The sequence below is a fragment of the Streptomyces sp. NPDC050759 genome, assembly GCF_044456945.1.
Taxonomy (GTDB): Bacteria; Actinomycetota; Actinomycetes; order Streptomycetales; family Streptomycetaceae; genus Streptomyces.
Map to the genome: position 1 here is coordinate 111,681 of NZ_JBITGI010000014.1, position 55,487 is coordinate 167,167.

The following is a 55,487-nucleotide window of genomic DNA, read 5'->3' on the forward strand; positions in this document are numbered from 1 at the left end:
GCCAGGTAGGTACGGACGACGGCGAGTTCGGGTTCCTGCTCGGCGAGAGCGAGGAGCTCGAGCAGCCGGGGTGAGACCGGCGCGGAAGAGCCGGGGGCGACCGGGGTGTCCGTCACGGTGTCGGCACCGGGTCGGTCGGCGGCCGTGTCGCTCGTGGCACCGAACTGCCCGACGGCGACCGGGGCCACCTCCCGCGCCCCCGCCGTCGCCACCACCTCGGCGTGCACCTCGCCGAGGTGCCGGGAGGGGCCACCGACGGGAGTGAACTCGTCGATCGGGACCAGATAGGGAGCCACGGGACGGGCCGTGAACTCCATCGCACCAGAGGGGGACTTGTGCAGATCGAGATGGTGGAACCAGGAGGCGTCGTCGCGATGGGGGTGATCGAGACGGTCGTGGTAGAGGCCCCAGCGGGACTCCGTGCGGGCGAGGGAGGCGCGCGCGGCCATCTCGGCGCAGTCGCGGATGAAGGAGACCTCGGCGCAGCGCATCAGCTCGTGCGCGGTGCGGGCACCCATCGAGGCGATGTCGGCGCGCATCCGCTCGAAGGACTCCAGGGCCAGCGACAGCCGCGCCCCCGACTTCGGCGGGGCCACGTAGTCGTTCACGAAGCGGCGCAACTTGTACTCGACCTGGGGCTGCGGAGGGCCGTCCGGGTTGCGCAGCGGGCGGTAGATCAGTTCGTGCGCCTCGCGGAGCTGGTCGGGCGGCAACTCCCCTTTGTACGGCGCGTACTGGGAGGCGTCCGCGCCCGCCAGGTCGCCGAAGACGAACGCGCCGATCATGTAGTTGTGCGGGACGCAGGCCAGGTCGCCGGCCGCGTAGAGGCGGGGGACGGTCGTACGGGCGTGGTCGTCGACGCGGACGCCGGAGGCCGAGTGGCCGCCGCACAGGCCGATCTCGGAGATGTGCATCTCGATGTCATGGGTGCGGTAGTCGTGACCGCGGCCCTCGTGGAACGTTCCGCGCGTGGGCCGTTCCGTGGAGTGCAGGATCGACTCCAGGGACGAGATCGACTCCTCGGGGAGGTGGCTCAGCTTCAGGTACACCGGCCCCCGGTCGGACGCGACCTCCGCCGCGAACTCGGCCATCATCTGGCCGGACCAGTAGTCGGAGTCGACGAAGCGCTCGCCGTGCCGGTTGACCTGGTAGCCGCCGAAGGGGTTGGCGACGTACGCGCAGGCGGGCCCGTTGTAGTCCTTGATCAGCGGGTTGATCTGGAAGCACTCGATGCCGGTGAGCTCGGCGCCCGCGTGGTAGGCCATGGCGTAGCCGTCGCCCGCGTTGGTCGGGTTCTCGTAGGTGCCGTACAGGTAGCCGGAGGCGGGCAGGCCCAGGCGGCCGCAGGCCCCGGTCGCCAGGATCACCGCGCCCGCGCGGACCGTGACGAACGCGCCCGTACGCGTGTTGAAGCCGACGGCGCCCACCGCACGCCCGTCCTCGGGAGCGGTCAGCACCCGCACCGGCATCACCCGGTTCTCGATGCGGATCCGCTCCCGCATCTCGCGCCGCCGCAGCTGCCGGTACAGGACCTTCTTGACGTCCTTGCCCTCCGGCATCGGCAGCACGTACGAACCGGAGCGATGGACCTGGCGGACCGCGTAGTCGCCGTGCTCGTCCTTCTCGAACTTCACGCCGTACGACTCCAGACGCTGCACCATCCCGAAGCCGCGCGTGGCGGTCTGGCGGACGGTGGACTGGTCGACGATGCCGTCGTTGGCGCGGGTGATCTCGGCGACGTAGTCGTCCGGTTCGGCGCGGCCGGGGATGACCGCGTTGTTGACGCCGTCCATGCCCATGGCGAGGGCGCCGGAGTGCCGGACGTGGGCCTTCTCCAGCAGGATCACGTCCGCGCCGTGCTCGGCGGCGGTCAGGGCGGCCATGGTCCCGGCGGTGCCGCCGCCGATGACAAGGACGTCGCAGGTGAGTTCCTCGGCGTCGGTGAGCGCGGGGATCTCCAGGGGAGGGTTCACGGAGGTGGTCACCGGGGGGCCTTTCAGGTACCGAGCGAGGAGAGGACGTCGCGCCGCAGCGCCAGGCGTGCCGGGTCGTCGTGCGCCGCGCGGTCGCGCGGGCGGGGCACGTCGCGTACGGCGGTCAGGCGGCCGGAGCCGATGAGTGCGACCCGGTCGCCCAGGAAGAGGGCCTCGTCCACGTCGTGGGTGACGAAGACGACGGTGGCCCCGGTGCCCCGCAGCACCTCGACGAGGAGGTCCTGCATTCCGGCGCGGGTCTGGGCGTCCAGGGCGCCGAAGGGTTCGTCCATGAGGACGGCGCGCGGCGCTCCCGCGAGGGCGCGGGCCAGCTGGGCGCGCTGGCGCTGTCCGCCCGAGACACGGTGCGGCAACTGCCTGGCGTGGTCGGCAAGTCCGACGCGCTCCAGCCACGCCTGCGCCTGCCGCCTGCGCTCCGCACGCGGCAACCCCTTGATGGCGAACGGCAGTTCGACGTTCGCGCGCAGGGTGCGCCAGGGCAGGAGGGCGTCCTCCTGGAAGATCAGGGCGCGGTCGGCGGCGGGGCCCGTCAGCGGGCGACCGTCCTGGCTGACCTCTCCGGCGAGCGGCGACAACAGTCCCGCCAGCGTGCGCAGCAGCGTCGACTTGCCGCATCCGGAGGGCCCGACGAGGGTCAGGATCTCGCCGGGAGCCACGACGAGGTCCACTCCGTCGAGCACGGGCACGTCGGGCCGCCCGAGGGCGGCGCCGCGCAGCGCCAGTGCCGCGCCGCTGCGGACAGGTGAACGGACGTCAGACGAGCTGGTCATGGGGCACGCCCTCCTGAGCCGTGGGGCGCACCGGCACGGCGGCCGCGGCACGGTTCACCCGCCGCGGAGTCCGGCCGGCGGCGACGTACGACGTCCTCGGCAGCCATCGCGTCAGACGGCGCCCCAGGAGTTCCACGGCCGTGGAGGTGAGCCAGCCGAGGACGCCGATGGTGACCATGCCGACGAAGACGCCCGCGTAGTCGACGACGGTGTAGTCCTGCCAGGTGCGGTAGCCGACGCCGTACTGGCCGGAGATCATCTCGGCGGAGATCACACAGATCCACGACACGCCGATGCCGACGGACAGGCCGCCGAAGATGCCGGGCAGTGCGCCGGGCAGGACGACCGAGGCGAGGATCCGCCACCGGCCGCCGCCCATGGTCAGCACCGCCTCCTCCCACCCGGGGGTCAGCGCGCGGACCGCGTGCCGGGTGGAGACCAGGACGGGGAAGAAGGCGGCGGTGAAGGTGATGAAGATGATGCCCTGTTCGTTGGAGGGGAACAGCAGGATGGCGACGGGGACCAGGGCGATCGCCGGGATCGGGCGGACGACCTCCAGGACCGGGCCGAGCAGGTCCTCGGCGAGGTGGGAGCGCGCCACGAGCACGCCCGTCGCCACACCGAGCACCGCGGCCAGCAGGAAACCGGTGAGGATGCGGGTGACGCTGGCGGTGAGGTCCGTCCAGTAGTCCGGGCCGGACAGCCGGTCGGCGAAGGTGCGGGCCACGTCGGCGACCGTGGGGAACTGCGAGAAGCGCAGCCACAGGTCGATGTCGAGACTGGTCAGCAGCTGCCACACGCCGAGGGCGACCGCGAGCGAGGCCGCCCGCAGCGCGTACCGGCCGGCTTTCGGCAGGGGCCGGCTCATGACGCCTGTTCCAGCGCGTCGGCGTATGTGACGACCCGGGCGCCGCCGTGCGCCAAGACGTAGGCCCGCGCGGTCTCCGGGGCGACGAAGGGCAGCAGTTCGTGGCCGTCGGCCACCCAGACTGCCTTGTCGGCGAACCAGAGGGTGCCGGTGGTGGCGTCGGGGACGTAGGCGGCGCGGATGCCGTCCTGGTGCGCGGAGACGTACGCGAGGAGCTCGGCGGGCGTCTTGAAGCTCTGCGTCCTGGAGGCGCCCTTGGGCCAGACCTCGCTCGCGGAAGGGGCGGGAGCAGCGGCGAGGCGCTTGGCGTAACCGGCTCCGAGGGCCTTCTTGACGTACTGGTCGTCGACGAAGGAGTCCACGTCCACGTCACCGGTCAGCTTGGCCGCCTTCAGGACCGAGACGTCCTCCTTCAGCGCGGACACCAGCTGCGGCTTGACCGCCGGGTCGAAGGTGGCGATGCCGTGGGCGCCGTTGTAGAGGTAGACGACCTCGGCGGGCAGGCCGGTGGCTTTCGCGACCGACTCGGCGGCGGCGACCGGGTGGGCGTTGAGGTAGTCGGTGGCCTCGGCCTGGGCCTTCAGGAACGCCTCCAGGACCGCCGGGCGCTTCTTGGCGAAGTCCTCGCCGGCGGTGACGCCGTGGAAGGTGGGCAGGTCCAGCTCGGCACCGTCGTACAGGGCCTTCGCCTTGCCCTGGTAGGCGAGCAGTCCGGGCCAGGCGACGAACTGGGAGAGCGCGTCCGTGCTGCCCGCCGACAGGGCCGAAGCACCCACCGCGGGCTGCTGGTTGAGCTTCTCGATGCCCTTGTCGGCGTCGATGCCGGCCCGCTGGAGGGCGCGTACGAGGGTGCCGTCGGCGGCGGAGCCGACGCTGGTGGAGACCTTCTTGCCCTTGAGGCCGGCCAGGGAGGCCAGTTTCGAGTTCGGGGAGGTGACGATCGTGTTCAGTCCGCCGCGCAGGTTGTAGCCGGTGACCGAGACCAGGCGGGTGGGCTTGCCGAGCTGCTTGCCGCGGGCCGCGTTGATGAGGAGCGGGAAGTCGCCCATCGAGCCGATGTCGATCTTCCCGGCGGTCATCTGGGCGGTGATGGGGGCGCCGGTGGCGTAGTCCTGCCAGTCGACCTTGTAGGTGTGGCCGTCGTGGAGGGAGTTGAGCTGTTTCTCGAAGTAGCCGAGCGAGCGAAGCAGTGTTCCGGCCGTGACCGTGTTGATGGTCCTGGACTGGTAGCCGACGGTGACGGTGACCGTGGAACTGGCGCCCGCCTGGGCGCTGCCGCAGGCCGTCAGCGGCGCGAACAGCAGCAGTGCGGCGACAACCGGTTTGTGTTTCATGGGAGTTCAGGGCCTCTCACCGGAGCAGATAGGGCATGTTGACCGTGACGGCTCCGGTGGGACAGCGGGCCGCGCACGGGCCGCAGTACCAGCACTCGTCGACGTGCATGTAGGCCTTGCCGCTGCTGGTGTCGATGGCCAGGGAGTCCAGCGGGCACATGTCCACGCACAGGGTGCAGCCGTCGATGCACTTCGACTCGTCGATGGTCACGGGCACGTCGGCCCGCTGGGGCGCCAAGGGCATGGCTGTCTCCAGGAAACGGCTCGGAAAGAGGTCAGAGCGAGCGGTGCAGCAGACCGCTCATCGTGATGCGGTCGCCGCGGAAGCGGATGAACTCCAGGTCGACGGGGCGGCCGTCGGCGAGGTGGGTGAGGCGTTCCAGCATGAGGACGGCCGCGCCGCGCGGGGCTTCCAGTACGGCGGCGGAGTGGGCGTCCGCGTTCACCGCCTCCAGGGTGATCTCGGCGTGGCCGAGGCCCTGGCCGGTGATCGTCTCCAGGAGGCGGAAGACGTCGGTGTTCTCCAGGTCGGCGCCGAGCAGGGCGGTGCCGATGTCGAGGGGGATGTAGGTGAGGTCGAGGGAGAGGGGCAGGCCGTTCAGGCGGCGCAGGCGTTCGATGTAGAGGACGTCGGTGCCGGGGGCGATCTGGAGGCGCTGGGCCACCGGGTGGGGGGCGGGGGCCGGGCCCATGGTGCGGACCTCGTTGGTGACCGTGCCGTGTTCGTGCAGGGTTTCCGCGAGGCCCATCAGACGGTCCAGGCCATGGGGGTACTTCTGGCCCACGACCACGGTGCCGACGCCGGGGAGGCGTTCGACCAGGCCTTCGGCGCGGAGCAGGTCCAGGGCTTGGCGGACCGTGTTGCGGGAGGCGCGGTAGTCGGTGGCGAGGGTCGTCTCATGGGGAAGGGTGCCGTCCTCGAAGCCGCCGGTCAGGAGCTGGTGGCGCAGAAGATCGGCGAGTTGCCGTGCCTGGTCCGCACGCAGCCGGCGCCGGGCCCGGGCGGCGACGGTGGTCGCGCCTTGGCCTGCGTGGTCCCGGACACGGTCGGTGGATGGCATGGCTGGAACCATACCGAGCCGGTAGGAAAAGGAGTATTGCCGAATTGTTGCGCCACCTGACGCTCCGACGGATCGGCGCTGACCTGCGGTTTCAGGCGCTGTGGCGTGACATGTGCCACCTGACGGTGAAAGCGGACGTGACTCGACCCACCCAGGGGCGCGGGGAACTGCGCGACCAGCCCCCACCGGCCGGCAGCCGACGCACAACCCCTACGCCAGCGCCGACAACCCCGGCCCAAAAACGATCAACAACGGCAACAACGGCACCAGCGCAGCCGTCGCAGACGTAAGCGCCCGATGCCTGCGCAACAACCTCGGCGGCGGCTCCAGCAACCGGTCCACCCGCTCACCCAGCAACCGATGGCTGGAGGAACACGACAGCACCCCGCGATGCTGGTTCAACTCGATCAGCGCCAACGCCGTCGTCAGGTGACCGCACCGCCGCGACGCCGTGTCGTCCGCCGCCAGTTCCACCAAGCGGTGTGTCTGGTCGCAGAAGTGGGAGAAGAGCGGCACCCGGGGAAATCCCGTGGCCAGCGCGGTCGACAGGTGGAGCAGCCAGTCGTGGCGGGCCCGCGCATGCCCGCGCTCGTGGGTGAGGACGGCGTCCAGCTGGTGATCGGTCAGCCGGTGCAGCGCGCCGGTCGTCACGATCAGCTGCGGCGGATTCCCCGGCATCCACCAGGCGTCCGGATACTCGTCCTCCAGCACCAGCAGCGGACCGCGCGCGACAGCACCCAGCCCGGCCGGCAGATCCGGCGCGCGCTCGCGCAGATGCTCACGGGCGAGCCCCTGGCGCCGGCGGGCCTCGACCAGTTCACGGGCCAGCATCGCCGTGGTCCACGCGGCCCCGCCCGCCAGCAGCAGGGTCAGGACGACCGCCCAGAGCGGCGCCGCCGAGAGGTCGTACGCCGCGGTCACGGCCGGCGGCGCCGGGGCGAACACATGGTCGCGGACCGTGTGGAAGACCGCCGCCGCCCCCAGCACCAGCGCCGTCAGGCAGCAGAGCAGCACCGTCGCGACCAGGCACTGCCACACCCACAGCCCGACCACCGGTTCCCGTTCGGGCCACGCGGACCGGGTGAGCGCACGCGGCACCGGCACGGCGGCCGCTATGGCGACGGTGCTCAGCAGGAGCAGGCAGAGAGTCATGCCACGGGCTCCGCATCCTGATCGGAGACAGGGAAGGTGGGGCTGGGTGGTGAGGTACTGCGGGGCGGCCGGTACGTCGTCCCACGTATGCCGCCCGCCGCCAGTATGCCGTGAGCGGACGCCCTGCGGCAGGACTCGAACAGCACCGGAGGCCTCACACCGCCCCGGACACCACCCGCCCCGCCACTTCCCCCAGCCCCACCCGGACCCCGCCCGGACCGGGAGCCCACGCCGACAGCGTCACCACGTCCCCGTCCTCCAGGAACGTCCGCTTCCCGTCGGGGAGTTCGAGCGGGTCCCGGCCGTTCCAGGTCAGCTCCAGCAGCGACCCCCGCTCGCCCGCCGTGGGCCCGCTCACCGTTCCCGAGCCGTACAGGTCACCCGTCCTCAGCGACGCCCCGTTCACCGTCATGTGAGCCAACTGCTGGGCCGCCGTCCAGTACATGGTGGAGAACGGCGGCTCCGAGATCACATGGCCGTTGATCGCGACGGAGATCCGCAGGTCGTAGCCGCCCGGTTCCACGTCGGAGGCGGTGTCGTCCAGATACGGCAGCAGCTCGTGCGTCCGCTCCGGCGGCGCCACCCGCGCCTCCTCCAGCGCGTCCAGCGGGGTGATCCACGCCGACACCGACGTGGCGAAGGACTTGCCGAGGAACGGGCCGAGTGGGACGTACTCCCAGGCCTGGATGTCCCGCGCGGACCAGTCGTTGAGCAGGCACAGTCCGAAGACGTGCTCCCGGAAGCCGTCGAGCCCGACCGGCCGGCCCAGCTCCGAGGGCGTCCCGACCACGAAACCGACCTCCGCCTCGATGTCGAGCCGCACGGACGGCCCGAAGACGGGAGAGGCGTCCGAAGGGGCCTTCCGCTGCCCCGACGGCCGTACGACATCCGTCCCCGACACCACCACCGTGCCCGCGCGGCCGTGGTACCCGATCGGCAGGTGCTTCCAGTTGGGTGTCAGGGAGTCGGCGGCGTCGGGGCGGAAGATCTGGCCGACGTTTCGCGCGTGGTTCTCGGAGGCGTAGAAGTCGACGTAGTCCGCGACCTCGAAGGGGAGATGGAGGTCTACCGAGGACAGCGGGTGGAAGAAGCCCGCGATCGCCTCCTGGTGCGCCGGCACCGTCACCCACGCGGTCAGCGCGCGCCGCACGTCCGACCAGGCCGTGCGGCCGGCGGCGAGGAGCGGGCCCAGGGAGGGCCGGGCGAGCAGGGAGACGTACGGGGAACCGAGGGCGGCGGCCGCCGCGCCCGCGTCGAGGACGTGGTCACCGAGGCGGACGCCGACGGTCCGGTCGGACGAACCCGGCGGCGAGCACACTCCGTACGGAAGGTTGTGCGGACCGAAGGGGTCGCCCTCGGGCACGTCGAAGGGGACATCGAAGGGGGGCATGGGGTGCTGCCTCACTCTCGCGCTGCCGTGCGGTGCAGGTGGTCGCGGCACACGTTACGTCCGAGCCGCCTGTCACGGCAGTGGCGCAAGGGACAGCAAGGTGACTAAAGAGTTCGCAATGTCCTGTTACGGGACACTCGGAGGCTTCCATTCCGGCTTAGCGTCCTTTGCGAGTACGGACGGGATGGGTGGGGTCGCGTCCGTGGGGGGACGCGTGGGGGGACCGTGGCCAGGAGCGCGAGCAGTGTGCCATTCGAGGCCGATCGTGAGGTACCGGCCCTGATCGTCAAGTTCGGCGACTACCCGCTGCACCACGGCGGAGTCGGCGCGATCCGCAGTCTGGGCCGCCTCGGCGTGCCCATGTACGCCATCACGGAGGACCGCTACACGCCCGCGGCCGCCTCCCGGTACCTCACCCGCGCGTTCGTCTGGCCGACGACCGGCACCGAGGACCCGGGCCGGCTGATCGAGGGACTGATCCGGATCGGGCGCCGCATCGGCCGCCCCGCCGTCCTCGTACCGACCGACGAGGAGGCGGCGGTGCTGATCGCCGAGCACCAGAGTGACCTCTTCGGCCGCTTCCTCTTCCCGCGCGTGGAGCCCGGTCTGCCGCGTCGGCTGGCCAGCAAACAGGGCCTGCACGAACTGTGCGTGGAACACGGGATCGCGAGCCCGGAGGCCGCGTTCCCGCAGTCGTACGACGACATCGTGGACTTCGCCGAGAAGGCCTGCTTCCCGGTGGTGGCCAAGAACCGCGAGGCGTTCGTACGGCGCCGGCGGCCCGCGGTGAACGGCACCACCCGCATCGCCACCCGTGAAGGGCTGCTCGCCCTCGCCCGTGACTGGGGCGAGCGGCCCGGGGTGATCCTCCAGGAGTACCTGCCGCGAGAGGACGCCGAGGACTGGATCGTGCACGCCTACTTCGACCGCGACTCCACACCGCTGGCCCTGTTCACCGGCGTCAAGGTGCGCTCCTGGCCGCCGCACGCGGGCATGACGGCCAACGCGTACGTCGTCGACAACCCGGAACTCGCGGACCTCGCCGCACGTTTCATCAAACAGATCGGCTACACCGGCATCATCGACCTCGACCTGCGCTTCGACCGGCGCGACGGTCAGTACAAACTGCTCGACTTCAACCCCCGCATGGGCGCCCAGTTCCGGCTCTTCGAGAGCGAGTCGGGTGTGGACGTCGTCCGCGCCCTGCACCTGGATCTGACCGGGCGTGCCGTTCCGGAGGGGGAACAGCGCGCCGGTCACCGCTATGTCGTGGAGAACATCGATCTGCCGGCCCTGCTCGCCTACCGCCGCAGCGGCTATACGACACCGCACGCGCCGAAGCGGCCCAGCGGGACCGAGCTGGCCTGGTTCGCGGGTGACGACCCGCTGCCGTTCCTCACGATGCTCGGGCGCTTCGTGCGGCCGGGCGCCAAGCATCTCCACCAGCTGTGGCGGGCCAACCGCCGCGGCAGCGCGACCAGCTGAACAGCTCCACCACGAAGTGACGACGTGACGTCCTGGGGAGGGACTTCGTGATCCATCCGGTAGCAGTCATCGGCGCCGGGCCCTTCGGCCTGTCGACCGCGGCCCATCTGCGGGCGCGCGGCATACCCGTGCGGGTCTTCGGTGACCCCATGGTCAGCTGGCGCGACCACATGCCCGCGGGCATGCTCCTCAAGTCGACCCCGGCCGCCTCCAACCTCGACGCGCCCCAGCACGGGCACACGCTCGTCGACTACTGCGACGCGGCGGGGATCCCCCGGCTGGTGACGGACGAGGACATCGTCCCCGTGGAGACCTTCATCGCCTACGGCCAGTGGTTCCAGCAGAAGCTGGTGCCCGAGCTGGAGCAGGTGCGGGTGGTGTCCGTGGACCGGAGCGGGCAGGGGGGTTTCCAGCTCAAGCTCGACTCGGGGGAGTCGTTCACCGCGCGGGCGGTCGTCGTCGCCACCGGTCTGTCGGGGCTCTCCCACCTGCCCCCGGAGCTGGCCGCCGCCGCACCCGACGGACCCGCCCCGACCGGCCCGGTCTCCCACAGCTCCCAGCACCACGACCTCACCCGCTACTCCGGCAAGGAGCTGATCGTCGTCGGCGCCGGCCAGTCGGCGCTGGAGACGGCCGCCCTGGCGGCGGAGGCGGGCGCGCAGGTCAGGGTCGTCGCCCGCGGCCGCGGCAGCGTGGCCTTCGGCGCACCGCCGTGGAAGCAGCCCAGGCTGCGCCCCGAGTCGCCCTTCGGCCGCGCCTGGTCGCTGTGGGCCCTGACCTACTACCCGCACGCCTACCGCCACCTCCCGGCCGGCACCCGCCACTACCTGGTCCGACGGGTCCTCGGCCCGCTCGGCGCATGGTGGCTGCGCGACCGTTTCGAGGGGAAGGTGCGGGTCACCGAGGTGGACCGCATCCTCAAAGCGGACACGTCGCAGGGGCACCCGGGCCTGGAGGTCCTCACCGACGCCGGGACCGTGGACCGGCTCGCCGCCGACCACGTCATCGCGGCCACCGGCTACCGCGTCGACCTCGCCGCGATGGGCTTCCTCGGGCATGAACTGCGCACCGCCCTCGCCGTCAGCCGGGGCACGCCCAGGCTCGGCGCCGGATACGTCTCCTCCGTACCGGGCCTGTACTTCACCGGCCTGCCGGCGGCGGCGTCCTACGGCCCGGTGATGCGCTTCGTGTGCGGCACGGAATTCGCCTCCCCGAGGCTCGCCCGGCACCTGGCGGCGGCCCACGGCTAGACCCACGCCAGGGCTTGGCCTCACGACGTGCAGACGTCCTTCAGCCGGTCGGCCGCCGCGTCGATCCTGCCGGTGTCCGGGTGGGTGTCTCCGTCGAGGATGGATTTGTTGTAGTCCTCGATCGCCTTGTCGAGGTCCTTGACGGCCTTGTCGACCTCGCTGTCGCCCGCGTCGTCCCGGGCCTCGTTGATCTCGTCGATGTTCTTGTCGATCGTGGCGATGGATGCGGCGGTCTTCGAGGGGTCTTTCACCGCGTCCCAGCCGGCCTCGTGGATGGCCTTGACGCTGTCGGCGATCGTGTCGGCGTTCGACACGCAGTCCAGGGAGTTGTCCACGTCATCGGGGTCGCAGCCGGTGGCGAGGACTGCGGTGAGGGCGACGGCGGTCAGGGCGGTGGCGATGGTGAGGCTACGGCGACGGCGCATGGCTGTGGCGACCCTTTCTCGGGGCGGGATTCGATGCCGTCCACGATTCCGTCCCCCACCCACCGCCACGAGGGAGCTGCCCGGCGTATGCGGGGTGTAGCCCACTACACCCCGCGGCCCGTCCTACGACCGGTAGCCCGTCCTACGACCGATAGCGCCCCAGCGTCCGCAGCCCCGGCAGCTCCCGGTCCTCGAAGTCGAACAGCGCCAGGTTCTCCCATGCGTTGCCCGAGGAGGAGTCCGTCGGGTCCCAGCCGCTGCCCGCGCGGTAGGTCCACAGGCCCTCCCAGTAGCAGTAGCCCAGCCCCTGCCCGTCCGGCACACCGGCCGCGAGGTCGGCCACCGCGCGCAGCCATGCGGCCTGGCCCGCCGGCGTGGCGGGGAAGCCCTCGGTCAGTTGCGAGGGGTCGTTCAGGATGTCGTTGACGTCGTCCTCGCTCTCCAGCGTGAACGGGTACGCCGTCTCGGCGATCACGCACGGCTTGCCGTAACGCGCGGTGATGTCCGCCATGTTGGCGGCCGCGTTGGCGACCGGGCCGTGCCAGAACGGGTAGTAGGAGAGCCCGATGATGTCGAAGTCGACGCCGTACGCCACCATGTTGTCGAACCACCAGCGGTACAGCCCGTTGTCGCCGCCGTTCGCCAGGTGCAGGATCGTGCGGATCCGCGGGGTGGTGTCGCGGGCCGCGCTCAGACCGGCCTTGAGGAAGGCGGTCATGGTGTCGAAGTGCTCCCAGTTGCCCTCGGGCCAGATCAGGCCGCCGTTCAACTCGTTGCCGATCTGCACGAGTTGAGCCGGGGTGCCCTGCCGTTTCAGCGCTCCCAGGACGTCGGCCGTGTGGTCGTACACCGCCCGCGTCAGGCCCGCCACGTCCAGGTCCGCCCAGGCGGCCGGCTTGGTCTGGTGGGCGGGGTCGGCCCAGCTGTCCGAGTAGTGGAAGTCGATCCAGAGGCCGACGCCGGCCCGCTTGAGGCGCCGGGCGAGCGGCAGGATGTGCGCCTTGGTGTTGTAGCCGTCGGCCGGGTTCACCCACACCTTGAGGCGGGCGTGGGTGACGCCGGCCTGCGCGAGCAGGCGGACCGGGTCCTCGCGGCGGCCGTCGGCCGTGCGGTACACGGCGCCGTGGTCCTCGTTCTTCGGCAGCGAGGAGATGTCCACGCCCCGGATGTCCAGACGGCCGCGCCGGGTGGTGGCCGGTGCGGCGACGGCCGGTGCCGCCCCCAGCACGGGAACGGCCAGCGCGGCGGCTCCGGCAGCGGTGAGAACACTGCGTCTGCGCATGTCAAAAGGGTCCTTTCGCGGACGGTCACGGGGACACCGGCTCAGCGGTGACTTCAGGGGCCGGGGGAGGGCCGGGCGGGAAGGCCGGGGAACGGGGTGAGGGGAGTCGGCGAAACGCCGGACGACCAAGGAAAACCCTCATTTTCTGTGATCGTGCACAGCTCCCCTCACCCCTGTCATCGGCGGGCAACAAGTAGGTAACCCCAAGCCCCCGCCATTGACAAGGGGCCGAAACAATTCTCTACTGTGCACGATCACAGAGCCGCGCGGCCCTCGCGCACAGCCTCTCGGACCCATCCGCAGAACCTCCCCCCACGGCGGTTGCCGCGTACGCGGATGTCCAAGACCGGCTGGTTCCAAGTCAGGGGAGATGAAGATGTCGATCAACCGCCGCCAGATCAGCAGGCGCAGCATCCTTGCCGGGGCCACAGCCCTCGGCCTCACGAGCACCCTCGCCGCCTGCGGCGGTTCCGACGACAAGGACTCCGGCGGGAGCAGCGGGCCGGTCAAGCTGACCTACTGGTCGTGGGCTCCGAACATGGAGAAGGTCGCCGCGATCTGGAACAAGAAGAACCCGGACATCACGGTCACCGTGTCCAAGCAGGCCAGTGGCGGTGAGATCGTCTCCAAGCTGATCACCGCGAAGAAGGCCGGCAACGCCCCCGACCTCATCCAGGTCGAGTACCAGTCCCTGCCGACCCTGGTCTCCAACGACGTCCTGGCCGACATCACCAAGTACGCGGGCAGCACCAAGTCCGAGTTCGCCGACGGCCTGTGGGGCATGGTCACCCTCGGCACGGACGCGCTCTACGCGATCCCGCAGGACGCCGGGCCGCTGATGTTCTACTACCGCGAGGACCTCTTCAAGAAGCACGGACTCAGCGTCCCGAAGACCTGGACGGAGTTCGCCGAGACCGCCCGCGCCGCCAAGAAGGCCGTCCCGGACGCCTACTTGACCACCTTCTCCTCCAACGACCCCGGTCTGTTCGCGGGCCTCGCCCAGCAGGCCGGCGGCAAGTGGTGGACCGTCGACTCGGCCGGCAAGTGGACCGTCGGCATCGACGACGCGGGCACGAAGAAGGTCGCCGAGTTCTGGGGCGGCCTGGTGCAGGAGGGCGTCATCGACAACCAGCCGATGTACACCCCGGCCTGGAACAACGCCCTCAACAAGGGCACCCACCTGGCCTGGGTCTCCGCCGTCTGGGCGCCCGGTGTGCTGGTCTCCGCCGCCCCCGACACCAAGGGCAAGTGGCGCATGGCCCCGCTGCCGCAGTGGAAGTCCGGCGAGAACGTCACCGGCAGCTGGGGCGGTTCCTCCACCGGTGTCTCCACCGACTCCAAGCACGCCGAGGCCGCCGCCAAGTTCGCCACCTGGCTGAACACCGACCCGGAGGCGCTGGCCGCCCTGGTCAAGGAGGTCGCGATCTACCCGGCCGCCACGAAGGGCCAGTCAGGGAGCGTCCTCACCACGCCGGAGTTCTTCGCCAACCAGGCGGACTTCTACACGACGGCCGGCGAGATCGCCGCGACCACCGCCGCCGCGGCCTGGGGACCCAACGTCAACACGGCCTACACCACCTTCCAGGACGCGTTCGGCAAGGCCAGCAAGGCGAAGAAGGAGTCCCAGTTCGACTCCGCCCTCGCCACCATGCAGTCGAAGACCTTCGCCGACATGAAGAAGCAGGGCTTCGAGGTGACCGAGGCATGACCAGCGCTCCGCTCAAGGGCTCCGACCTCACCGAGGTCGGGCCCTTGGCGGACGGCACCGGCACCGCCCAGTCCGTCCGCCCCAGCCGCCCCCGCCGCCGTGGTCGCGGTCGCAGCGCACCGTACTGGTTCCTGGTGCCCACCCTGACCCTCTTCGCCGCCTTCACCGTGGTGCCCATCGGGTACGCGATCTGGCTGAGCCTGCACAGGGTCCAGGTCAAGGGCATCGGCCTCGGCAAGGGCGCCCGCTCACAGGTCTGGAACGGGATCGGCAACTACACCGACGTCCTCAAGGACTCCGAGTTCGGCCACAGCGTCCTGCGCGCCTTCGGCTACGGCCTCATCGTCATCCCGACCATGCTCGGCCTCGCGCTGCTGTTCGCGCTGATGCTGGACACCCCGAAGGCGCGCAGTGCGCCCTTCGCCCGGCTGATGATCTTCCTGCCCTACGCGGTGCCGGGCATCATCGCCGCTCTGATGTGGGGCTTCCTCTACCTGCCGGACGTCAGCCCCTTCTACTACCTGCTCGACAAGTTCGGCCTCCCGCAGCCCGATCTGTTCGACGGCGGCAACCTCTACCTCTCCTTCGCGAACATCGCGGTCTGGGGCGGCACCGGCTTCAACATGATCGTCATCTACACCGCGCTGCGGGCGATCCCGCCGGACATCTACGAGGCGGCCAGGATCGACGGCGCGTCGAATCTGAACATCGCCCTGAAGATCAAGATCCCGATCGTGATGCCCTCCCTGGTGCTCACCTTCTTCTTCTCGGTGATCGCCACCCTCCAGGTCTTCACCGAGCCGATGGCCCTCAAGCCGCTCACCAACGGCCTGCCCAGCTCGTGGAGCCCCCTGATGGCCATCTACGACAAGGCCTTCCTGCAGTCCGACATCTACGGCGCCTCCGCCACCGCGGTCGTCCTGGCCCTGGCCACGTTCGTCCTCTCCTTCACCCTGCTGCGCATCTCCGACCGCTACACCCGGGAGGACCGGGCATGACCCCCCTCACCCTCACCGCCGACACCACTGGCAGGGCCGCCAAAGCACGGCGGACGGCCTGGGTGCCCACCCTCGTGCTGCTCCTCGGCGCCCTGTACTGCCTGATCCCCATCGCCTGGGTGGTCATCGCGGCGACCAAGGACCGGTCGGAGCTCTTCTCCACCTTCACCTTCGCCCCCGGCAGCGGCTTCCTGCAGAACCTGAGCGACCTGACGGACTACCGCGACGGCATCTTCTGGCGCTGGATGGCCAACTCGGCCTTCTACGCCGGTTTCGGCGCCCTGCTCTCGGCCGCGGTCTCCGCCGCCGGCGGCTACGCGCTCGGCCGGTTCGCCTTCCGGGGCCGTGAGGCCATCTTCAAGATGATCCTGGCCGGCGTCCTGGTGCCGTCCATCGTGCTGGCCGTACCGCAGTACCTGCTGCTGTCGAAGCTGGGCATGGCCGACTCGTACTGGTCGATGCTGCTGCCGTCGATCCTCTCGCCGTACGGCGTCTACCTGGTCCGCATCTACGCGGCCGCGTCGGTGCCCGCCGAGCTGATGGAGGCGGCCCGCATGGACGGCGCGAGCGAGTGGAGGATCTTCTCGCGGATCGCCGTACCGATGATGATGCCGGGTCTGATCACGGTGTTCCTCTTCCAGTTCGTCGGCATCTGGAACAACTTCCTGCTGCCGTACGTGATGTTGGCCGACGACGAGAAGTTCCCGATCACCCTCGGCCTCTACACGCTGCTCGCGCAGGGCGCCTCGCAGCCGGCCCTCTACACCCTGGTCATCACCGGCTGTCTGCTCGCGATCCTCCCGCTGATCGGGCTCTTCCTGGTGATCCAGCGGTTCTGGTCCCTGGACCTGCTCAGCGGCTCGGTCAAGGCCTGAGGCCCGGACCCCCTTTCACGAACGAGGAACATGACCACCAGCGCGAACGGACGCCGAAGGCCCCCGACCATCCACGACGTGGCCCGGGAGGCGGGCGTCTCGCGGGGCACCGTCTCCCGCTTCCTGAACGGCGGCCACTACGTCTCGCCCGCTGCCCGGCGGGCTGTGGAGGCCGCCATCAGGAAGACCGGTTACGTGGTCAACCGGCATGCGCGCAGCCTCAGTACCGGACGGTCGGACTCGGTGGCGTTCCTGCTGACGGAACCCCAGGAGAAGTTCTTCGAGGACCCCAACTTCAACGTCCTGCTGCGAGGTTGCACCGAGCGGCTCGCCCAGCACGACATCCCGCTGCTGCTGATGCTGGCCGAGAGCGACGACGACCGGCGCCGGCTGACCCGGTACATCACGTCGGGTCACGTCGACGGCGTGCTGCTGCTCTCCAACCACAGCGGCGACCCCGTCGCCGCCGAACTCCACGACGCGGGGATCCCGTTGGTGGTCTGCGGCAAGCCGATAGGGCTCGGTTCCAAGGTGAGTTACGTGGCGGCCGCCGACCGCGAGGGCGCGCAGGAGATGGTCCGCCATCTGCTCACCGGGGGCCGGCGCCGCGTCGGGATGGTCACCGGGCCGCTGGACATGCCGGGCGGCCCCGACCGGCTGGCCGGCTACCGGGACGTGCTGGCCGAGGCGGGCCTGCCCTACGACCCGGCGCTCGTCGTCGAGGGCGACTTCCGGCGCAGCGGCGGCGAACGGGCGGCCCGTCGCCTGCTGGCCCAGGCTCCCGACATGGACGCCGTCTTCGTCGCCTCCGACCTCATGGCCCTGGGTGTCGTCAACGTCCTTCAGCAGGCCGGGCGTTCGGTCCCCGGCGACATCACCGTCGGCGGCTTCGACGACTCACCCGCGGCCACCGCCATCGCCCCCGCCCTCACCACCATGCGCCAGCCCTTCGACCGCATCAGCGCCGAGATGGTCCGCATGCTCCTCGCCCAGATCGCCGGCGAGGACACGGCCGGGGTGATCCTCCCGACGGAACTCGTCGTCCGGGACTCGGCGTGAGCGGAAGCGGAACTCACGTCAACGGATGTGAAAGCAGCAGCCGTCCGGTTCGCGTCGAGTCGCAGGGGCCAACCATCCGTATTCTCTGATCATGGCCGCCTCCCCCGCATATGCACTGATCGCCACCGACCTGGACGGCACGCTGCTGCGCGCCGACGACACCTTCTCCGACCGGTCGTTGGCCGCGCTCGCGCGGGTGGCCGCGGGCGGGGCCCGGCATCTCGTCGTGACGGGACGGCCGGCGCCCAGAGTGCGGCCGCTGCTCGACGACCTGGGCAGCACGGGGCTCGCGGTGTGCGGGCAGGGCGCGCAGGTGTACGACGCCGGTGCGGACCGTCTGCTGTGGTCGGTGACCCTGGACCAGGAGCTGGCCGAGACCGCGCTCGGGAAGATCGAGGCCGAGGTCGGGCAGGTGTACGCGGCCGTGGACCAGGACGGTGTCGACGGGCTCACTCTCATCGAGCCGGGCTATCTGATGCCCCACCCGACCCTGCCGGCCGTGCGGGTCGACCGGCGCGACGACCTGTGGTGCGAGCCGATCAGCAAGGTGCTGCTGCGCCATCCCTATCTGTCCGACGACGAGTTGGCGGTGACGGCGCGCTCGGTGGTGGGCTCGCTGGCCACGGTCACCATGTCGGGGCCCGGGACCGTCGAACTCCAGCCATGCGGCATCACCAAGGCGACGGGCCTCGCGCTGGCCGCCGAACACCTGGGCCTGAGGCCGGAGATGACGATCGCCTTCGGGGACATGCCCAACGACATCCCCATGTTCGACTGGGCGGCCCACGGCGTCGCGATGGCCAACGCCCACCCCGAACTCAGGGCCGTGGCCGACGAGGTGACCCTGTCGAACGAGGACGACGGCATCGCCGTCGTCCTCGAAAGACTGTTTCCCGGGGCCTAGTAGGCGCCGAAGACGTTGTCGATGGACCCGTACCGCTGGGCCGCGTAGTTGCAGGCCGCGGTGATGTTCGCGACCGGGTCGTACGGGTCCCACGAGGTGTTGGCCACGTGGTAGGCGTTGAAGGTCGGGTCGATCACCTGCAGCAGGCCCTTGGAGGGCGTGCCGGCGGCCGCGTTGGAGTCCCAGAGGTTGATGGCGTACGGGTTGCCGGAGGACTCGCGGATGACGTTGCGGTAGATGCCGTCGTAGGAGCCGGGAATGCCGTGCTCCGCCATGACGGCGAGGGAGGCGCGGATCCAGCCGTCCAGGGTGTTGGAGTAGCCGAGCGTGGTCGCGGTCTGCAGGGGTGGGGTGGCCGCGGACGCGCTGGTCGCGCCGATGAGGGGGAGCGCGAGTACGGCGGCTCCGGTGCCGGCGACGGCGAGCTTGCGGACGAGACGGCTGGTACGGGGACGTCGGTGCTGAGCGGCAGCAGACATGGCGAAGTTCCTCTCCGGCGCCTGCGAGGTGAGCTGTCGGGTTCGGGCTGGAGTTGCCCGGCCACGCCTACGAAAGGCATGACTTCACCCCGAGCCGTACCGGTATGTCCGAAGACGCCCGGTCCGGCGGCTTACCTGGGTCCCCCGCTCCTGCCCTGGTTTCTCGGTGGGTGTACGGGCGGTGGCAGGATTCGGCGTCCGCCCGACAGGCCGGGAACGTATGCGAGAGCACATGTCCGGAACAAGTGGCGAATTCACATGCGAGGCCTATTGACCTTGAGAGGAGGCATTTGGGGCACTTGATCCTTTGCGGTCGCCAACCCTCAACTGGCATGTCGGCAAAGGCGGATCGAAAGATTCCGGATCGGCGTCCGTCCACCTGTCCGCGTGGGCCAAGTCACAGCCGAGCGCAAGAGGTGTAAAACGGTCAAGAATGCCCAACTCGTAGTCAACCGGCTGTCCGTGGGATCCGCTGCTCCCCTGTCCGGTGGAGGGCCGCCTCACCGCCGTCGGTGCGGACGACCTCGCTCGAGGTGCGGAAGTCCGTCCCGTCGCAGGTGTACCCGGGGGGCCTGACGCCGAGCGGCTCGCACGGCTCGGGCTCCTCGAACGCGACGTCCGAGGAGGCTTCACGCGCGCGTACCGGCAGTTCGAGGAAGCTGCCCGCCGGCTCCGGCGGCCGGGCGGGAACGCGTGCCCGTGTGCTGCGGGGAGCGAGAGCGGACAAGGACAGCAGGGCCCTGGAGGCCGTACGGCACCGTCGTCACGTTCGGGGAAGGCCATGTCGGCCCGTGCGGCCATGCACCGATGAGCCCGTATGCGCCCGACGGGCAGGTGCTCGACGAGACTGAGGACCGGGTCGTGCCGGCCGTCCACCGCGAGGACGGCCGCGTCGATCGCGCCGTAGTCCTCGCAGACGCTGCCGTCGCGCCAGTAGGTGTCACCCGTCTGGAGGTCGAGCCAGGTGTGGATGAACGGGTCGACCTGTTCGAGTCGCCCAGCCGCAGGTCCCGCCACACGTCGCCGACAACCAGCCCTTGCGGTCACCGAGCCTGCCGGGGATCAGCGGGCCCGCGAAGGAGCCGACCGACCGGTCGGGATGGATGTGGCGTAGTGGCCGCAGGCGATCAGGACGCCGACATGCCCGGACCGCCGTGCGCGAGCGTGTTGCGACTGCTTCCCTACAAGTCGATAGATATCCCTTCTTTTCAGGTGATCAAAAACATACTGGTCGTGATCCGATACCGCCTGGCATGGACGGGGCGGGCGCTATCGGTGATCCAAAGGTGACCGGATACGCTGACTTGAGTGAGGGCAGCGACCTATCGACATTCCGTATAACCGCCAGTGGGACACCAGCAGACAGGAGACCCCTCGTGACCGTCGTCGGGCCGTTCGGGCTGAGCGTGCGGGACCAGGCTCTGGAAGCCGATGTCCAGGCCGCAATGGCGGCTGTCGAGGAGGGATTGCTCGAAGCCACCAAGAGTGAGGTTCCCTTCATCACCGAGGCCGCCCAGCATCTGGTGCGCGCGGGTGGAAAGCGGTTCCGTCCGCTCCTCGTGATGCTCGCTGCCCAGTTCGGGGATCCCTATGCGCCGGGCGTGGTGCCGTCGGCCGTGGTGGTGGAGCTGACCCACCTCGCGACGCTGTACCACGACGACGTGATGGACGAGGCCGAGGTCCGACGGGGCGTCGACAGCGCCAACACCCGCTGGGGCAACTCGGTGGCCGTGCTGACCGGCGACTTCCTGTTCGCCCGCGCCTCGCACATTCTGGCCGACCTCGGGCCCGAGGCGGTCCGGGTGCAGTCGGAGGCGTTCGAGCGCCTGGTCACCGGCCAGATCCTGGAGACGGCCGGGCCGCAGGACGGCAGGGACCCGGTCGAGCACTACCTGGACGTGCTCGGCGGCAAGACGGGCTCACTGGTCGCGGTCTCGTGCCGCTTCGGGGCGATGATGTCCGGCGCCGACGAGACGGTCGTGGACGTCCTGACCCAGTACGGCGAGCGTCTCGGCGTCGCCTTCCAGCTCGCCGACGACGTCCTGGACATCGCCTCCGACTCCCACGAGTCCGGCAAGACGCCGGGCACGGACCTGCGCGAGGGCATCCCCACGATGCCGGTGCTGCGGTTGCGCGAGCGGGCCGCGCGTCTTGGTCTGGCCGAGGACATCGCCCTGTGCGAGCTGCTCGACTCCGACCTCACGGACGACGCCCGGCACGCGGAGGCGCTGGCCGCCCTGCGGACGCACCCCGCGCTGGAGCAGGCCCGCAAGGACACCGTGCGCTACGCGGAGGAGGCGCGCGCGGCGCTGGCCCCGCTGCGGGAGTGCGACGCGAAGGCGGCCCTGATGGAGCTGTGCGACGCGGTGGTGCATCGCGCGGGCTAACACCTGCGGACCGTTTGGCAGAGCGGGCGCCCCCTACGGGTAGTAGGGGGCGCCCGCATGTCGTGTCATACCCCAGGTGTACACGGAGTTGGCTCCGAGGTCTGACGCATTCTCATGGCCGATTTGGTCAGATGGACATCACAGAAAACACCACTCCTCACCGATTCGGGTGAGAATGGCGGCTACAGGGTGGACGCAGGGGAGTTGACAGCCGCCGCCGACGACGGAGGTAAGGCACACATGGCACCGTACGAATCCGACGACAGCGCGACCGCCGCGGACGCCGAAGAGCTGCGCTCCGCGCGCCGCCGCAAGGCCGCGCGATACGCCGTGCCGGCCACGGTGGTGGGCATCGCGGCGGCGACCATCGGGCTCGTCCCGGCGCTCGCCGACTCCGGTGACCCCGACCTGCCGAAGATCAGCGCCCAGGAACTCATCGAGAAGATCGCCGCATCGGACGTACAGCAGCTTTCCGGCACCGTGAAGATCACCACGGATCTGGGGCTGCCGGACCTCGGCGGCCTGGAGAGCTCGTTCGGCTCCGCCGCCGGGCCCTCAGGCTCGGGCGACGGCTCCTCCGCCGACCCCTCCACCAAGCTCACCGAGCTCGCCTCCGGCACGCACACACTGCGCGTCGCGGCCGACGGCGAGAACAGGCAGAAGGTCTCGCTGCTGGAGAACGCGGCCGAATACAGCCTCATCCACAACGGCAAGGACGTCTGGGGCTACGACAGCAAGTCCAACTCGGTCTTCCACACCACGGCCTCCGAGAGCGACGGGAAGCAGAAGGAAGAGCTCCCGGCGACGCCCAAGGACCTCGCCGAGGAGGCTCTCAAGGCCGCCGACAAGACCACGTCGGTGACGGTGGACGGCACCGCGCAGGTCGCGGGGCGGGACGCCTACCGGCTCGTCATCAAGCCCAAGGACGAAGGGTCGACGGTCGGCCAGATCACCGTGGCCGTGGACTCGAAGACCGGGCTGCCGCTGAAGTTCACGCTGACGCCGGCGAGCGGCGGTTCCGCCGTCGTGGACGCGGGCTTCACCCAGGTCAGCTTCGCCAAGCCGGCCGCCTCGACCTTCGACTTCACCCCGCCCAAGGGCGCGAAGGTCGAGGAGGGGGACGCCACCAAGGCGCCCGGGCGCTCCGAGCGTTCCGAGCACCCCGAGGGCTTCGGCAAGGGCTCGGCCGACGAGTTCGGCAAGGGCGGCCCCGAGGGGCTGAACGTCATCGGGGACGGCTGGGACTCCATAGCCACCTTCGACACCGGCGGCCAGGGCGTCCCGTCCGGCTCCGAGGTCGGCGGTGACGTCGGCGGCTTCCTGGACTCGCTCGGCGACAAGGTCTCCGGGAAGTTCGGCGAGGGCACCGTCTTCAAGACCCGCCTGATCAACGCCCTGATCACCGACGACGGCAAGGTCTACGTCGGCGCGGTCACCAAGGACGCGCTGGTGAAGGCGGCCGACGCGGCGAAGTAGGACGCGCACGGCACGACGAATCGAGGGAGCCGATGGACCAGCCGTCCGCCACGGAGCCGGATCCGGAGGGGGCGCGCGAGGGCGGAGACGCGGGTGACGGCGTCATCCGCACCCACGCCCTCACCAAGCGCTACCGCGGCGGACAGCTCGCCGTGGACGGTCTCGACCTGACCGTCCCGGCGGGCAGCGTCTTCGGCTTCCTCGGCCCGAACGGCTCCGGCAAGACCACCACCATCCGCATGCTGATGGGCCTCATCGAACCGACCTCCGGCTCGGCGCGCGTCCTGGGCCACCCCATGCCGCGCGCCTCCCGGACCGTACTCCCGCACGTCGGCGCGCTCATCGAGGGCCCGGCCCTCTACGGCTTCCTCTCCGGCCGCGACAACCTCATCCGCTACGACGCCGCGGACCCGACCGCCGACCCCCGCACCCGGGGCACCCGCGTGGCAGCGGCCCTGGACCGGGTGGGCCTGGCGGCCGCCGCCGGCAAGAAGGCGAAGGCGTACTCGCTGGGCATGAAACAGCGCCTCGGCCTGGCGGCGGCCCTGCTCCAGCCCCGCAGACTCCTGGTCCTGGACGAACCGACCAACGGCCTGGACCCACAGGGCATGCGCGAGATCCGTTCCCTGGTGAGAGAGCTGGCCTCGGACGGCACCACCGTCTTCCTCTCCTCCCACCTCCTCGACGAGATCGAACAGGTATGCACCCACGCAGCGGTGATGGCCCAGGGCCGCCTGATCACCCAGGGATCGGTGAGCGACCTCGCGGCGGGCGCGAGGAGCAGGCTGGTGGTCACGACACCGGACACGACGGACGCGGCGCGGGTGCTGAAGGAGCAGGGGGTCGGTGATGTGGTCATCGACGAGGACCGGGTGACGTCCGACCCTCCGGAGGGCGAACTCGCCGCCATCAACGCCGCGTTGGTGACGGCAGGGGTACGGGTACGGGGCTTCGGTGTCGAACGAGCCTCCCTGGAGGACGCCTTCGTAGCGTTGACGGGGGAGGGCTTCGATGTCGCAGGCTGAGCTGAGCGCCCCGCAGGGGCGCGGGGCCGTGTCGAATGTGCGGCTACCGCCGCGCGGGCGCGACCAGCCACAACCCGCCCGCAGCCGTCGTACAACCTTCCTCGGCACCCTCCTGCGCAACGAACTGCTCACCACCTTCCGCCGCTGGCGAACCCTCGCTCTCCTCGCCGTACTCGCGGCGGTCCCGATCCTCGTAGGCATCGCAGTGAAGATCGAGACCAGCGACGGCTCCTCGGCCGGCGCCGACGGTGGTGGTGGCCCCGCCTTCATCTCGCAGATCACCAACAACGGCCTCTTCCTGGTCTTCACCGCCCTCGCCGCGACCCTCCCCTTCTTCCTCCCGATGTCCGTCGGCGTCATCGCGGGCGACGCGATCGCGGGCGAGGCCAACGCCGGTACCCTGCGCTACCTCCTGGTCGCCCCGGCGGGCCGCACCCGGCTGCTCCTCACCAAGTACGCGACGGTGATGGTGTTCTGCCTGGTCGCCACCCTCGTGGTAGCCCTCTCGGCGCTGACGGTGGGGGCCATCCTCTTCCCGCTCGGGGACCTGACGACGATCTCCGGCACTCAGATCACCTTCACGGAGGGACTGGGAAGAGCCCTGCTGATCGCCCTGGTGGTGGCCGCGTCACTGACCGGCGTGGCGGCCCTCGGCCTGTTCGTCTCGACGCTCACGAGCAGCGGCATCGCGGCGATGGCCACGACGGTGGGCCTGCTGATCACGGTCCAGATCCTCGACCAGATCCCCCAACTGCACGCGCTGCAGCCGTACTTCTTCTCCCACTACTGGCTGTCCTTCGCCGACCTCATGCGCGAACCGGTCTACTGGGACGGCCTGGTGAAGAACCTCGGCCTCCAGGCCCTGTACGCGGCGGTGTTCGGCTCGGCGGCGTGGGCGAGGTTCATGGCGAAGGACATCACGGCGTGAGCTGTTCATAGGGGAACCGCGCCAGCGGCGCCTCCTGCTCGAAGAACGTCTTCGCGCGGGCGAGGGCATCGGTGTCCCTCAGCACGGCACCGGGCTTGTTGCCGTTGCCGAGCAGCACCCCGCCGAAGCGCATGCCCATGTAGGCGGCCGAGTTGCTGAGGGTGCCGACCAGCGGGTCGGCGACCTCGAACTCCTGGTGTGCCATCGCGGTGACGCCCCACAGCGTGCGCCCGGCCATGGTCGCCTTGAACTCGACGCCCGGAGTGCGCAGCCAGCCGGCCCAGTGGTCCAGATAGCGCTTGATGTGGGCGGAGACCGAGTACCAGTACAGCGGGGAAGCGATGACGATGTCCGTCGCCGCGAGCGTCGCATCGAACAGCAGTGCCGTGTTGCCGATCGTCGGACGCACGTGGTCGGTGTCGTGGAGGAGAGCCTCGAAGTCGGGCAACGAATGCTCCGTGAGGTCGATCCACTGCTGCTCGACGTCAGAGGGCAGTTGCTCGGCGGCCCGGCGGGCCAGCAGTTCGGTGTTGCCGTCGCTGCGGCTGCTGCCGAGCACGAACAGGAAACGGCGTGTCATGGGAGATCCCTCGGGTGATCGGCTGTGATCGGCGGTGATCGACGTACGGTAAATCCTCGCACATGCATTATATGCGTGCGCATTTACCTGTCCAGTGGCGAGCCAGGGCGGTCGTTGGCGGCACCCCGGCGAACGCGCCCAGCTCCGGATCCACCCGCCGGAACCGCACCAGGGCGGAGGCGACGACGTCGACGGCCCGCAATGAGTGCGCACGTACCGCTGAAGCGATGTCCCGGGAGGAGAGGGAAGTCAGTCGGAGTCCTCGGCCGTCACGGGGCGGCGGCCCGGGTGAGCCGGACCAGCGCCTCGGTCCCGCGAGGCGGGGTTCCGTCCAGGTCACCGAGGCGCCACGCGGGGACCCAGGGCACGCGGTACACGTCCACCGTGGACTCGATCTCCTTGAGCTGCCGGGCGAGCGGGCGCGGGAGCCGGCCCGGGGCGTCCGCGACGAGGACGACGGCGTCGAGGTCGAGCCCGGGCGGGTGCTCCCCGCGCCGGAAGAGCTCCAGGCCGCGGCGGGCGGCGAGCAGACCCGCGGCGTGTGTACGGGCGACGAGCAGGACGGAGGCCGGCGCACCGGGGCCCGGCCAGTCACGTCCGCTGTCGTGGCCGCCGTAGACGGCGGCCAGGGTGGAGACGCCGGCGCCGCCATGCGTGCCGACCCACGCGAACCGCCTCCCGGGCGGGGCCACCGGCCCGCGGATCCAGATCTCCGGCCCCTGCTGCACGCTCTCCACCTCTCGCCGCACGTCGGTCCCCATGCCCGGGTCCCGACCCCGTCATCCCACTCGCCCTCCACCTGCTGGGACAGGCCTGTGACATCACGGTGACCTGAGAACCGGGGGCGAGCGGCGAGACTCGACAGTACGTGCACGACCGTGAGGGATGAGATGTCTCGACTCAGCCGCGAAAAGAAGCGGGACCAGCAGCGGGGTGCGACCCCGATCGACGTCCGCGTCCCCCTGACGGGTGAGTCCGCGACGGTGGCCGGAGCACCGGTCACCGCCCCGCCCGGCGAGGAACTCCACCAGACCGTCCTGACCCACCTCCACCATCTCGCCCTCACCGGCGGGCACCCCGTCCACGCCACGATCCACGACGCCCGCATCGGGTACGTGGTCCCGCTGGAAGTCACGACGGACGGCTCCAGCCGTTTCACCGCGGAGCCCGTACGGATGGCTCCGTCGGAGGGTCCGCCGTTCGGCGCGGGCGAGGAGTCCGCGGAGACGCCCTGGCCGTCCGCAGCCGCTGCCCCGCACGAGGAGCCCTCGCAGCTCCCGCGGTCACTCGACGAGCCGACGCGGGACCCGGCTCCCACGTCCCGGCTGCGGAACCTGCCCGAGCCGCAGCCGGCGGACGCCGAACCCTCCCCGACCCAGGTCCTACGACGGCTGCCGCACCCTCGGCGCACCGACCCGGCTCCGGCTCAGCCCCCCGGGACGGTCGCACCCCCGACGGGCGAGTTCGGCCCGCCCCCCGTCATGGACGCGAGCCCGACCCCCGCCCCGCTGTCACCGACCGACCCCGCCTACGCCCCCAGGCCCCTGCCACAGCCCGGCCCCGCTCCGACCCCGGCCCCGCAGCCGTCGGACGCCGTGCCGTCTCCCGTCCCTCCGCCGTCGGACGCAGTCCCCACCCCCGGCCCTACCCCCGTCCCTCCGCCGTCGGACGCCGTCCCCGCCCCGCAGCCGCCAAGCGACTCGCCGCCCGCGCCCGCGCTGGAGCCCAAGCCCCTGCCCTCGGCCGGTTTCGCCGGTGTGCCGCAGCCGCTCCCGTCGGCCTCGCCCGCCCCTCGTGCCGCCGCCCCGCTCATCGATGCCGTCCCCCTCCTGGACGACCCCGGTCCCCAGCCGACCCCCGTGCGGGGGTTCGACGCCGTGGCCGAGGCCCTGCTGGGGGAGGGGCTGGTGGTGGAGGACGGCGCCGTTCTCGCGGAGCCCGTCGGGCGGATCAGTGAGGCGGTGCGGGAGGGACGGACGGACCTTGCCGCCGAACTGGCGGAGCGGGTGGTCGGCGAGGCGTCCGAGACCTTGGGCGCCGAGCATCCCGATGTGCTGCGGGTGCGTGAACTCGCCGCCTACATCGCCTACTTGGGCGGCGAGCCGGTCCGCGCCGCGGAGATCTCCCTCGACCTGGCCGACATCCACCACCGCGCCGGAGACGCCGAGGCGGCCTACGGCAACGTACACAGCGCGGCCACCGCGTGGAAGGCCGTACGTGATCCGCTGCGGGGCCTGGAACTCGGCCGCGACCTGCTCACCCTGTGGACGGACCTGGCCGCCGGAGAAGGCCCGGCGGCCGAGGAACCCGACAAGCTGGAGTCGGCCCGCGCCCGCATGCTCCGCCTCGCGGAACGCGCACGGAACGCGGACCAGTAGCCCGGGAAGGCCTGTTACCGCGTTACCGGGACAGTTCCCACACCGCGTACGCCACCGCGCCACTGTTGCGGTCCAGTGCCGTGTCGTCGATGTTGGCCGTGGTGTCGCACGACGCGTGGTAGCAGCGGTCGAAGGCCAGCCCCGAGGTCCCGCCCCACTTGGCCGCCTGCGCCGCCGTCTTGACGTAGTCCGCTCCGCTGAACAGCCCGCCCACCGGCACGCCCGCGTTCTTGAAGGGTGCGTGGTCGGAGCGGCCGTCGCCCTCGGTCTCGATCTCGGTCGGGACGCCGAGACCGGCGTAGTACGCCTTGAAGGTCTTCTCGATGGCCGGGTCGTCGTCGTAGACGAAGTACCCGGGGTTGGGCGAGCCGATCATGTCGAAGTTGAGGTAGCCGCTGATCCTTGAACGGTTCGCCGTCGACAGGCTGTTGACGTAATACCTCGACCCCACCATGCCCAGCTCCTCCGCGCCCCACCAAGCGAACCGCAGGTGCTTCGTGGGCTGGTAACCGGCCCGGGACACCGCGAGCGCGGTCTCCAGTACGGCCGCCGAACCGGACCCGTTGTCGTTGATGCCCGCGCCCGCCGTCACGCTGTCCAGGTGCGAGCCGGACATGACCACCTGGTTGGTGTCGCCGCCCGGCCAGTCGGCGATCAGGTTGTAGCCGGTGCGGCTGGAGGACGTGAACTGCTGGATGGCCGTGGTGAATCCGGCGGCGTCCAGCTTGGCCTTCACATAGTCGAGCGACGCTTTGTAACCGGCGCGGCCGTGCGCGCGGTTGCCGCCGTTGGCGGTGGCGATGGACTGCAGCTGGGCCAGATGCGCCTTCACGTTGACCACCGGGATGTCCGGGGCCGCGGCCACCGCGGGCTGCCCCGCGGGGGCCGCGCCGGCTATGGATCCGCCGGCCAGGAGGGAGACGGCTGCGACGACGGCGGTGGCCGTGACGCGTCCGGGAACCGAGAGCTTCATGTGGGGGGCTCCGAATTCCATGGGAACCCCTGAAGTCACAGGGATTCCACAGCGAATGGGTGCCTGGATGGTGAAGCTGGGGTTGACTCACCGTCAAGGGCGGAATCCGGTCACGGGCGTTCGCATAACGGACCCCCTCGCTCTCATGGGGTCATTGCACGCAGAACTCGTTCCCCTCCGGATCCGCCATCACCACCCACTCGCCGCCCTGCTCCTTCACCTCCCGCAGCACGCTCGCCCCGAGCCCCGTCAGCCGCTCGACCTCGGCCGCCCGCCGTCCGTCGCCGGCGTGCACGTCGAGATGGAGCCGGTTCTTGACGGTCTTCGCCTCCGGCACCCGCTGGAACAGCAGCCGCCGGCCGCGACCCGTGCCGCTGTCCTTGTCGTACGGGTCCTCGGGATGCCGTACGGCGACCAGGTCCCGGAAGGCGAGGCGCGCGTGGTACTCGACGGTGGCCTCGCGCGGCAGCGCGCCGAGCTCCAGCAACCGCTGGATGAGCGCGTCGTTGTCCTCGACCACGTAGTGCAGAGCGGCGGCCCAGAAGTCGGCCTGGGCGTGTGGGTCGCGGGCGTCGACGACCAGTTTCCAGTGCAGGGGTGCGGGTGTGGTCTGCGTCATGGAGTCACTTATAGCCGTCCCGGTCGAGGATCTGCCTTACCTTGCAGTCCTCGCGGGTGTCCTATGGGAAGGGGCAGGCGTCACGGTGATCGGAGGAGACTGACCCTCAGTCGAGTAACTCCCCTGACGATGGAGTGTTGCCATGGGCGCACGCGCCTGGGCGCTGTTGCTCGTCCTCTGCGGAACGATCTTCTTGGAGGGCGCCGACATCGCGATGATGGCCGTCGCGATCCCCTCGATCCGGTCCGATCTCGGGCTCGCGACCGACACAGCGGCCTGGGTGGTCAGCGCCTATGTGCTCGGCTACGCCGGTTTCACCCTCCTCGGCGGGCGCGCGGCGGACCTGCTCGGCCGCCGCCGGATGTTCCTGGTCTGGCTGACGGTCTTCCTCGCCTTCTCGGGCCTCGGAGGCCTGGCGACCGAGGGCTGGATGCTGGTGGTCGCCCGCTTCGTCACCGGCGTCTCCTCCGCCTTCATGACCCCGGCCGCGCTGTCCCTGATCACCACGTCCTACGAGGAGGGTCCGAAGCGCAACAAGGCCCTGCTGGTCTACGCGGGCACCGGAGCCGGCGGTTTCTCCCTCGGCCTGGTGATCGGCGGCCTGCTCACCGCGCTCGGCTGGCGCTGGGTGTTCTTCGCGCCGGTGCTGATGGCCGGCGCCCTGCTCCTGGCGGCCTTCCGGCTGATCCCGCGCCGGCCCGCCCCGCCGCCGACCGGGCACGGCTTCGACCTGCTCGGCACCCTGACCGCCGCCGGCGCCATGCTGCTGGCCGCCTACACCGTCGTACGCCTGGAACACGGCCTGGACGCGTGGCGGTCGACGACGGCGTCCGCCCTCGGGGCGCTGCTGCTCGGGGCCGCCTTCGTCGGCGTGGAACGCCGGGCCGCGCACCCCCTGGTCCGGCTCGGGATCCTGCGCACGGGACCGGTCGTGCGGGCCGACCTCGGGGCGCTGCTGTTCGTCGGGGCCTTCTTCGGCTTCCAGTTCGTGGTGACGCTCTATCTCCAGGAACTGCGCGGCTGGTCCTCGGTACAGACCGCGATCGCCCTGGTGATCATGGGCTGCGACGCGGTGCTCGCGCCCACGCTCACCCCGAGGCTCGTCGCCCGCTTCGGCAACGTACCCGTGATCGTCGGCGGCTTCCTGCTGGCGGTGCTCGCCTACGGCCTCTTCCTGCCGGTCGGCATGGACTGGCCCTACCTGGCGATGTTCCCGACGCTGATCATCGCCGGCACCGCCTTCGCGCTGGCGTACGGGCCGTTGACGATCGCGGCGACGGACGGGGTCGCCGAGTCCGAGCAGGGCCTCGCGAGTGGGCTGCTGCACACGGCGAGCCAGTTCGGTTCGGCGATCGGGATCTCCGCCGTGACGGCGGTCTACGGCCTGGCGCTGGGCGAGGCCGGCGACTCCGGACCCGAGGCCAGGCTCTCCGCCTTCCGTACGGCGCTGACGGTGCCCGTCGTCATGGTGGTGGTGGGCCTCGTGATCTCCCTCCTGAGCGTCCGCGCGGTGCGCAGGGCGTCCCAGGTGAGCAGCGTCAACGCCAGCCAGACCAGCGCGAACCCGGCCCAGCGCTCGGGTGGCATGGCCTCGCCGAAGTAGAAGATGCCGAGCAGGAACTGGAAGACCGGGGCCAGGTACTGGAGCAGTCCCAGCGTGGACAGCGGCACGCGGATCGCCGCCGCGCCGAAGCAGACCAGGGGGAGCGCGGTGACGATGCCGGTCGAGGCGAGCAGCGCCGCGTGCCCCGGCCCCTCGGAGGCGAAGCTCAGGTCGCCGTGCGAGCTCAGCCACAGCAGATACCCGAGCGCGGGCAGGAACTGGATCGCGGTCTCGGCGGCCAGCGACTCCACGCCGCCGAGGTTCACCTTCTTCTTGACCAGGCCGTAGGTGGCGAAGGAGAAGGCGAGGGTGAGGGAGATCCACGGGGGCCGGCCGTATCCGACGGTGAGGACGAGCACGGCGGCGGCGCCCACCCCGACCGCCGTCCACTGCACGGGCCGCAGCCGCTCCTTGAGCAGCAGCACGCCCATCGCGATGGTGACCAGCGGATTGATGAAGTACCCGAGCGAGGCCTCGACCACGTGACCGCTGTTGACGGCCCAGATGTAGACGCCCCAGTTCACGGTGATGACGGCGGCGGCGACGGTGATCAGCGCCAGTCTGCGCGGCTGCCGCAGCAGCTCACCGGCCCAGGCCCAACGCCGTACGAAGACCAGCGCGACGGCGACGAAGACGAGCGACCACACCATCCGGTGGGCGAGGATCTCCGCGGCCCCGGCGGGCTTGAGCAGCGGCCAGAAGAGGGGGACGAGGCCCCACATCCCGTACGCGGCGAAGCCGTTCAGCAGACCTATGTGCCCCTCGCCCCTCGACTTCACGGACTCTCCTCCTCGCGCCGTCCTCGCCCGCACGAAGGTAACGCCGAGCACCCCCGGCTGTCATGCCCGTATCGCTATACGGTCATGACAGCCGGGGGTGTCGGTCCCAGGGCCGGCTGGGGGAGTGTCAGCCCTTGAGCGCGACCGCGATCGACTCGGCGATCGGGGTGGCCGGACGGCCGGTCAGCCGGGACAGGTCGCCGGAGGTGACGACCAGCTCGCCCTTCGCGATGGAGGCGTCGACACCGGCGAGGGTCGCGGCGAGCGGGGCCGGCAGTCCTACGCCCGTCAGGATCCCGGTGTAGGCCTCGACGGAGACGGCGTTGTAGGCGATCTCCTTGCCGGTCTGCCGGCTCAGCTCGGCCGCGTACTCGGCGAAGCCCCAGGGCTCGTCGCCGCCCAGCTCGTACGTCGTGTTCTCGTGCCCCTCGCCGGTCAGCACGGCCACGGCGGCGGCCGCGTAGTCGGCGCGCGAGGCGGAGGAGACGCGACCGTCGCCGGCCGCCTGCACCACGGCGCCGTGCTCCAGGACGGGGGCGAGGTTCTCGGTGTAGTTCTCGTTGTACCAGCCGTTGCGCAGCAGCGAGTAGGTCACGCCGGAGGCGAGGAGCGCCTCCTCGGTGGCCCGGTGGTCGTCGGCGAGCGCGGCCTTGAGGCTGCCCGGGGCGCTGGTGTACGCGAGGAGCGCCACGTTCGCGGCCTTGGCGGCGTCGATGACGACCTGGTGCTGGGCGGGGCGGCCCTTGTCGAACTCGTTGCCGGAGATCAGCAGCACCTTGTCGCCGGCCGCGAAGACCTTGTCGAAGGTCTCGGGGCTGTTGTAGTCGGCGACCGCTATCTTCACGCCCTTGGCGGCGAAGTCGGCGGCCTTCTCCGGGGTACGCACGACGGCGGTGATCTGCTCGGCCGGGACCTTCTCGAGCAGCTGCTCGACGACGTGGCGGCCGAGGTGTCCGGTGGCTCCGGTGACGACGATGCTCATGATGTGCGATCTCCTTGTGGGGTGCGGTGGCACTAACCATAGGTGAAGCGCTAACTCTGCGAAAGTACCAACTTTGAAGTAAGGTACTGGCATGTCAGTAAGCGCTGAGATGAACGCCCCGGAGAAGTCGGCCGAAGCGATGTGTCCCCACCGCCTCGTCCTGGAGCACGTGACGAGCCGGTGGGGCGTCCTGGTCCTGATCCAGCTTCTCGACCGCCCGCACCGCTTCAGCGAACTCCGCCGGGCGATCGGCGGCCTCGGTCGCGGTGTCAGCGAGAAGATGCTGACGCAGACGCTGCAGACCCTGGAGCGGGACGGCCTGGTGCACCGGGATGCCAAGCCGGTGATCCCCCCGAGGGTCGACTATTCGCTCACCGACCTCGGCCGCGAGGCGGCGGAACAGGTGCGCGGGCTGGCGGAGTGGACCGCGAGGAGGATGGCGGCGGTGCAGGAGGCGCGGGAGGTGTACGACGCGCGGAAGAGGGGCTCTGAGCAGGGGTGATACGCCGGACCCGGGCCGCCTGAAGGCATGTACACGGCGCCAGGGGGCACACATGTATCAGGGCGTTGGTCGACATGCGAGCCTCGTCCACCCATGCGCCCCCTCTCCGCCTCCCGCGCCGACTTGAGTCGGCGGGCACGCTGGATGCGGAGTGCCCACGCCCACCGTGCACCGACCCGCCATGCCACTTCTCGGCGCACGGTCACCGGATCCAGGGGGATGCCTTGACATGGCCACAGACTCCGGCCGCACGTAGTAGCAGGATCGGTTCTGCGGCAGTGTCTGGACTCAGCGTGATACGAGCGTTCTTCGCCCGCCGCGGCCGCTGTCGGAGCCAGGAGGAACTCCTGCTGGGCCTGCTGCGGCAGATCACGCTGATGACGGAGGAGATACACCGGGCGAACCTGATCCAGGAGTACCGGATCGCCATGGAGCAGATGGACCGGACGATCGACGATCCGTCCCTGGCGGACGCCCGCAGCACGCTGGAGGGAGTCTCCGAGGGCAGGCGCCGACAGCTGATCTTCGCCAACCGGCAGTACACCTCGCTGCTGCTGGCCCATCGTGTCGGTTCGCTCGAGTGGAACGAACTCCTGGGGCATCTCAGGATCCTGTGCCGCAATTCCGTCTTCGCCGAGTACTGGGACCGTACGGAGGAGCATCGCCGGAGCGTGCCGGAGGAGTCCCTGGAACACCGGGTCGGCAAGGCCGTTGACGCCATGATGGAAGATCTGGCCGATGACCCGGACGAATGGTGGGTCGTCGGCCGCGTCGGGGAGCCGCCATCCGAACCGTCCGGATGAGAACGACCTCCATGACGGAGGCGAGCCTCCAGACTGAGCGGCGAGGCCGTCAACGCGAGGGCGGATACTCGACCGGCGGTGTGAAATACGGCTCTCCAGGGTGTAGTTGTGAACGCGGGCCGTCTCCAGCGAGGGCTTGCTACTTTGAACCGGGCGTCCTCACGTCCGGATCATGAAAAGGCTCTCCGAGTGTCCAGTGAATTCCACGCCGTCACCGTCCTCCGTCGCCTTGGGGATCCCCCTCGTATGAGGGGAAGCCACAGCAACGAGAGTTGTCCCGACCTCTTCGAACTCAGTGACGGCAACTTCGCTGTGATCGGTACGGAGGCCACCGCCGCACTGGAATCCCGGCTTCCCCCGGATGCGGCCCGTGCCGACTACGAGCGCATCGTTGTGATCAGCCGCGACACCCTCATCCGCGCCAAGAGAGACATTCCTGACGCGTAGCGCATCACAAAGAGGGCCTGGCGTCGTAGCGCGCCCAGGCCCTCCATCGTGAAGCGCCGGTCAGCCCACGACCGTCCAGGTGTCCCCGCCGGCCAGCAGGGCCGCCAGGTCTCCCTTGCCGTTCTGCTCGATCGCCGCGTCCAGCTGGTCCGCCATCTGCGTGTCGTACACCGGTCGGTCCACCGACCGGAACACGCCGATCGGGGTGTGGTGGAGCGTGTCCGGGTCGGCCAGGCGGGACAGGGCGAAGGCGGTCGTCGGGGAGGCGGAGTGTGCGTCGTGGACGAGGATCTCCGCCTCGTTCGACGGCGTCACCGTGACCACCTTCAGGTCACCCGTCGCCGCATCCCGCACCACGCCCTTGGAGAGGTCCGCGCCGAAGCGGATCGGCTGCCCGTGTTCCAGGCGGATCACCGCCTCCTCGGCCTGCTGCTTGTCCTTCAGAGCCTCGAAGGCGCCGTCGTTGAAGATGTTGCAGTTCTGGTAGATCTCGATCAGCGCGGTACCCGGATGGGCGGCCGCCTCCCGCAGCACCTGCGTCAGGTGCTTGCGGTCCGAGTCCACCGTCCGCGCCACGAAGGACGCCTCGGCCCCGATGGCGAGGGACACCGGGTTGAAGGGCGCGTCCAGCGAGCCCATCGGCGTCGACTTCGTGATCTTGCCGACCTCGGAGGTGGGGGAGTACTGGCCCTTGGTCAGGCCGTAGATCCGGTTGTTGAAGAGCAGGATCTTCAGGTTCACGTTCCGGCGCAGGGCGTGGATCAGGTGGTTGCCTCCGATGGACAGCGCGTCTCCGTCACCCGTGACCACCCACACCGACAGGTCGCGGCGCGAGGACGCGAGGCCCGTCGCGATCGCCGGCGCCCGCCCGTGGATCGAGTGCATGCCGTACGTGTTCATGTAGTACGGAAACCGCGACGAGCAGCCGATGCCGGAGACGAAGACGATGTTCTCCTTGGCCAGCCCGAGCTCCGGCATGAAGCCCTGGACGGCGGCGAGGATCGCGTAGTCACCGCAGCCGGGGCACCAGCGGACTTCCTGGTCGCTCTTGAAGTCCTTCATGCTCTGGCGGGCCTCGGCCTTGGGGACCAGCGAGAGCGCCTCGATCGTGCCCGTGCCTTCCGTGGACGTCTCAGCCATCGATGGCCTCCTTGAGAGCCGTGGCGAGCTGTTCGGCCTTGAACGGCATGCCGTTGACCTGGTTGTAGCTGTGCGCGTCGACCAGGTACTTCGCCCGGACGAGCGTGGCGAGCTGTCCGAGGTTCATCTCCGGGATGACGACCTTGTCGTACCGCGTGAGCACCGCGCCCAGGTTGCGCGGGAAGGGGTTGAGGTGGCGGAGGTGCGCCTGCGCGATCGACTCACCGGCCGTGCGCAGCCGTCGTACGGCCGCCGTGATGGGGCCGTACGTCGATCCCCAGCCCAGCACCAGCGTGCGCGCCTCGTGCGGATCGTCCACGTCCAGATCCGGTACGTCGATCCCGTCGATCTTGGCCTGGCGGGTGCGGACCATGAAGTCGTGGTTGGCCGGGGCGTAGGAGATGTTGCCCGACCCGTCCTCCTTCTCGATCCCGCCGATGCGGTGCTCGAGGCCGGGTGTGCCGGGCACGGCCCAGGGGCGGGCGAGGGTCTGCGGGTCGCGCTTGTAGGGCCAGAAGACCTCGGTGCCGTCGTCCAGGGTGTGGTTCGGGCCCTGCGCGAACTGCACCCTCAGGTCCGGGAGCTCCTCCAGCTCGGGGATGCGCCAGGGCTCGGAGCCGTTGGCCAGGTAGCCGTCCGAGAGGAGCATCACCGGCGTGCGGTAGGTCAGCGCGATCCGGGCCGCCTCCAGCGCCGCGTCGAAGCAGTCGGCCGGGGTGCAGGGGGCGACGATCGGCACCGGCGCCTCGCCGTTGCGCCCGAACATCGCCTGCAGCAGGTCCGCCTGCTCGGTCTTGGTCGGCAGACCGGTGGACGGGCCGCCTCTCTGGATGTCGATGACGAGGAGCGGCAGCTCCAGGGAGACCGCGAGACCGATGGTCTCCGACTTCAGGGCCACGCCAGGACCGGAGGTCGTCGTCACCGCCAGCGAGCCGCCGAAGGCCGCGCCCAGGGCCGCGCCGATACCCGCGATCTCGTCCTCGGCCTGGAAGGTCCGTACGCCGAAGTTCTTGTGCTTGCTCAGCTCGTGCAGGATGTCCGAGGCCGGCGTGATCGGGTACGAGCCCAGGAACAACGGCAGGTCCGCCTGGCGAGACGCGGCGACCAGTCCGTAGGACAGTGCGAGGTTCCCGGAGATGTTGCGGTAGGTGCCGACCGGGAAGGCCTTCGTCGCCGGGGCGATCTCGTAGGAGACGGCGAAGTCCTCGGTGGTCTCGCCGAAGTTCCAGCCCGCGCGGAAGGCGGCCAGGTTCGCCTCGGCGATCTCCGGCTTCCTCGCGAACTTCGTCCGCAGGAACTTCTCCGTGCCCTCGGTGGGCCGGTGGTACATCCACGACAAGAGGCCGAGCGCGAACATGTTCTTGCTGCGCTCGGCCTCCTTGCGACTGAGGTCGAAATCCTTGAGGGCCTCGACGGTCAGCGTGGTCAGGGGGACCGGATGAAGGCTGTAACCGTCGAGCGAGCCATCCTCCAGCGGCGAGGCCGCGTACCCCACCTTCTGCATCGCCCGTTTGGTGAACTCGTCCGTGTTGACGATGATCTCCGCGCCGCGCGGCAGGTCGGCGATGTTGGCCTTGAGGGCGGCGGGGTTCATGGCCACCAGCACGTTGGGCGCGTCGCCCGGCGTGAGGATGTCGTGGTCGGCGAAGTGCAGCTGGAACGAGGAGACACCCGGCAGGGTTCCGGCAGGGGCCCGGATCTCGGCGGGGAAGTTGGGAAGGGTGGACAGGTCGTTGCCGAAGGACGCGGTCTCCGAGGTGAAACGGTCACCCGTGAGCTGCATCCCGTCACCGGAGTCGCCGGCGAAACGAATGATCACCCGGTCGAGGCGGCGGACGTCCTTCACGCCGGCCTCTTTGCGCTGCTCTCCCACGACGGCTTCGTCGGCCTGCTCCGCTGGGCTGCTGACCTGACTGGTCACTGAACTGGACCTCCCTCTGGGCGGCTGTTCGGGAGCGGCCTTCCCGCAGGCCTTCCCAGGATCAACCCTACGACCGCAGGGGTCGCCTTCCCTCGGCCATTCGCATGATGGACGCGCATTTGAGACGGTACGACGCCCCGAATTGTCACGTTTCACTCGCCCCCCGGCGCTTTCCTTGAAGACGCTCCCTCATCGTTCTTCGGTTCTCGGTCCCGGGCGGTTACGGGCGGTCCTGGGTGGTCCCTCCGTCCCGCCGACCGGCCGCCACCGCGATATCTGACACGGTGTCAGATGGTCAGGAGTTCAGGTAGGTCAGCACCGCCAGCACCCGCCGGTGGTCCCCGTCGCTCGGGGACAGCCCGAGTTTCAGGAAGATGTTGCTGACATGCTTCTCCACGGCCCCGTCGCTCACGACGAGCTGCCGCGCGATCGCCGAATTGGTGCGCCCCTCGGCCATGAGCCCCAGGACCTCCCGCTCCCGGGGAGTGAGATGGGCGAGCACATCCTGCTTACGGCTCCGCCCCAGCAGCTGAGCGACCACCTCGGGGTCGAGGGCGGTACCTCCCTCGGCCACCCGCACCACCGCGTCCACGAACTCACGCACCTCCGCGACCCGGTCCTTGAGCAGGTACCCCACCCCGCGACTGGACCCGGCCAGCAACTCGGTGGCGTACCGCTCCTCCACGTACTGCGACAGTACGAGTACCCCGAGTCCGGGATGTGCCTTGCGCAGTTGTACGGCGGCTCGCACGCCTTCGTCCGTATGCGTGGGAGGCATCCGCACATCGGCGACGACGACGTCGGGCAGCTCGCCCTGGGCGTCCAGCTCGCCGATCGTCTTGATCAGTGCCTCCCCGTCGCCCACACCGGCCACGACGTCGTGCCCGCGGTCGGTCAGCAACCGGGTCAGGCCCTCCCTCAGCAGCACTGAATCCTCGGCGATGACCACCCGCACCCTGTCCTCCACGACTCTCGGCCCCCCAGCCCACTCCCTGTCCACCCGCTGGACAAGTCCAGCATTCCAGCATTCGGATCCGGGCGGGCGCGGGCAACGGGATTAGGCCCCAGGAATACGAACAAGGACCCGATAACACGGGGTCAGGCCCGAAAACCGGCCATCTTCGCTGCGGGGGGTCCGCCAGGAGGGGGCCGAGAGGCGCCGGTGTCTGGGGAGGGGAAGGGGTAAGGGCGGCGGGGGCCAAGACAACCCCCACCGCCCTCTCACGCGGTACCTGTCACACCCGCTCGCCCCGCCACGGCAACTCCGCCGTCACCCGAGTGGGCCCCCCGGCCGGCGAGTCCACCACCAGGATCCCGTCCACCGCGTCCAGCCGCTCCGCCAAGCCCGCGAGCCCGGACCCGGAGGACACATCGGCCCCACCCACCCCGTTGTCCACCACCTGCAGCATCAACCGGTTCTCCACCTGCCACACATCCACCGCGGCGAACGTCGCCCGAGAGTGCTTGCTGATGTTCTGCAACAGCTCCGACACCGTGAAGTACGCGATCCCCTCGATGGCCGGCGCCGGCCGCGAAGGCAGATCCACCTCCACCTGAACCGGCACCGTGCACCGAGAAGCCACCGCCGACAGCGCGGCGTCCAGCCCCCGGTCGGTCAGCACCGCCGGATGAATCCCCCGCGCCAGATCCCGCAGCTCCTGAAGCGCCGTCTTCACCTCACCGTGCGCCTCGTCCACCATCCGCGCCGCCGCGGCGGGATCCTCCGTGAGCTTCTCCTTCGCCAGCCCCAGATCCATGGCCAGCGCCACCAGCCGAGCCTGCGCACCGTCGTGCAGATCCCGCTCGATCCGCCGCAGATCCGCGGCCGCCGTGTCCACCACGACCCCCCGGTCGGACTCCAGCTCCACCACCCGCGCCGACAGCCGGGTCGGCCCGAGCAGCCCGTGCACCATCACCCGGTCCACCATCGTCAGCGCCCGCACGATCCACGGCGTGGCCAGCGTGAACAACAGTCCCACCAGCGCGGTCACACCGATCTCGAACGGGTTGTCCAGGTAGATGTGGTGGGTCTGGTCGCCGTAGAGCTGAAGCCCGTCCTGACCGACGTACGCCGGGAAGACCCAGAACCACAGCGGATACGTCAGCAGCGCCCAGCCGTACACCCAGAAGTTCACCGCGACGACGAACGAGAACGTCGCCCACGGCAGGTGCAGCACCGAGTACAGCAGCGTCCGCCACGACGTCCCGCTCTTGAGCACCGCCCCCATCCACGCCATGAACCCGGACTTCCGCATCCTCAGCGGCTCCGGATCCCCGACCTCCAGACCCAGCAGCCCCCGTGCCCGCGCCCGTTCCAGCGCCCCGAGTCCACGGCATCCGGCGAGCCCGGCCGCGAAGACCGGAATCCCGAGGAAGGTCACGAGCAGGCCCGCGCCGAGCGAGATCATCGTGACGGCGTACGTGAACATCACGATGCTGATCGGCAGGCTCAGCAGCACATAGCCGAACTCCCGCCAGGTCCGCCCCTCGAACGGCGCCCGCAGCCCGGCCGGCACCCGGTGCCGCCGTACCGTCTCGGGGAACCCGAGCCCACTGTCGTACCCGTAGTCCGTGGCCATCGACGTCGTCCTTCTTCTCTCGTCCCGCGCCTGTGGTGTCGTATCTCCACCCTGCTGGGCCGCAGCTCAACGGACCATGGAGTCCGTCGGCGTCTTGAAAGGGGGGTTTTCCCTACCCCTTGTCCAGGCCACGGTCCCGCCACGGCAGCTCCGCCGTGACGACCGTCGGCCCGCCCGGCGGCGAGTCGATGACGAACAGCCCGTCGACCGCGTCGAGGCGCTCCGCGAGCCCGCGCATGCCGGTGCCGCCGTCGAGCCGGGCCCCGCCGCGGCCGTCGTCCCACACCTGGATGAGCAGCCGGTTCTCCGAGCGCCACACGTCGACCGACGCCGACCGGGCCCCGCTGTGCTTGCTGACGTTCTGGAGCAGCTCGGAGACGGTGAAGTAGGCGATCCCCTCGATCGCCTGGACCGGGCGCGCGTCGAGGTCGGCGGTCACCTTCACCGGGACCGTGCAGCGCGAGGCGACGCTCGACAGCGCCGCGTCGAGGCCTCGGTCGGTCAGTACGGCCGGATGGATGCCCCGCGCCAGATCCCGCAGCTCCTGAAGCGCCAGCTTCACCTCGCCGTGCGCCTCCTCGACCATCGCCTGCGCGTACTCGGGGTCCTCCAGGAGCTTCTCCTTCGCGAGGCCGAGACCCATGGCCAGGTTGACCAGCCGGGCCTGCGCCCCGTCGTGCAGGTCGCGCTCGATGCGGCGCAGGTCGGACGCGGCCGCGTCCACCACGACCCCCCGGTCGGACTCCAGTTCGGCGATACGGCGTTCCAGCTCGTCCGAGGGCGACAGCAGACCACGCACCATCGCCCGGTCCACGTTGGCGAGCCCCCGCGCGATGAACGGCAGGACCGGCCACAGCACGAACAACGAGGTCAGCGTGATGGTGAAGGTGAGCACCCCCCAGGGCAGCCGGATGAAGTCGTACAGCACCGTCCGCCAGCCCACGGGGTCCTTCACCCCCATCCACAGCTGGGCGAAGAAGCCGTTGCCGCCGTTCTTCGTGCGCCACGGCAGGCGGCTCGGTTCGTCCACTCGCACGCCGAGCAGCGCCCGGGCCCGCGCCCGCTCCAGCTTGCCCAGCTGCCGCGCGCCCAGCAGACCCGCCGCGAGCAGCGGGAACCCGATCACCGTGACGGTCAGCCAGAAGCCGGTGAACAGCACCGTCACGACGTAGGTGAAGCCGATGATCGACACCGGAAGGTTCGCCAGGAGATGCGCGATCTCCTTCCAGGTGTGCGCGTCGTACGCGAAACGGGCCGGCGGCGGCCGGCCGTCGTCGGTTCCGCCGTGTCTGCCGGTGGTCACGGCGCGGCTCGGGGACGAATGGCGTTCGGTCATATGGGCTAGCGTGCCGCCCCGGACCGCCGTGCGCCATGAGGCGGACCGCCGCGCCTTACGGGGGAAAACCCCACCCCGGCCTTTCGGATGGCTTTCGGATGGCTTTCCTGGGGTGACGGGCTGCTTACCGTGTCTTTATCAGGGCCTAGACTCCGGTGCGTACAGATCGTCGAACAGTGGTGTTCAGCGGGGCCACTGTGTTCAGCGTGCTCACAGGGAGTGAGGGGCGGACGTGCCGGAACCGACCGTCGTCGATGCAACCGTCGTCGCGGCGGACTACTTCCAGTCGTACTCGGTCGTCGGACTGCTCGCCGTCGTCGGCGTGCTGTTCGTCGCGGTCGCCTTCGGCGCCGGCCGCCTGCTGCGACCGGTGGTGCCCACCCCCGAGAAGCTCCTGACATACGAGTGCGGAGTCGACCCGGTCGGCGAGGGCTGGGCCCACACCCAGGTCCGCTACTACGTCTACGCCTTCCTCTACGTCATCTTCGCCGTCGACTCGATCTTCCTGTTCCCGTGGGCGACGGTCTTCGCGGCACCCGGCTACGGCGCGACGACCCTCGTCGAGATGTTCATCTTCCTCGGCTTCCTCGCCGTGGGACTGCTGTACGCGTACAAGAAGGGTGTCCTGACATGGACGTGAACCCTGCGGTCGACTCCGCTGCCACGGAGCCCGTTCTGCTCCCGGAGCCGAAACGGCTGGGCGCCCTCGCCCGCCTCGCCCCCGAGCCGATGAAGGTGATCCTCAACTGGGGCCGCCGGTACTCCCTGTGGGTCTTCAACTTCGGTCTCGCCTGCTGCGCCATCGAGTTCATCGCCGCGTCGATGGCCCGCCACGACTTCATCCGCCTCGGCGTCATCCCCTTCGCCCCGGGCCCCCGCCAGGCCGACCTGATGGTCGTCTCCGGCACGGTCACGGACAAGATGGCACCCGCCGTGAAGCGCCTGTACGAGCAGATGCCCGAGCCCAAGTACGTCATCTCCTTCGGCGCGTGCAGCAACTGCGGGGGCCCGTACTGGGACTCCTACTCGGTCACCAAGGGCGTCGACCAGATCATCCCCGTCGACGTCTACGTCCCCGGCTGCCCGCCCCGCCCCGAGGCCCTGCTCCAGGGAATCCTGAAGCTCCAGGAGAAGATCGCCCGGGAGTCGCTGGAGGAGCGGTACGGGCCGTCCGCGGCGCGTCCGTCGGCGGCCGCGCTGCAGAGCGGGCTGGTGAAGCCGCCTGTGCAGGCGCCGTCTTCGTCTTCGACTTCGGGCGAGGGGGAGTCACAGTGACCGCCGTCGGTTGGCTCCCCGCACCCGCCGAGGAACTCTTCGGCCCCGAGGCCACCGCCGAGGAGTCGTACGAGGTCCTGACCGTGGACGTCCCGCCCACGAGCTGGCTCACGGCACTGCGCGTCGCCCGCGACGAACTGGGCTGCACCTACTTCGACTGGCTCAGCGCCGTCGACGAACCGGGCACCGGCTTCCGCGTGGCGGTCCACGTGGCGGCCCTCTCCCCGGTACGACGCCTGCTCCTGCGTACGACGATCTCCCATGAGACACCGGTGCTGCCCACCGCCGTCGACATCTACGCGGGTGCCGCCTGGCACGAGCGCGAGACCCACGAGATGTTCGGCGTCACCTTCGAGGGCCACCCTTCCCTGAACCACCTCCTCCTGCCGGAAACCTTCGAGGGCCACCCCCTCCGCAAGGACTTCGTCCTGGCCGCCCGCGTCGCCAAGGCCTGGCCCGGCGCCAAGGAACCGGGCGAGTCCGAACACGGCGGCCCCAAACGCCGCCAGATGCTCCCCCCAGGAGTCCCCGACCCGAACGAATGGGGCCCCCTGAAGGGCCAACTCCCCCCGGCCCCGACCCGCCCGACCCGCACAGCAGGCCGCCCCTCAACCGAACGCCCACCCCGAGCAACGGGCGAGGGCCCGATGCGCCGGGCGCGTTCGGCGGCGGAGGGCTCGGCGAGTCAGGGGGAGGTGTCCACGGCGTCGGGTGCGGCGGATGCGTCGGGGGCGGCGGGGGCTGGTTCGCGGCGGGCGCGTTCGGCGGCGGAGGGCTCGGCGAGTCAGGGGGAGGTGTCCGGGGCGTCGGGTGCCGCGGGCGCGTCCGGGGCTGGACCGCGTGGAGTGCGTTCGGCGGCCGAGGGCTCGGCGAGCCAGAGCACGCCCGGGGCGACGGAGGGGGCTCCCCCCGCTTCGCCGACTGGCGTGACCCGGCGTACACGTAGCGCTGCGCAGGGCTCGGCCAGCCAGGCGGCACCGGATGCCGACGACACCGGCGCCGGTTCCGCAACCCCGGCCAGCGGCGCGCCCGAGTCCGAAGCACCGGCGACAGGCTTGCCCGCGTCCTCGTCGGACACCCAGGGGAAGGGTTCGCCCGCACCCGCCTCGGACTCCCCGGCGTCGCCTGCCCCCGCCCCCGCATCTCAGCGTCCGGGAGCGACGGGCGGTGCACCGGCTGGACCTCGCCGGACGCGTACCGCCTCGAGCGGTTCCGCGAGCCAGCGCGCCGGGGCGGCCCAGACCGAGACAGCGACCGAGGACACGAGCACGAACCCCGCCCCGCCGAAGCCTCCCACCCCCTCTCGCAGCCCGGACGCACCGTGGCACCACGCCCGCCCGGCCTTCGACGACCCGGAACCGAACCGGCCTCCCACACCCGGGGACTCCGAAGTCTCCGAGCGAACTTCCCTATCCGGGGACAGCGGTGTCTCCGAGCGCCCTTCCCTATCAGGGGACAGCGGTGTCTCCGAGCGTTCTGAGGGTCACGGTGTCTCCGAGCGTCCCGGGGGCCCCGGTGTCTCCGAACGCCCCCAGGACCCCGGTGTCTCCGAACGCCCCGGCGAGTCCGAGGTACGCAAGGCCTCCCAGAGGACCACGGATTCGGGAGCCTCCACGGCCACAGAAGGCCCCCTGGTTTCCGAAGGCCTCAAGGTTCCGGAGGAGGCGCCGGCTTCCGATGGTCGCGGGGTTCCGGAGGAGCCGTCGGCTTCCGGTGCTCCCGATGTTTCGGAGAAGCCGCCGGCTTCCGGGGAACCGACCTCCCAGGGACCCAAGGCATCCGAGCAACCCCAGACTTCTGGGCGCCCCCCGACTTCCGAGGCTTCTGAGGCTCCCGAGGAGTCCCAGGACTCCCTGGACCCGGAGCGCCCACATGTCACCGACCCGAGCCCCGACCGCGCCGCCCAGGCCTCCGAGGACCCGGACCCCGACGAGCCCTCCACCCCGGACTCTCACACCCCCACTCCCGACAAGCCCACAGGAGGCCCGCAGTGAACGACGCTCTCGACGTCGCCCTGCGACTCCTGATCGTCTTCGTCGTCTTCCTCACCTTCCCCTTGATCATCGGCCAGACCGAGCACAAGGTGATGGCCCACATGCAGGGCCGCCTTGGCCCGATGTACGCCGGCGGCTTCCACGGCTGGGCCCAACTCGTCGCGGACGGCGTGAAGTTCGCCCAGAAGGAAGACGTCGTACCGGCGGGCGCGGACCGCCGTGTCTTCCAACTCGCCCCCGCCGTCGCCCTCCTGCCCTACCTCCTCGTCCTCCTCGCCATCCCGATCGGCCCCGGCGAGGGCGCCGTCGGCCAGGTCGTCGACGCGGGCGTGTTCTTCGTGCTCGCCGTGATGGGCGTGGGCGTCCTCGGCTCCCTCATGGCCGGCTGGGCCTCCGCCAACAAGTTCTCCCTCCTCGGCGGCCTGCGCACTGCCGCACAGCTCCTCGCCTACGAACTCCCGATGCTGCTCACCGCCGCCTCGGTGGCGATGGCGGCCGGAACCGTCTCCCTCCCCGGCATCCTCGACGCCTTCGAGTGGTGGTGGCTGCCCTGGCAGATCGTCGGCGCGATCGTCTTCTTCATCGCCGGCCTCGCCGAACTCCAGCGCCCTCCCTTCGACATGCCGGTCGCCGACTCGGAGATCATCTTCGGCGCCTACACCGAGTACACCGGCCTGCGTTTCGCCCTGTTCCTCCTCGCCGAGTACGCCGGAATCGTCGTCCTGTGCGGCCTGACCACCGTCCTCTTCCTGGGCGGCTGGCACGGCCCCTGGGGCGCCGACGGGCTCGGCTGGGTCTGGACCCTCCTCAAGACGGCCGTGCTCGCCTTCGTCGTCATCTGGCTCCGCGTGACCTATCCCCGCCTGCGCGAGGACCAGCTCCAGAAACTCTCGTGGACCCTCCTCGTCCCCCTGTCCCTCGCCCAGATCGCCCTCACCGGCATCGTCAAGGTGGTGATCCAGTAACCATGGCCCCCATTCCTGGCTCCGGTCTGGCCAAGGGCCTGGCCGTCACCCTGCGCACGATGACGAAGAAGACCGTCACCGAGCAGTACCCCGACGCCCAGCCCGACCTCCCGCCCCGCACCCGCGGGGTGATCGGCCTGTTCGAGGAGAACTGCACGGTCTGCATGCTGTGCGCCCGTGAGTGCCCCGACTGGTGCATCTACATCGACTCCCACAAGGAGACGGTCCCGGCGGCGACCCCCGGTGGCCGCGAACGCAGCCGCAACGTCCTCGACCGCTTCGCCATCGACTTCTCCCTCTGCATGTACTGCGGTATCTGCATCGAGGTGTGTCCTTTCGACGCCCTGTTCTGGTCCCCCGAGTTCGAGTACGCCGAGACCGACATCCGCGACCTCACCCACGAGCGGGACAAGCTCCGCGAGTGGATGTGGACCGTCCCGGCCCCACCGGCCCTCGACCCCGGAGCGGAGGAACCGAAGGAGATCGCCACCGCCCGCAAGACCGCCGAGAAGCTGGCGGCGGCCCAGGCCGAGCCGGCCCCGTCGGCCGATCCCCAGGGGGAGGAGTCGTGACCCTCGCCCAGGCAGCGCACGGCTTCCTCTCCCCGACCGGCGTCGAGATCGCCTTCCTGCTCGTCGGCCTGGTCACCTTCGGAGCCGCGATCATCACCGTCACCACCAAGCAGCTGGTACACGCCGCCCTGTGGCTGGTGGTGGCCCTCGGCGGCCTCGCCGTCGAATACCTCCTGCTCACCGCCGAGTTCATCGCATGGGTGCAGGTCCTCATCTACGTCGGCTCAGTCGTCGTCCTCCTTCTGTTCGGTCTGATGCTCACCAGGGCCCCCATCGGCCGCTCCCCGGACGCCGACTCCGGCAACCGCTGGGCCGCCCTCGTCGTGGCCCTTGCCGCAGCGGCCGCTCTGGTCTGGGTGGTCGTCGACGCCTTCCGCACCACCTGGATCGACCTGGACGGCCCCGCCGCCGGCTCCACCGAGGCAACCGGCGCGAGCCTCTTCCAGAACTGGGTCCTCCCCTTCGAGGCCCTCTCCGTCCTGCTCCTCGCGGCGCTGGTCGGCGCGATCGTCCTGTCCCGCAAGGCGAAGGCGGAGTCGAGCTCTCCCCCTGTGAACTCCCGAGCCGCGACCGGTAGTTCCCCCTCCGTCCCAGATTCCCGTAATCACACGATCGGGCGAAAAGAGCCGGTCGCGGGAACCCAGCCGGCCAGGGGGACCGAGTCGACTGAGCAGGAAGGCGCCCGCTGATGCACCTCGCCTATCCCGCCGTACTCTCCGCCCTCCTCTTCTGCACCGGCCTCTACGGCGTCCTGGCCCGCCGCAACGCGATCCTCGTCCTGATGTCGGTCGAGCTGATGCTCAACGCCGTCAACCTGAACCTGGTCGCCTTCGACATCTGGCTCAGCAGGGCCGCCGAGGAGACCCTGCACTCCGGCCAGGCCCTGACCCTGTTCACCATTGCCATCGCCGCCGCCGAGATCGGCATCGGCCTCGCGATCGTCCTCGCCGTCCACCGCAACCGCGGCACCGCCGACATCGACAAGCTCCGCGACACGGCCGAGGGCCACGACCCCGACACCTCCGACGACGACGCCCGCACGGCCGAACAGGCCGCAGAGTCCGGGCGGACCGGGAAGGCTGAGGCCACCGCGTGACCACGACCACCCTCGCCGTCCTCGTCCCCCTCCTTCCCTTCCTGGGCGCCGTGGCCGGCCTGCTCCTGGGCCGCACCGCCCCCGGCTTCGTCCGTCCGCTCGCCGTCCTGCCGCCCCTGGTCGCCCTCGCGCTCGCCGCGGTGGTCGCCGTACGCCAGGGCGGCGACCAGACGGTGAACGCCGCCACCGAACTCACCCCGACCGGCTCGGTCCCGGTCGAACTCGCCCTCTACATCGACGGCTTCGCCGCCCTCGTCGCCGTCCTGGTCGCCTTCGTCGCCACCTGTGTGCAGATCTACTCGACCGGCTATCTGCGCGACGACCCGCGCTACCCGTCCTACGCCGCTCTCGTCTCCCTCTTCACCTCCGCGATGCTGCTCGTCGTCTACTCCGGCGACCTGATCGTGCTGCTGGTCGGCTGGGAGATCATGGGCATCTGCTCGTACTTCCTGGTCGGCCACTACTGGGAGACCCCGGAGGCCCGCGCCGCCTCCCTCAAGGCATTCCTGGTGACCAAGCTCGGTGATGTCCCCTTCCTGATCGGCCTGTTCGCCCTGGCCACCGACGCCGGCTCCTTCCGGATCACGAAGGTCCTCGACGCCGTCGCGCACGGCAGGCTCGACCACCCGACCCTGATCGCCCTGCTCCTTCTCGCGGGCGTGGCGGGCAAGTCGGCGCAGTTCCCGCTGCACACCTGGCTCCCCGACGCGATGGCGGGCCCCACGCCCGTCTCCGCGCTGATCCACGCCGCGACGATGGTTGCCGCCGGTGTCTACTTCATCGCCCGTCTCCTCCCGGTCTTCGAGGCCTCCCAGGCCGCGATGGTGGTCCTCGCCGTCATGGCCGCCGTCACGATGATCGGTTCGGGTCTCGCCGCGCTCGCCCAGGACGACATCAAACGTGTCCTCGCCTACTCGACGATCGGCCAGCTCGGCTACATGACCGGCGCCCTCGCCGTCGGCGACCGCGGTGCCGCCGTCTTCCACCTCCTGTCCCACGGCGCCTTCAAGGCGCTGCTGTTCCTCGCCGCCGGCGTGATCATCCACGCCGCCGGCACCAACTCCCTGGCCGCCATGTCCCGTATGAAGGACCTGAGCGCCCGTGTCCCCGACGCCTACTGGACGATGACCGTGGCGCTCCTCGCGCTCGCCGCGATCCCGCCCTTCAGCGGCTTCTTCTCCAAGGAGTCCGTCCTCGGTGCGGCCGAGCACGTCGCCACCGGCCACACCGAACACGCCCCCGGCGCCGCGGGCTGGATCACCCTCGTCGCCGGCCTCCTCACGGCCCTGCTCACCGCCGCGTACGCGACGCGGCTGTGGCTGCTTGCCTTCCGCGGGCGGGGCACCGAAGCCCCCGACCACGGACGCCAGCCGCTGACGATGACCGTGGTCCTCTGGGTCCTCGCGGCGCCGTCCCTCGCCCTCGGCGCGTTCTCCTACCGCGTGCTGCCCGACTGGTTCGACGGCCGCGACCTCACCCCGACCCTCACCACCTCCGTCGCCGGCACGGGCGTGGCCCTCATCGGCGGCCTCGTCACCTACGCGGCCTGGCGGCACACCAGTGCGGTCACGGCCCGCATCCCGCTGGGCGCGGTCGCCGCCCACCCCGAAGGCGACGCCGGACTCGTCGAGGCCGAGGCCATCGCCACCCACGAGCCCGCTTACGGAGACGTGGCCTACGCGCCCGACCCCGCAGACCCCGGACGATTGCTGCTCGGCCCACTGCATCGCCACGCGGCCGTCGGCTTCCACCTGGACGCCCTGTACACGGCCCTCTTCGTCCGCCCGGTCCAGGCCGGAGCCACCCTCGTCCGGTTCCTGGACCGCGAAGTCGTCGAGACCTACGTACGCGGCGCGGGAACACTGCCCCGCTGGCTCGGCACCGCCGTACGACGGGCCCAGACCGGCAATCTGCAGACCTATGTGAGCGCGCTGCTCGCCGGCACCGTCGTCCTCGCGGTCGCCGTCGTCCTCGTCGCCACGGGAGCGTGAGCAGGCGTGATCGATATCAACGAGTCCGTGATGCAGTTCCTTCTGGCATTCGTCGTGGCCGGCCCGCTCCTCGGCGCCGTCACGGCTCTGCTGCCGGCCCCGCCCGGACTGAAGGGGAAGTCACCGGACCAGGCCGTACTGCGGCACGGCGTGACGGTCACCGGCGTGATCCTCATCGCCGCGATCGTCCTGGCACTCGGCTTCGACCACGACCATCCGTCGAAGATGCAGGCCACGACCGACATCAGCTGGATCCCCGCACTCGACGTGCGCATCCACCTCGGCATCGACGGCATCTCCCTCCCCCTTCTGGTCCTGACCGCGCTGCTGACCTTCCTCTGCGCGCTCTATTCGTACTTCAAGATGCCCGCGGGCCCCACCCCGAAGGCCTTCGTCGCACTGCTGCTCATGCTCGAGTCCGGCACCCTCGCGACCTTCGCCGTCCTCGATCTGCTGCTGTTCTTCCTCGCGTTCGAGATGGTGCTCATCCCGATGTACTTCCTCATCGCCCGCTGGGGCGGCGAGGACCGCCAGGCCGCCGCCTGGCGCTTCATCCTCTACACACTGCTCGGCTCGGTCGTCATGCTGCTCGGCCTGCTCCTGATCGGGATCAAGGCGGGCACATTCGACATGGTGGCACTCGCCACTGACAACGGCCGGTCACTGTCCGCATCCGTGCAGGTCATCGCCGTTCTGGCGATCGGGATCGGGCTCGCGGTCAAGACCCCGATGTGGCCGCTGCACAGCTGGCTGCCCGACGCCCACACCGCCGCGCCGACCGTCGGCTCGGTCCTGCTGGCCGGCGTCCTGCTGAAGATGGGTACGTACGGGTTCGTCCGTATCTTGCTGCCGATCGCCCCCGACGGCTTCCGCGACTTCGCGCCCTACCTCGCCGCCTTCGCCGTGGTCGGGATCATCTACGGATCACTGGCCTGCCTCGCCCTCGCCAAGCGGGGCGCGAAGGGCGATCTCAAGCGCCTCATCGCCTACTCCTCCGTCGGCCACATGGGCTTCGTCCTGCTCGGCATCGCCACCATGACCCCGACCGGCGTGAACGGCGCCCTGTTCGCCAACATCGCCCACGGCCTCATCACCGGCCTGCTGTTCTTCCTGGTCGGCGCCCTGAAGGACCGCACCGGCACCACCGACCTCGACACCCTGGCCGAGGAGACCGGCGCCGCCCTGTACGGCAAGGCCCCGCGCCTCGGCGGCCTGCTGGCCTTCGGGGCGGTCGCCTCGCTCGGCCTGCCTGGCCTCGCCGGATTCTGGGGCGAGATGCTGGCCCTGTTCGGCGCCTTCAAGCCCGCCGACGACCTCAGCCGCCCCGCCTTCCTCACCTTCATGGCGATCGGCGCGTTCGGCACCCTCCTGACGGCCGCGTACATGCTCGTCGTGGTCCGCCGCGTCTGCATGGGCGCCGTACCCCAGGACGCCCCCCAGCTCGCCGACGTCCACACGTACGAGTTCGCGGCCTGGACGCCGCTCGTCGCCCTCACCGTCGCGGCGGGCCTGTGGCCGAAGGCCCTCCTCGGCCTCACCGACCCGGCCGTCCAGCAGCTCCTCGCAGGAGGCACCCGATGAGCACCCTGGCCGCCATGGCTCAGCCATTGGCCTCTTCGGCCGAGCCCCTGGCCGCGAACCTCGTCCAGTCCGTCGACTGGCTCGCGATCGCGCCACCCACTCTCACTGCGGTCGTCGGACTCGTCGTTCTCGTCGCAGACCTTTTCGTCGGCGAGCAGAAGAAAGCCCTGCTCGGATGGGTCTCGGTCGCGGGCCTGGCAGCCTCCGTGCTCCTGCTGCTGCCCCTCCTGGACGGCGACCGCAGCACCTTCTGCCTGACCGGCGACGCCGACGTGTGCAGCTATGCGGCCGACCGCTTCACGCTCGTCATCCAGTTCCTCGTCCTTGGCGGCGCCCTCCTGGCGGCCCTCCTGTCGGTCACCACCCTCAAGGACGCCGACAAGAGATTCCCCGAAGGGGAGTACTGGTTCCTGCTGCTCTCCTCGGCCGCCGGCGCCGCACTCCTGCCCGCCTCCCGCGACCTGGCGACCCTCGTCGTCGCCCTGGAAGTCGCCTCCCTGCCGGCCTTCGCCCTCGTCGGCATCCGGCACGGCGACAGGAAGTCCTCCGAAGCGGCCCTGAAATTCTTCCTGTCCTCCGTCACCGCGACCGCGGTCAGCCTCATGGGCATCAGCTTCGTGTACGCCTCCACGGGCACCCTCTACCTCACACAGATCGCCGACCGCATCCAGCACGTCGACGGACAACTCCACACCCTCGCCCAGACCGGCGTCGTCCTCACCCTCGTCGGCTTCGCCTTCAAGACGGCCGCCGTCCCCTTCCACTTCTGGGTGCCCGACACCTACGTCGGCGCACCCCTCCCGATCGCCGCCTACTTGTCGGTCGTCGGCAAAACGGTCGGCTTCTCCGGGCTGATCCTCGTCACCGTCATCGCCCTGCCGTCGTACGCCGACGTCTGGGGCCCGGCGCTCGCCGCGCTCGCCGCCCTCACCATGACCGTCGGCAACGTCGGCGCCCTCCGCCAGCAGGCCACGCGCGCGTACAGCGCCGTACGGCTGCTCGCCTGGTCCTCCGTCGGCCAGGCCGGCTACCTCCTCGTCCCGATCGCCGCCGCCGCATACTCCGACGACGCCGAGCGGTCCGTCGGCTCCACCGTCGCCTACGCCCTCATGTACGGCGCCGTGAACCTCGGCGCCTTCGCGGTGGCCGCGCTGGTGGGCCGAACGAGGGCCGCGAACCGCATCACCGACTATCGCGGGCTCTACGCGACCAACCCGCTCGCCGCCCTCCTCCTCGCCTTCTTCCTGCTCTGCCTGGCCGGGCTGCCGCCGGGCATCATCGGCCTGTTCGCCAAGGTCACCGTCTTCTCGGCGGCCGTGGACGCGGGCCTCGGATGGCTCGCCGTGGTCATGGCCGTCAACGTCGTGATCGCGCTCTTCTACTACCTCCAGTGGACGACGCTGCTGTTCAGGGCCCCCGAGGGCGAACCCGCCGCGCACCGCGTCCCCGCCCCCCTCACCGTCGCGCTCGCCCTGACCGGCGTCCTCGGCGTCGCCCTCTCGGGCGCGCCCCAGCTGGTGTTGCGCTTCACCGACACCGGACTCTTCTGAACCGGGCCTCCCGAACCGGGCCTCCGAAGCTGAACAGCCGCCCTTGAACCATCACCCGGACGGCCCACCTGGGCCTCCGCGCGCACAAGGGAACTAGTGACCCTCGCCTGGCGTTGAGCAAAACGGGAGGGTCCACTGGACGTGACATCACGGACCGGTGGCATCGGAAGACATCGGAGACCAGCAAGCAAAGGGTTCCCCTGCTGCACCACTTGGAGGGCGTACCGTGCACCGCCGGCACAACGGGCTCAGGACCGCAGTCCTCCTCGGGGGACTGTCCGCACTCATCATCGTCATCGGCAGCTTCTTCGGCCGCATGGGGCTGGTGGTGGCCGTCCTGATCGCGCTGGGCACCAACGCGTACGCGTACTGGAACAGCGACAAGCTGGCTCTACGCGCGATGCGTGCCCGCCCGGTGAGCGAGTTCGAGGCACCGGCCCTGTACCGCATGGTCCGCGAACTCTCCACCCAGGCCCGTCAGCCCATGCCGCGCCTGTACATCTCGCCGACCGAGGCACCCAACGCCTTCGCGACCGGCCGCAATCCGCGCAACGCCGCCGTGTGCTGCACCGACGGCATCCTGCGCCTCCTGGACGAGCGCGAACTGCGCGGTGTCATCGGCCACGAACTCAGCCATGTCTACAACCGCGACATCCTGATCTCGTCGGTCGCCGGCGCCCTCGCCTCCGTGATCATGTTCCTGGTCAACTTCGCCTGGCTGATCCCGATCGGCCGTTCCGACGACGATGACGGCCCGGGCCTCCTCGGCATGCTGATGATCATGATCCTCGGACCGCTGGCGGCCAGCCTCATCCAGCTGGCCATCAGCCGCTCCAGGGAGTACGAGGCGGACGCGTCCGGCGCCCAGCTCACCGGCGACCCCCTCGCGCTCGCCAGCGCCCTGCACAAGCTCGAAATGGGCACGAAGCAACTGCCGTTGCCGCCCGAACCGCGCATCGAGACCGCGAGCCACATGATGATCGCGAACCCGTTCCGCCCTGGCCAGGGACTGTCCAAGATGTTCTCGACTCACCCGCCGATGGCGGAGCGCATCGCCCGGCTCGAGAAGATGGCAGGTCGCCCCCAATGAAAACCATCCTGAACGTCATTTGGCTCGTCCTGAGCGGCTTCTGGCTGTTCCTCGCCTACCTCGCCGCGGGCGCGCTGCTCTGCATCACCATCATCGGCATCCCGTTCGGCATAGCCGCCTTCCGCATCGGCGTCTACGCCCTGTGGCCCTTCGGGTACACCACCGTCGAGCGCCGCGACGCGGGCGCGCCCTCCTGCCTCGGCAACGTCCTGTGGCTGGTCCTCGCCGGCTGGTGGCTGGCCCTGGGCCACATCGCGACGGGCCTCGTCCTCTGCGTCACGATCATCGGTATCCCGTTCGGCATCGCCAACTTCAAGCTCATCCCCGTGTCCCTGTTCCCACTGGGCCGCGAAATCGTCCCCACCGACGAGCCGTTCGCAACCCGCTGACGGACGGGCCGGGGTTTTCCACAACGCGGACGTTGTCCACAGGCTTGCCCGGCTGTCAGTGCCACCCTGCATCATGAATGCATGACCGAGAGCGAGCAGTTGCTGGCACGGGTGGCGGACAAGGCCCGCAACACCCGGCCGTGGGGTTGGACTTCCCTCCCCGAGCCGGTGGAGGCGGACACCCTTTCCCGCGCCGAGGCAGCGCTGGGCTTCCACCTGCCCCCGCTGCTCGCCGATCTCTACCTGCGTATAGGAGACGGCGGATTCGGCCCGGAGTACGGCCTGTTGCCGCTGCTCGACAGCCCTCCGTCCGGGGAGCCCGCAGCCGTCGTGCAATACCTGGCCAACCGCAAGAGCAGCCGCAAGGACCCCGACTGGCCCTGGCCCGAGGGCGTCCTGCCGATATCCCACTGGGGCTGTGCGATGTACGCGTGTGTGGACTGCCACAGCCCGGAAGCCCCCGTTCTCCTCTTCGAGCCGAACGCCGGTGACTGCGACCACTCCTGGTTCGTGGACGCCCCCACCCTCACGGACTGGCTGCAAACCTGGGTCGACGGCACGGGCTGGTACGAGGAGATGAACGAGGAGTTGGAGATGACTCCCTGGACACAGTTCCGGATACGCACGGCACCGCCGGCCCACGCATCCTGACGCTCGCTTGAGGGGACGCGGCCCCCACCTACCGCCCCGCCCTCCATTTCCGTACGCCATACGCCCCCGCCCCGACCGCCAGCACCCCCGCACCCGCGACCACGGAAACCCCGGGCAACGCGAACGCCAGCACCACACACCCGAGCAGCCCCACCACCGGTACCACCCGGGCCGCCGGAGCCGAACCGAGTGTCCATGCCGACGCGTTGGCCACCGCGTAGTACGCGAGTACACCGAAGGAGGAGAAACCGATCGCGCCCCGCACGTCGACCGTGGCGGCGAGGACGGCGACCACCGCGCCCACGGCCAGCTCGGCCCGGTGCGGCACCTGGAAGCGAGGGTGGACGGCGGACAGCGCGCCCGGAAGATGCCGGTCCCGGGCCATGGCCAGCGTCGTTCGTGAGACGCCGAGAATCAGGGCGAGCAGCGAACCCAGCGCGGCCACGACGGCACCCACCCGCACCACCGGCACGAGCCCCGGCACCCCGGCGGCCCGCACCGCCTCGGCCAGCGGCGCGTCCGTACGGCCCAGAGCAGCAGCGCCCAGCACGGAAAGGACAGCCACCGCCACCACCGCGTACACCACCAGCGTGATGCCCAGGGCCAGGGGGATCGCGCGGGGGATGGTGCGCGCGGGATCCCGTACCTCCTCACCCAGGGTCGCGATGCGCGCGTACCCCGCGAACGCGAAGAACAGCAGACCGGCCGCCTGCAGCACCCCGCTCACCCCGCCGGAGACCCCGGTGTCCAGCCGCCCGGCCTCCGAGGCCCCGGACCCAAGACACACGACCACCACGGAAGCGAGGACAGCGAGGACCACCGCCACGATCGCCCGGGTCAG

52 protein-coding genes, 2 pseudogenes and 1 riboswitch (2 of these 55 cut by a window edge) are annotated in these 55,487 nt (G+C 70.3%); of the genes and pseudogenes, 29 read left to right on the top strand and 25 right to left on the bottom strand.

Going from position 1 to position 55,487, the window contains the following annotated elements; translation table 11 throughout:
• The 8 genes from ACIBJB_RS34020 to fahA form a co-directional block, all read right to left on the bottom strand.
• A protein-coding gene (locus ACIBJB_RS34020) for a fumarate reductase/succinate dehydrogenase flavoprotein subunit (protein WP_398936411.1) crosses the window boundary here: on the bottom strand, positions 1-1,985 show its 5' portion. Its footprint begins 814 nt before the window's first position; the window shows 1,985 of its 2,799 coding nt (coding positions 1-1,985); it begins with the start codon at positions 1,983-1,985; its stop codon lies off the left edge, out of view.
• Between the two features lie 11 nt (positions 1,986-1,996).
• Complete coding sequence (locus ACIBJB_RS34025; RefSeq protein WP_398936413.1) at positions 1,997-2,764, bottom strand: ABC transporter ATP-binding protein; 768 nt, start codon at positions 2,762-2,764, stop codon at positions 1,997-1,999.
• Positions 2,748-3,632 carry an ABC transporter permease gene (locus ACIBJB_RS34030; protein WP_398936415.1) on the bottom strand — a complete coding sequence of 295 codons (885 nt, stop codon included), beginning with the start codon at positions 3,630-3,632 and terminating at the stop codon, positions 2,748-2,750. Before ACIBJB_RS34030 ends, ACIBJB_RS34025 begins: the two co-directional genes overlap by 17 nt.
• The gene (locus ACIBJB_RS34035; RefSeq protein ID WP_398936417.1) at positions 3,629-4,966 is read right to left on the bottom strand and encodes an ABC transporter substrate-binding protein; all 1,338 of its coding nucleotides are present in this window, start codon (positions 4,964-4,966) and stop codon (positions 3,629-3,631) included. The genes ACIBJB_RS34030 and ACIBJB_RS34035 overlap by 4 nt, the downstream gene beginning before the upstream one ends.
• Before the next feature lie 16 nt (positions 4,967-4,982).
• The gene (locus ACIBJB_RS34040; RefSeq protein WP_018568287.1) at positions 4,983-5,210 is read right to left on the bottom strand and encodes a ferredoxin family protein; all 228 of its coding nucleotides are present in this window, start codon (positions 5,208-5,210) and stop codon (positions 4,983-4,985) included.
• A 31-nt stretch (positions 5,211-5,241) separates the two neighbouring features.
• Positions 5,242-6,027, bottom strand: a complete 786-nt coding sequence (locus ACIBJB_RS34045; RefSeq protein WP_398936419.1) for a GntR family transcriptional regulator — start codon at positions 6,025-6,027, stop codon at positions 5,242-5,244.
• A gap of 210 nt (positions 6,028-6,237) precedes the next feature.
• Positions 6,238-7,179, bottom strand: a complete 942-nt coding sequence (locus ACIBJB_RS34050) for a M56 family metallopeptidase (RefSeq protein WP_398936421.1) — start codon at positions 7,177-7,179, stop codon at positions 6,238-6,240.
• A gap of 154 nt (positions 7,180-7,333) precedes the next feature.
• Entirely contained in the window at positions 7,334-8,569 is a 1,236-nt protein-coding gene (gene fahA, locus ACIBJB_RS34055) for a fumarylacetoacetase (protein WP_398936423.1), read from the bottom strand.
• A gap of 246 nt (positions 8,570-8,815) precedes the next feature.
• On the opposite strand from fahA, the gene ACIBJB_RS34060 reads away from it, so the two are divergent.
• Both ACIBJB_RS34060 and ACIBJB_RS34065 read left to right on the top strand, forming a co-directional pair.
• Positions 8,816-10,054 (top strand): ATP-grasp domain-containing protein, encoded by a 1,239-nt coding sequence (locus ACIBJB_RS34060; RefSeq protein ID WP_398936425.1) that lies wholly within the window; start codon positions 8,816-8,818, stop codon positions 10,052-10,054.
• Between the two features lie 47 nt (positions 10,055-10,101).
• Positions 10,102-11,304: an FAD-dependent oxidoreductase gene (locus ACIBJB_RS34065; protein ID WP_398936427.1), complete on the top strand. Its 1,203-nt coding sequence runs from the start codon at positions 10,102-10,104 to the stop codon at positions 11,302-11,304.
• Between the two features lie 20 nt (positions 11,305-11,324).
• Here the strand turns inward: ACIBJB_RS34065 and ACIBJB_RS34070 are convergent, their stop codons facing one another.
• Both ACIBJB_RS34070 and ACIBJB_RS34075 read right to left on the bottom strand, forming a co-directional pair.
• A complete protein-coding gene (locus ACIBJB_RS34070) occupies positions 11,325-11,729 on the bottom strand; it encodes a hypothetical protein (RefSeq protein WP_398936429.1) in 405 nt (134 codons plus the stop codon).
• Between the two features lie 142 nt (positions 11,730-11,871).
• Positions 11,872-13,011: an arabinogalactan endo-beta-1,4-galactanase gene (locus ACIBJB_RS34075; protein ID WP_398936431.1), complete on the bottom strand. Its 1,140-nt coding sequence runs from the start codon at positions 13,009-13,011 to the stop codon at positions 11,872-11,874.
• 370 nt (positions 13,012-13,381) lie between these two features.
• Between ACIBJB_RS34075 and ACIBJB_RS34080 the strand changes: the two genes are divergently transcribed.
• From ACIBJB_RS34080 to ACIBJB_RS34100, 5 genes are all read left to right on the top strand, one after another.
• On the top strand, positions 13,382-14,719 hold the full coding sequence (locus ACIBJB_RS34080) for an ABC transporter substrate-binding protein (protein WP_398936433.1): 1,338 nt from the start codon (positions 13,382-13,384) through the stop codon (positions 14,717-14,719).
• Positions 14,716-15,717 carry a sugar ABC transporter permease gene (locus ACIBJB_RS34085; RefSeq protein ID WP_359380022.1) on the top strand — a complete coding sequence of 334 codons (1,002 nt, stop codon included), beginning with the start codon at positions 14,716-14,718 and terminating at the stop codon, positions 15,715-15,717. The genes ACIBJB_RS34080 and ACIBJB_RS34085 overlap by 4 nt, the downstream gene beginning before the upstream one ends.
• On the top strand, positions 15,714-16,592 hold the full coding sequence (locus ACIBJB_RS34090; RefSeq protein WP_398936435.1) for a carbohydrate ABC transporter permease: 879 nt from the start codon (positions 15,714-15,716) through the stop codon (positions 16,590-16,592). Before ACIBJB_RS34085 ends, ACIBJB_RS34090 begins: the two co-directional genes overlap by 4 nt.
• A 30-nt stretch (positions 16,593-16,622) precedes the next feature.
• Entirely contained in the window at positions 16,623-17,651 is a 1,029-nt protein-coding gene (locus ACIBJB_RS34095; protein WP_326665637.1) for a LacI family DNA-binding transcriptional regulator, read from the top strand.
• Positions 17,652-17,742: 91 nt separating this feature from the next.
• The gene (locus ACIBJB_RS34100) at positions 17,743-18,555 is read left to right on the top strand and encodes an HAD family hydrolase (RefSeq protein ID WP_398936438.1); all 813 of its coding nucleotides are present in this window, start codon (positions 17,743-17,745) and stop codon (positions 18,553-18,555) included.
• Here the strand turns inward: ACIBJB_RS34100 and ACIBJB_RS34105 are convergent.
• From ACIBJB_RS34105 to ACIBJB_RS34115, 3 genes and pseudogenes are all read right to left on the bottom strand, one after another.
• Positions 18,552-19,034, bottom strand: coding sequence for a transglycosylase SLT domain-containing protein (locus ACIBJB_RS34105; protein ID WP_398936440.1), 483 nt, complete (start codon positions 19,032-19,034; stop codon positions 18,552-18,554). The genes ACIBJB_RS34100 and ACIBJB_RS34105 overlap by 4 nt on opposite strands.
• A 3-nt stretch (positions 19,035-19,037) precedes the next feature.
• A riboswitch (cyclic di-AMP (ydaO/yuaA leader) is annotated at positions 19,038-19,213 on the bottom strand.
• Between the two features lie 269 nt (positions 19,214-19,482).
• Positions 19,483-19,761 (bottom strand): hypothetical protein, encoded by a 279-nt coding sequence (locus ACIBJB_RS34110; RefSeq protein ID WP_398936757.1) that lies wholly within the window; start codon positions 19,759-19,761, stop codon positions 19,483-19,485.
• Positions 19,730-20,077, bottom strand: a pseudogene (locus tag ACIBJB_RS34115) (CocE/NonD family hydrolase); the annotation flags it as partial. The gene ACIBJB_RS34110 and the pseudogene ACIBJB_RS34115, both read right to left, overlap by 32 nt.
• A 333-nt stretch (positions 20,078-20,410) precedes the next feature.
• Between ACIBJB_RS34115 and ACIBJB_RS34120 the strand changes: the two are divergent.
• From ACIBJB_RS34120 to ACIBJB_RS34135, 4 genes are all read left to right on the top strand, one after another.
• Positions 20,411-21,421 (top strand): polyprenyl synthetase family protein, encoded by a 1,011-nt coding sequence (locus ACIBJB_RS34120; protein ID WP_398936442.1) that lies wholly within the window; start codon positions 20,411-20,413, stop codon positions 21,419-21,421.
• Between the two features lie 240 nt (positions 21,422-21,661).
• On the top strand, positions 21,662-22,897 hold the full coding sequence (locus tag ACIBJB_RS34125) for an outer membrane lipoprotein carrier protein LolA (RefSeq protein WP_398936444.1): 1,236 nt from the start codon (positions 21,662-21,664) through the stop codon (positions 22,895-22,897).
• A 32-nt stretch (positions 22,898-22,929) separates the two neighbouring features.
• Positions 22,930-23,922, top strand: a complete 993-nt coding sequence (locus ACIBJB_RS34130) for an ABC transporter ATP-binding protein (RefSeq protein WP_398936446.1) — start codon at positions 22,930-22,932, stop codon at positions 23,920-23,922.
• Positions 23,909-24,850, top strand: a complete 942-nt coding sequence (locus tag ACIBJB_RS34135; protein ID WP_398936448.1) for an ABC transporter permease — start codon at positions 23,909-23,911, stop codon at positions 24,848-24,850. The genes ACIBJB_RS34130 and ACIBJB_RS34135 overlap by 14 nt, the downstream gene beginning before the upstream one ends.
• Here ACIBJB_RS34135 and ACIBJB_RS34140 read toward each other — a convergent pair.
• Positions 24,840-25,430, bottom strand: coding sequence for a flavodoxin family protein (locus ACIBJB_RS34140; protein ID WP_398936450.1), 591 nt, complete (start codon positions 25,428-25,430; stop codon positions 24,840-24,842). The genes ACIBJB_RS34135 and ACIBJB_RS34140 overlap by 11 nt on opposite strands.
• A gap of 269 nt (positions 25,431-25,699) precedes the next feature.
• Positions 25,700-26,191 (bottom strand): DUF6668 family protein, encoded by a 492-nt coding sequence (locus tag ACIBJB_RS34145; RefSeq protein WP_398936452.1) that lies wholly within the window; start codon positions 26,189-26,191, stop codon positions 25,700-25,702.
• Positions 26,192-26,320: 129 nt separating this feature from the next.
• On the opposite strand from ACIBJB_RS34145, the gene ACIBJB_RS34150 reads away from it, so the two are divergent.
• Complete coding sequence (locus ACIBJB_RS34150; RefSeq protein ID WP_398936454.1) at positions 26,321-27,808, top strand: hypothetical protein; 1,488 nt, start codon at positions 26,321-26,323, stop codon at positions 27,806-27,808.
• A 22-nt stretch (positions 27,809-27,830) separates the two neighbouring features.
• Here the strand turns inward: ACIBJB_RS34150 and ACIBJB_RS34155 are convergent, their stop codons facing one another.
• A complete protein-coding gene (locus tag ACIBJB_RS34155; protein ID WP_398936736.1) occupies positions 27,831-28,781 on the bottom strand; it encodes a M28 family metallopeptidase in 951 nt (316 codons plus the stop codon).
• A gap of 151 nt (positions 28,782-28,932) precedes the next feature.
• Positions 28,933-29,400: a VOC family protein gene (locus ACIBJB_RS34160; protein ID WP_398936456.1), complete on the bottom strand. Its 468-nt coding sequence runs from the start codon at positions 29,398-29,400 to the stop codon at positions 28,933-28,935.
• A gap of 217 nt (positions 29,401-29,617) precedes the next feature.
• Here ACIBJB_RS34160 and ACIBJB_RS34165 point away from each other — a divergent pair.
• Positions 29,618-30,697, top strand: a pseudogene (locus ACIBJB_RS34165) (MFS transporter); the annotation flags it as partial.
• Positions 30,698-30,777: 80 nt separating this feature from the next.
• Here ACIBJB_RS34165 and rarD read toward each other — a convergent pair.
• Both rarD and ACIBJB_RS34175 read right to left on the bottom strand, forming a co-directional pair.
• Positions 30,778-31,725 carry an EamA family transporter RarD gene (rarD, locus tag ACIBJB_RS34170; RefSeq protein ID WP_398936738.1) on the bottom strand — a complete coding sequence of 316 codons (948 nt, stop codon included), beginning with the start codon at positions 31,723-31,725 and terminating at the stop codon, positions 30,778-30,780.
• A gap of 184 nt (positions 31,726-31,909) precedes the next feature.
• A complete protein-coding gene (locus ACIBJB_RS34175) occupies positions 31,910-32,764 on the bottom strand; it encodes an SDR family oxidoreductase (protein ID WP_398936458.1) in 855 nt (284 codons plus the stop codon).
• Between the two features lie 91 nt (positions 32,765-32,855).
• Here ACIBJB_RS34175 and ACIBJB_RS34180 point away from each other — a divergent pair, with 91 nt between their 5' ends.
• The 3 genes from ACIBJB_RS34180 (at position 32,856) to ACIBJB_RS34190 (ending at position 34,516) form a co-directional block, all read left to right on the top strand.
• A complete protein-coding gene (locus tag ACIBJB_RS34180) occupies positions 32,856-33,266 on the top strand; it encodes a winged helix-turn-helix transcriptional regulator (RefSeq protein WP_398936460.1) in 411 nt (136 codons plus the stop codon).
• Between the two features lie 224 nt (positions 33,267-33,490).
• Positions 33,491-34,069 carry a DUF6082 family protein gene (locus tag ACIBJB_RS34185; protein WP_398936462.1) on the top strand — a complete coding sequence of 193 codons (579 nt, stop codon included), beginning with the start codon at positions 33,491-33,493 and terminating at the stop codon, positions 34,067-34,069.
• 246 nt (positions 34,070-34,315) lie between these two features.
• On the top strand, positions 34,316-34,516 hold the full coding sequence (locus tag ACIBJB_RS34190; protein WP_398936465.1) for a hypothetical protein: 201 nt from the start codon (positions 34,316-34,318) through the stop codon (positions 34,514-34,516).
• Positions 34,517-34,576: 60 nt separating this feature from the next.
• Here ACIBJB_RS34190 and ACIBJB_RS34195 read toward each other — a convergent pair whose 3' ends face one another.
• From ACIBJB_RS34195 to ACIBJB_RS34215, 5 genes are all read right to left on the bottom strand, one after another.
• The gene (locus tag ACIBJB_RS34195) at positions 34,577-35,656 is read right to left on the bottom strand and encodes a 2-oxoacid:ferredoxin oxidoreductase subunit beta (protein WP_398936467.1); all 1,080 of its coding nucleotides are present in this window, start codon (positions 35,654-35,656) and stop codon (positions 34,577-34,579) included.
• The gene (locus ACIBJB_RS34200) at positions 35,649-37,577 is read right to left on the bottom strand and encodes a 2-oxoacid:acceptor oxidoreductase subunit alpha (RefSeq protein ID WP_398936469.1); all 1,929 of its coding nucleotides are present in this window, start codon (positions 37,575-37,577) and stop codon (positions 35,649-35,651) included. Before ACIBJB_RS34200 ends, ACIBJB_RS34195 begins: the two co-directional genes overlap by 8 nt.
• Positions 37,578-37,872: 295 nt before the next feature.
• The gene (locus ACIBJB_RS34205; RefSeq protein ID WP_028808164.1) at positions 37,873-38,532 is read right to left on the bottom strand and encodes a response regulator transcription factor; all 660 of its coding nucleotides are present in this window, start codon (positions 38,530-38,532) and stop codon (positions 37,873-37,875) included.
• 280 nt (positions 38,533-38,812) lie between these two features.
• Complete coding sequence (locus ACIBJB_RS34210) at positions 38,813-40,156, bottom strand: sensor histidine kinase (protein ID WP_398936471.1); 1,344 nt, start codon at positions 40,154-40,156, stop codon at positions 38,813-38,815.
• A gap of 112 nt (positions 40,157-40,268) precedes the next feature.
• Positions 40,269-41,492 (bottom strand): sensor histidine kinase, encoded by a 1,224-nt coding sequence (locus tag ACIBJB_RS34215; protein ID WP_398936473.1) that lies wholly within the window; start codon positions 41,490-41,492, stop codon positions 40,269-40,271.
• Positions 41,493-41,724: 232 nt separating this feature from the next.
• On the opposite strand from ACIBJB_RS34215, the gene ndhC reads away from it, so the two are divergent.
• From ndhC to ACIBJB_RS34280, 13 genes are all read left to right on the top strand, one after another.
• The gene (ndhC, locus tag ACIBJB_RS34220) at positions 41,725-42,132 is read left to right on the top strand and encodes an NADH-quinone oxidoreductase subunit A (RefSeq protein ID WP_387524313.1); all 408 of its coding nucleotides are present in this window, start codon (positions 41,725-41,727) and stop codon (positions 42,130-42,132) included.
• The gene (locus tag ACIBJB_RS34225; protein WP_398936475.1) at positions 42,123-42,767 is read left to right on the top strand and encodes an NADH-quinone oxidoreductase subunit B; all 645 of its coding nucleotides are present in this window, start codon (positions 42,123-42,125) and stop codon (positions 42,765-42,767) included. Before ndhC ends, ACIBJB_RS34225 begins: the two co-directional genes overlap by 10 nt.
• Positions 42,764-44,761 (top strand): NADH-quinone oxidoreductase subunit C, encoded by a 1,998-nt coding sequence (locus ACIBJB_RS34230; protein WP_398936477.1) that lies wholly within the window; start codon positions 42,764-42,766, stop codon positions 44,759-44,761. The genes ACIBJB_RS34225 and ACIBJB_RS34230 overlap by 4 nt, the downstream gene beginning before the upstream one ends.
• Positions 44,758-45,726, top strand: coding sequence for an NADH-quinone oxidoreductase subunit H (locus tag ACIBJB_RS34235; RefSeq protein WP_398936479.1), 969 nt, complete (start codon positions 44,758-44,760; stop codon positions 45,724-45,726). The genes ACIBJB_RS34230 and ACIBJB_RS34235 overlap by 4 nt, the downstream gene beginning before the upstream one ends.
• Before the next feature lie 2 nt (positions 45,727-45,728).
• Positions 45,729-46,298: an NADH-quinone oxidoreductase subunit I gene (locus ACIBJB_RS34240; RefSeq protein ID WP_311718279.1), complete on the top strand. Its 570-nt coding sequence runs from the start codon at positions 45,729-45,731 to the stop codon at positions 46,296-46,298.
• Complete coding sequence (locus ACIBJB_RS34245) at positions 46,295-46,987, top strand: NADH-quinone oxidoreductase subunit J (protein WP_398936481.1); 693 nt, start codon at positions 46,295-46,297, stop codon at positions 46,985-46,987. Before ACIBJB_RS34240 ends, ACIBJB_RS34245 begins: the two co-directional genes overlap by 4 nt.
• Positions 46,987-47,394 carry an NADH-quinone oxidoreductase subunit NuoK gene (gene nuoK, locus ACIBJB_RS34250; RefSeq protein ID WP_398936483.1) on the top strand — a complete coding sequence of 136 codons (408 nt, stop codon included), beginning with the start codon at positions 46,987-46,989 and terminating at the stop codon, positions 47,392-47,394. The genes ACIBJB_RS34245 and nuoK overlap by 1 nt, the downstream gene beginning before the upstream one ends.
• On the top strand, positions 47,391-49,385 hold the full coding sequence (locus ACIBJB_RS34255) for an NADH-quinone oxidoreductase subunit L (RefSeq protein WP_398936485.1): 1,995 nt from the start codon (positions 47,391-47,393) through the stop codon (positions 49,383-49,385). Before nuoK ends, ACIBJB_RS34255 begins: the two co-directional genes overlap by 4 nt.
• A gap of 6 nt (positions 49,386-49,391) precedes the next feature.
• Complete coding sequence (locus ACIBJB_RS34260) at positions 49,392-50,966, top strand: NADH-quinone oxidoreductase subunit M (protein ID WP_398936487.1); 1,575 nt, start codon at positions 49,392-49,394, stop codon at positions 50,964-50,966.
• Positions 50,963-52,516: an NADH-quinone oxidoreductase subunit N gene (locus tag ACIBJB_RS34265; protein ID WP_398936490.1), complete on the top strand. Its 1,554-nt coding sequence runs from the start codon at positions 50,963-50,965 to the stop codon at positions 52,514-52,516. Before ACIBJB_RS34260 ends, ACIBJB_RS34265 begins: the two co-directional genes overlap by 4 nt.
• 226 nt (positions 52,517-52,742) lie before the next feature.
• Positions 52,743-53,606 (top strand): zinc metalloprotease HtpX, encoded by an 864-nt coding sequence (htpX, locus tag ACIBJB_RS34270; RefSeq protein WP_387721793.1) that lies wholly within the window; start codon positions 52,743-52,745, stop codon positions 53,604-53,606.
• On the top strand, positions 53,603-53,995 hold the full coding sequence (locus tag ACIBJB_RS34275) for a YccF domain-containing protein (protein ID WP_328780985.1): 393 nt from the start codon (positions 53,603-53,605) through the stop codon (positions 53,993-53,995). Before htpX ends, ACIBJB_RS34275 begins: the two co-directional genes overlap by 4 nt.
• A gap of 81 nt (positions 53,996-54,076) precedes the next feature.
• Complete coding sequence (locus ACIBJB_RS34280) at positions 54,077-54,646, top strand: SMI1/KNR4 family protein (protein WP_398936493.1); 570 nt, start codon at positions 54,077-54,079, stop codon at positions 54,644-54,646.
• Positions 54,647-54,674: 28 nt separating this feature from the next.
• Here the strand turns inward: ACIBJB_RS34280 and ACIBJB_RS34285 are convergent, their stop codons facing one another.
• A protein-coding gene (locus ACIBJB_RS34285; protein ID WP_398936495.1) for an APC family permease crosses the window boundary here: on the bottom strand, positions 54,675-55,487 show its 3' portion. Its footprint extends 432 nt past the window's final position; 813 of the gene's 1,245 nt are visible here — the last part of the coding sequence; its start codon lies off the right edge, out of view — the gene reads right to left on this strand; it ends in the stop codon at positions 54,675-54,677.

What these genes read in the sequence shown, in the direction of transcription:
- ACIBJB_RS34140 (WP_398936450.1), bottom strand. Translation starts at nt 25,430, where the DNA reads ATGACACGCCGTTTCCTGTTCGTGCTCGGCAGCAGCCGCAGCGACGGC.
- rarD (WP_398936738.1), bottom strand. Translation starts at nt 31,725, where the DNA reads ATGTGGGGCCTCGTCCCCCTCTTCTGGCCGCTGCTCAAGCCCGCCGGG.
- ACIBJB_RS34045 (WP_398936419.1), bottom strand. Translation starts at nt 6,027, where the DNA reads ATGCCATCCACCGACCGTGTCCGGGACCACGCAGGCCAAGGCGCGACC.
- ACIBJB_RS34145 (WP_398936452.1), bottom strand. Translation starts at nt 26,191, where the DNA reads ATGGGGACCGACGTGCGGCGAGAGGTGGAGAGCGTGCAGCAGGGGCCG.
- ACIBJB_RS34030 (WP_398936415.1), bottom strand. Translation starts at nt 3,632, where the DNA reads ATGAGCCGGCCCCTGCCGAAAGCCGGCCGGTACGCGCTGCGGGCGGCC.
- ACIBJB_RS34265 (WP_398936490.1), top strand. Translation starts at nt 50,963, where the DNA reads ATGAGCACCCTGGCCGCCATGGCTCAGCCATTGGCCTCTTCGGCCGAG.
- ACIBJB_RS34050 (WP_398936421.1), bottom strand. Translation starts at nt 7,179, where the DNA reads ATGACTCTCTGCCTGCTCCTGCTGAGCACCGTCGCCATAGCGGCCGCC.
- ACIBJB_RS34190 (WP_398936465.1), top strand. Translation starts at nt 34,316, where the DNA reads ATGAGGGGAAGCCACAGCAACGAGAGTTGTCCCGACCTCTTCGAACTC.
- ACIBJB_RS34075 (WP_398936431.1), bottom strand. Translation starts at nt 13,011, where the DNA reads ATGCGCAGACGCAGTGTTCTCACCGCTGCCGGAGCCGCCGCGCTGGCC.
- ACIBJB_RS34090 (WP_398936435.1), top strand. Translation starts at nt 15,714, where the DNA reads ATGACCCCCCTCACCCTCACCGCCGACACCACTGGCAGGGCCGCCAAA.
- ACIBJB_RS34240 (WP_311718279.1), top strand. Translation starts at nt 45,729, where the DNA reads ATGGCCCCCATTCCTGGCTCCGGTCTGGCCAAGGGCCTGGCCGTCACC.
- ACIBJB_RS34180 (WP_398936460.1), top strand. Translation starts at nt 32,856, where the DNA reads ATGTCAGTAAGCGCTGAGATGAACGCCCCGGAGAAGTCGGCCGAAGCG.
- ACIBJB_RS34215 (WP_398936473.1), bottom strand. Translation starts at nt 41,492, where the DNA reads ATGACCGAACGCCATTCGTCCCCGAGCCGCGCCGTGACCACCGGCAGA.
- ACIBJB_RS34125 (WP_398936444.1), top strand. Translation starts at nt 21,662, where the DNA reads ATGGCACCGTACGAATCCGACGACAGCGCGACCGCCGCGGACGCCGAA.
- ACIBJB_RS34160 (WP_398936456.1), bottom strand. Translation starts at nt 29,400, where the DNA reads ATGACGCAGACCACACCCGCACCCCTGCACTGGAAACTGGTCGTCGAC.
- fahA (WP_398936423.1), bottom strand. Translation starts at nt 8,569, where the DNA reads ATGCCCCCCTTCGATGTCCCCTTCGACGTGCCCGAGGGCGACCCCTTC.
- ACIBJB_RS34105 (WP_398936440.1), bottom strand. Translation starts at nt 19,034, where the DNA reads ATGTCTGCTGCCGCTCAGCACCGACGTCCCCGTACCAGCCGTCTCGTC.
- ACIBJB_RS34025 (WP_398936413.1), bottom strand. Translation starts at nt 2,764, where the DNA reads ATGACCAGCTCGTCTGACGTCCGTTCACCTGTCCGCAGCGGCGCGGCA.
- ACIBJB_RS34085 (WP_359380022.1), top strand. Translation starts at nt 14,716, where the DNA reads ATGACCAGCGCTCCGCTCAAGGGCTCCGACCTCACCGAGGTCGGGCCC.
- ACIBJB_RS34135 (WP_398936448.1), top strand. Translation starts at nt 23,909, where the DNA reads ATGTCGCAGGCTGAGCTGAGCGCCCCGCAGGGGCGCGGGGCCGTGTCG.
- ACIBJB_RS34150 (WP_398936454.1), top strand. Translation starts at nt 26,321, where the DNA reads ATGTCTCGACTCAGCCGCGAAAAGAAGCGGGACCAGCAGCGGGGTGCG.
- ACIBJB_RS34035 (WP_398936417.1), bottom strand. Translation starts at nt 4,966, where the DNA reads ATGAAACACAAACCGGTTGTCGCCGCACTGCTGCTGTTCGCGCCGCTG.
- ACIBJB_RS34280 (WP_398936493.1), top strand. Translation starts at nt 54,077, where the DNA reads ATGACCGAGAGCGAGCAGTTGCTGGCACGGGTGGCGGACAAGGCCCGC.
- nuoK (WP_398936483.1), top strand. Translation starts at nt 46,987, where the DNA reads ATGCACCTCGCCTATCCCGCCGTACTCTCCGCCCTCCTCTTCTGCACC.
- ACIBJB_RS34195 (WP_398936467.1), bottom strand. Translation starts at nt 35,656, where the DNA reads ATGGCTGAGACGTCCACGGAAGGCACGGGCACGATCGAGGCGCTCTCG.
- ACIBJB_RS34210 (WP_398936471.1), bottom strand. Translation starts at nt 40,156, where the DNA reads ATGGCCACGGACTACGGGTACGACAGTGGGCTCGGGTTCCCCGAGACG.
- ACIBJB_RS34070 (WP_398936429.1), bottom strand. Translation starts at nt 11,729, where the DNA reads ATGCGCCGTCGCCGTAGCCTCACCATCGCCACCGCCCTGACCGCCGTC.
- ACIBJB_RS34275 (WP_328780985.1), top strand. Translation starts at nt 53,603, where the DNA reads ATGAAAACCATCCTGAACGTCATTTGGCTCGTCCTGAGCGGCTTCTGG.
- ACIBJB_RS34155 (WP_398936736.1), bottom strand. Translation starts at nt 28,781, where the DNA reads ATGAAGCTCTCGGTTCCCGGACGCGTCACGGCCACCGCCGTCGTCGCA.
- ACIBJB_RS34080 (WP_398936433.1), top strand. Translation starts at nt 13,382, where the DNA reads ATGAAGATGTCGATCAACCGCCGCCAGATCAGCAGGCGCAGCATCCTT.
- ACIBJB_RS34040 (WP_018568287.1), bottom strand. Translation starts at nt 5,210, where the DNA reads ATGCCCTTGGCGCCCCAGCGGGCCGACGTGCCCGTGACCATCGACGAG.
- ACIBJB_RS34095 (WP_326665637.1), top strand. Translation starts at nt 16,623, where the DNA reads ATGACCACCAGCGCGAACGGACGCCGAAGGCCCCCGACCATCCACGAC.
- ACIBJB_RS34175 (WP_398936458.1), bottom strand. Translation starts at nt 32,764, where the DNA reads ATGAGCATCGTCGTCACCGGAGCCACCGGACACCTCGGCCGCCACGTC.
- ACIBJB_RS34100 (WP_398936438.1), top strand. Translation starts at nt 17,743, where the DNA reads ATGGCCGCCTCCCCCGCATATGCACTGATCGCCACCGACCTGGACGGC.
- ACIBJB_RS34130 (WP_398936446.1), top strand. Translation starts at nt 22,930, where the DNA reads ATGGACCAGCCGTCCGCCACGGAGCCGGATCCGGAGGGGGCGCGCGAG.
- ACIBJB_RS34225 (WP_398936475.1), top strand. Translation starts at nt 42,123, where the DNA reads ATGGACGTGAACCCTGCGGTCGACTCCGCTGCCACGGAGCCCGTTCTG.